General features: G+C 70.5%; 55 protein-coding genes, 1 pseudogene and 1 riboswitch (2 of these 57 cut by a window edge). Of the genes and pseudogenes, 14 read left to right on the top strand and 42 right to left on the bottom strand.

Going from position 1 to position 55,901, the window contains the following annotated elements:
- Together ACFYZQ_RS33245 and ACFYZQ_RS33240 are read left to right on the top strand one after the other, a co-directional pair.
- Positions 1-745 carry the end of a WD40 repeat domain-containing protein gene (locus tag ACFYZQ_RS33245; protein WP_389155921.1) on the top strand. It extends 1,478 nt beyond the left edge of the window, so only the last 745 of its 2,223 coding nucleotides appear in the window; its start codon lies off the left edge, out of view; the stop codon is at positions 743-745.
- Complete coding sequence (locus ACFYZQ_RS33240; RefSeq protein WP_389155918.1) at positions 742-2,148, top strand: esterase/lipase family protein; 1,407 nt, start codon at positions 742-744, stop codon at positions 2,146-2,148. Before ACFYZQ_RS33245 ends, ACFYZQ_RS33240 begins: the two co-directional genes overlap by 4 nt.
- A 62-nt stretch (positions 2,149-2,210) precedes the next feature.
- On the opposite strand, the gene ACFYZQ_RS33235 is transcribed toward ACFYZQ_RS33240, so the two are convergent.
- The 6 genes from ACFYZQ_RS33235 to ACFYZQ_RS33210 all read right to left on the bottom strand — a co-directional run bounded on the left by ACFYZQ_RS33235 (position 2,211) and on the right by ACFYZQ_RS33210 (position 7,563).
- Entirely contained in the window at positions 2,211-3,056 is an 846-nt protein-coding gene (locus tag ACFYZQ_RS33235) for an L-histidine N(alpha)-methyltransferase (RefSeq protein ID WP_389155915.1), read from the bottom strand.
- Between the two features lie 71 nt (positions 3,057-3,127).
- A complete protein-coding gene (locus ACFYZQ_RS33230; protein WP_389155912.1) occupies positions 3,128-3,577 on the bottom strand; it encodes a pyridoxamine 5'-phosphate oxidase family protein in 450 nt (149 codons plus the stop codon).
- A gap of 111 nt (positions 3,578-3,688) precedes the next feature.
- A complete protein-coding gene (locus tag ACFYZQ_RS33225) occupies positions 3,689-4,999 on the bottom strand; it encodes a formylglycine-generating enzyme family protein (protein ID WP_389155909.1) in 1,311 nt (436 codons plus the stop codon).
- Between the two features lie 4 nt (positions 5,000-5,003).
- Positions 5,004-5,204, bottom strand: coding sequence for a hypothetical protein (locus tag ACFYZQ_RS33220; protein WP_389155907.1), 201 nt, complete (start codon positions 5,202-5,204; stop codon positions 5,004-5,006).
- Positions 5,205-5,449: 245 nt separating this feature from the next.
- The gene (locus tag ACFYZQ_RS33215; protein WP_389155904.1) at positions 5,450-6,631 is read right to left on the bottom strand and encodes a spermidine/putrescine ABC transporter substrate-binding protein; all 1,182 of its coding nucleotides are present in this window, start codon (positions 6,629-6,631) and stop codon (positions 5,450-5,452) included.
- Positions 6,632-6,714: 83 nt separating this feature from the next.
- A complete protein-coding gene (locus tag ACFYZQ_RS33210; protein ID WP_389155902.1) occupies positions 6,715-7,563 on the bottom strand; it encodes a helix-turn-helix domain-containing protein in 849 nt (282 codons plus the stop codon).
- A gap of 143 nt (positions 7,564-7,706) precedes the next feature.
- On the opposite strand from ACFYZQ_RS33210, the gene ACFYZQ_RS33205 reads away from it, so the two are divergent.
- Positions 7,707-8,711, top strand: coding sequence for an aldo/keto reductase (locus ACFYZQ_RS33205; RefSeq protein WP_389155899.1), 1,005 nt, complete (start codon positions 7,707-7,709; stop codon positions 8,709-8,711).
- A 54-nt stretch (positions 8,712-8,765) separates the two neighbouring features.
- On the opposite strand, the gene ACFYZQ_RS33200 is transcribed toward ACFYZQ_RS33205, so the two are convergent.
- Positions 8,766-10,205: a gamma-aminobutyraldehyde dehydrogenase gene (locus ACFYZQ_RS33200; RefSeq protein WP_389155896.1), complete on the bottom strand. Its 1,440-nt coding sequence runs from the start codon at positions 10,203-10,205 to the stop codon at positions 8,766-8,768.
- A 164-nt stretch (positions 10,206-10,369) separates the two neighbouring features.
- On the opposite strand from ACFYZQ_RS33200, the gene ACFYZQ_RS33195 reads away from it, so the two are divergent.
- The 7 genes from ACFYZQ_RS33195 to ACFYZQ_RS33165 all read left to right on the top strand — a co-directional run bounded on the left by ACFYZQ_RS33195 (position 10,370) and on the right by ACFYZQ_RS33165 (position 17,116).
- On the top strand, positions 10,370-10,885 hold the full coding sequence (locus ACFYZQ_RS33195) for an Lrp/AsnC family transcriptional regulator (RefSeq protein ID WP_389155893.1): 516 nt from the start codon (positions 10,370-10,372) through the stop codon (positions 10,883-10,885).
- On the top strand, positions 10,870-12,252 hold the full coding sequence (locus ACFYZQ_RS33190; protein ID WP_389155890.1) for an aspartate aminotransferase family protein: 1,383 nt from the start codon (positions 10,870-10,872) through the stop codon (positions 12,250-12,252). The genes ACFYZQ_RS33195 and ACFYZQ_RS33190 overlap by 16 nt, the downstream gene beginning before the upstream one ends.
- 192 nt (positions 12,253-12,444) lie before the next feature.
- A complete protein-coding gene (locus ACFYZQ_RS33185) occupies positions 12,445-13,185 on the top strand; it encodes an ABC transporter ATP-binding protein (RefSeq protein WP_389155888.1) in 741 nt (246 codons plus the stop codon).
- Positions 13,167-14,525 (top strand): hypothetical protein, encoded by a 1,359-nt coding sequence (locus ACFYZQ_RS33180; RefSeq protein ID WP_389155885.1) that lies wholly within the window; start codon positions 13,167-13,169, stop codon positions 14,523-14,525. The genes ACFYZQ_RS33185 and ACFYZQ_RS33180 overlap by 19 nt, the downstream gene beginning before the upstream one ends.
- 99 nt (positions 14,526-14,624) lie before the next feature.
- Positions 14,625-15,032 carry a VOC family protein gene (locus tag ACFYZQ_RS33175; RefSeq protein ID WP_389155881.1) on the top strand — a complete coding sequence of 136 codons (408 nt, stop codon included), beginning with the start codon at positions 14,625-14,627 and terminating at the stop codon, positions 15,030-15,032.
- 49 nt (positions 15,033-15,081) lie between these two features.
- Positions 15,082-16,206 carry an LOG family protein gene (locus ACFYZQ_RS33170; RefSeq protein ID WP_389155878.1) on the top strand — a complete coding sequence of 375 codons (1,125 nt, stop codon included), beginning with the start codon at positions 15,082-15,084 and terminating at the stop codon, positions 16,204-16,206.
- A gap of 172 nt (positions 16,207-16,378) precedes the next feature.
- On the top strand, positions 16,379-17,116 hold the full coding sequence (locus ACFYZQ_RS33165) for an LAETG motif-containing sortase-dependent surface protein (RefSeq protein ID WP_389155875.1): 738 nt from the start codon (positions 16,379-16,381) through the stop codon (positions 17,114-17,116).
- A gap of 79 nt (positions 17,117-17,195) precedes the next feature.
- Here the strand turns inward: ACFYZQ_RS33165 and ACFYZQ_RS33160 are convergent.
- The 4 genes and pseudogenes from ACFYZQ_RS33160 to rlmN form a co-directional block, all read right to left on the bottom strand.
- A pseudogene (locus ACFYZQ_RS33160) lies at positions 17,196-18,215 on the bottom strand (ABC transporter ATP-binding protein); the annotation flags it as partial.
- Positions 18,215-19,816, bottom strand: coding sequence for an ABC transporter permease (locus ACFYZQ_RS33155; RefSeq protein WP_389155872.1), 1,602 nt, complete (start codon positions 19,814-19,816; stop codon positions 18,215-18,217). The gene ACFYZQ_RS33155 and the pseudogene ACFYZQ_RS33160, both read right to left, overlap by 1 nt.
- Before the next feature lie 44 nt (positions 19,817-19,860).
- Positions 19,861-20,943 carry a thiamine ABC transporter substrate binding subunit gene (locus ACFYZQ_RS33150; protein WP_389155869.1) on the bottom strand — a complete coding sequence of 361 codons (1,083 nt, stop codon included), beginning with the start codon at positions 20,941-20,943 and terminating at the stop codon, positions 19,861-19,863.
- A gap of 70 nt (positions 20,944-21,013) precedes the next feature.
- Positions 21,014-21,121, bottom strand: a riboswitch (TPP riboswitch).
- A gap of 22 nt (positions 21,122-21,143) precedes the next feature.
- Positions 21,144-22,250: a 23S rRNA (adenine(2503)-C(2))-methyltransferase RlmN gene (gene rlmN, locus ACFYZQ_RS33145; RefSeq protein WP_389155866.1), complete on the bottom strand. Its 1,107-nt coding sequence runs from the start codon at positions 22,248-22,250 to the stop codon at positions 21,144-21,146.
- 316 nt (positions 22,251-22,566) lie between these two features.
- On the opposite strand from rlmN, the gene ACFYZQ_RS33140 reads away from it, so the two are divergent.
- Positions 22,567-23,688, top strand: coding sequence for an FAD-dependent oxidoreductase (locus tag ACFYZQ_RS33140; RefSeq protein ID WP_389155863.1), 1,122 nt, complete (start codon positions 22,567-22,569; stop codon positions 23,686-23,688).
- Between the two features lie 40 nt (positions 23,689-23,728).
- Here the strand turns inward: ACFYZQ_RS33140 and ACFYZQ_RS33135 are convergent, their stop codons facing one another.
- Positions 23,729-24,046, bottom strand: coding sequence for a LysE family translocator (locus ACFYZQ_RS33135; protein ID WP_389155860.1), 318 nt, complete (start codon positions 24,044-24,046; stop codon positions 23,729-23,731).
- Positions 24,047-24,055: 9 nt separating this feature from the next.
- Here ACFYZQ_RS33135 and ACFYZQ_RS33130 point away from each other — a divergent pair, with 9 nt between their 5' ends.
- Complete coding sequence (locus ACFYZQ_RS33130; RefSeq protein ID WP_389155857.1) at positions 24,056-24,814, top strand: LysR substrate-binding domain-containing protein; 759 nt, start codon at positions 24,056-24,058, stop codon at positions 24,812-24,814.
- Between the two features lie 48 nt (positions 24,815-24,862).
- Here ACFYZQ_RS33130 and ACFYZQ_RS33125 read toward each other — a convergent pair whose 3' ends face one another.
- The 6 genes from ACFYZQ_RS33125 to rpsB all read right to left on the bottom strand — a co-directional run bounded on the left by ACFYZQ_RS33125 (position 24,863) and on the right by rpsB (position 29,850).
- Positions 24,863-25,042, bottom strand: a complete 180-nt coding sequence (locus tag ACFYZQ_RS33125; RefSeq protein WP_389155855.1) for a hypothetical protein — start codon at positions 25,040-25,042, stop codon at positions 24,863-24,865.
- A gap of 120 nt (positions 25,043-25,162) precedes the next feature.
- Positions 25,163-26,284, bottom strand: coding sequence for a phosphatidate cytidylyltransferase (locus ACFYZQ_RS33120; RefSeq protein WP_389155853.1), 1,122 nt, complete (start codon positions 26,282-26,284; stop codon positions 25,163-25,165).
- A complete protein-coding gene (frr, locus tag ACFYZQ_RS33115) occupies positions 26,284-26,841 on the bottom strand; it encodes a ribosome recycling factor (RefSeq protein WP_014675285.1) in 558 nt (185 codons plus the stop codon). Before frr ends, ACFYZQ_RS33120 begins: the two co-directional genes overlap by 1 nt.
- 137 nt (positions 26,842-26,978) lie before the next feature.
- A complete protein-coding gene (gene pyrH / locus ACFYZQ_RS33110) occupies positions 26,979-27,737 on the bottom strand; it encodes a UMP kinase (protein ID WP_388796523.1) in 759 nt (252 codons plus the stop codon).
- A gap of 203 nt (positions 27,738-27,940) precedes the next feature.
- The gene (tsf, locus tag ACFYZQ_RS33105; protein ID WP_389155850.1) at positions 27,941-28,777 is read right to left on the bottom strand and encodes a translation elongation factor Ts; all 837 of its coding nucleotides are present in this window, start codon (positions 28,775-28,777) and stop codon (positions 27,941-27,943) included.
- A gap of 149 nt (positions 28,778-28,926) precedes the next feature.
- Positions 28,927-29,850 (bottom strand): 30S ribosomal protein S2, encoded by a 924-nt coding sequence (gene rpsB, locus ACFYZQ_RS33100; RefSeq protein WP_389155847.1) that lies wholly within the window; start codon positions 29,848-29,850, stop codon positions 28,927-28,929.
- Positions 29,851-30,132: 282 nt separating this feature from the next.
- Here rpsB and ACFYZQ_RS33095 point away from each other — a divergent pair, with 282 nt between their 5' ends.
- Positions 30,133-30,717, top strand: coding sequence for a peptidoglycan DD-metalloendopeptidase family protein (locus tag ACFYZQ_RS33095; RefSeq protein ID WP_389155844.1), 585 nt, complete (start codon positions 30,133-30,135; stop codon positions 30,715-30,717).
- A 24-nt stretch (positions 30,718-30,741) separates the two neighbouring features.
- Here the strand turns inward: ACFYZQ_RS33095 and ACFYZQ_RS33090 are convergent, their stop codons facing one another.
- The 18 genes from ACFYZQ_RS33090 to proS form a co-directional block, all read right to left on the bottom strand.
- Entirely contained in the window at positions 30,742-31,299 is a 558-nt protein-coding gene (locus tag ACFYZQ_RS33090; protein WP_389156042.1) for a TetR/AcrR family transcriptional regulator, read from the bottom strand.
- 34 nt (positions 31,300-31,333) lie between these two features.
- On the bottom strand, positions 31,334-32,191 hold the full coding sequence (whiG, locus tag ACFYZQ_RS33085; protein ID WP_388796535.1) for an RNA polymerase sigma factor WhiG: 858 nt from the start codon (positions 32,189-32,191) through the stop codon (positions 31,334-31,336).
- A 312-nt stretch (positions 32,192-32,503) separates the two neighbouring features.
- Positions 32,504-33,664: a DNA-processing protein DprA gene (gene dprA, locus ACFYZQ_RS33080; RefSeq protein ID WP_389155841.1), complete on the bottom strand. Its 1,161-nt coding sequence runs from the start codon at positions 33,662-33,664 to the stop codon at positions 32,504-32,506.
- Complete coding sequence (locus tag ACFYZQ_RS33075; RefSeq protein ID WP_389155838.1) at positions 33,661-35,286, bottom strand: YifB family Mg chelatase-like AAA ATPase; 1,626 nt, start codon at positions 35,284-35,286, stop codon at positions 33,661-33,663. The genes dprA and ACFYZQ_RS33075 overlap by 4 nt, the downstream gene beginning before the upstream one ends.
- Positions 35,286-35,660, bottom strand: coding sequence for a YraN family protein (locus ACFYZQ_RS33070; RefSeq protein WP_389155835.1), 375 nt, complete (start codon positions 35,658-35,660; stop codon positions 35,286-35,288). Before ACFYZQ_RS33070 ends, ACFYZQ_RS33075 begins: the two co-directional genes overlap by 1 nt.
- A gap of 88 nt (positions 35,661-35,748) precedes the next feature.
- The gene (locus ACFYZQ_RS33065) at positions 35,749-36,057 is read right to left on the bottom strand and encodes a DUF2469 domain-containing protein (protein ID WP_003965949.1); all 309 of its coding nucleotides are present in this window, start codon (positions 36,055-36,057) and stop codon (positions 35,749-35,751) included.
- 55 nt (positions 36,058-36,112) lie between these two features.
- Entirely contained in the window at positions 36,113-36,637 is a 525-nt protein-coding gene (locus ACFYZQ_RS33060; protein ID WP_389155832.1) for an NUDIX hydrolase, read from the bottom strand.
- Entirely contained in the window at positions 36,627-37,412 is a 786-nt protein-coding gene (gene lepB / locus ACFYZQ_RS33055; protein ID WP_389155830.1) for a signal peptidase I, read from the bottom strand. The genes ACFYZQ_RS33060 and lepB (ACFYZQ_RS33055) overlap by 11 nt, the downstream gene beginning before the upstream one ends.
- A 58-nt stretch (positions 37,413-37,470) precedes the next feature.
- Complete coding sequence (gene lepB / locus ACFYZQ_RS33050; protein ID WP_389155827.1) at positions 37,471-38,439, bottom strand: signal peptidase I; 969 nt, start codon at positions 38,437-38,439, stop codon at positions 37,471-37,473.
- The gene (lepB, locus tag ACFYZQ_RS33045) at positions 38,330-39,424 is read right to left on the bottom strand and encodes a signal peptidase I (RefSeq protein WP_389155824.1); all 1,095 of its coding nucleotides are present in this window, start codon (positions 39,422-39,424) and stop codon (positions 38,330-38,332) included. The genes lepB (ACFYZQ_RS33050) and lepB (ACFYZQ_RS33045) overlap by 110 nt, the downstream gene beginning before the upstream one ends.
- The gene (gene lepB / locus ACFYZQ_RS33040) at positions 39,417-40,118 is read right to left on the bottom strand and encodes a signal peptidase I (protein ID WP_389155820.1); all 702 of its coding nucleotides are present in this window, start codon (positions 40,116-40,118) and stop codon (positions 39,417-39,419) included. Before lepB (ACFYZQ_RS33040) ends, lepB (ACFYZQ_RS33045) begins: the two co-directional genes overlap by 8 nt.
- Before the next feature lie 45 nt (positions 40,119-40,163).
- Entirely contained in the window at positions 40,164-40,514 is a 351-nt protein-coding gene (rplS, locus tag ACFYZQ_RS33035; protein WP_061925786.1) for a 50S ribosomal protein L19, read from the bottom strand.
- Between the two features lie 135 nt (positions 40,515-40,649).
- Complete coding sequence (gene trmD, locus ACFYZQ_RS33030; protein ID WP_389155817.1) at positions 40,650-41,483, bottom strand: tRNA (guanosine(37)-N1)-methyltransferase TrmD; 834 nt, start codon at positions 41,481-41,483, stop codon at positions 40,650-40,652.
- The gene (gene rimM / locus ACFYZQ_RS33025) at positions 41,483-42,061 is read right to left on the bottom strand and encodes a ribosome maturation factor RimM (protein ID WP_389155814.1); all 579 of its coding nucleotides are present in this window, start codon (positions 42,059-42,061) and stop codon (positions 41,483-41,485) included. The genes trmD and rimM overlap by 1 nt, the downstream gene beginning before the upstream one ends.
- 106 nt (positions 42,062-42,167) lie before the next feature.
- Positions 42,168-42,407, bottom strand: coding sequence for an RNA-binding protein (locus tag ACFYZQ_RS33020; protein ID WP_003973401.1), 240 nt, complete (start codon positions 42,405-42,407; stop codon positions 42,168-42,170).
- 5 nt (positions 42,408-42,412) lie between these two features.
- Entirely contained in the window at positions 42,413-42,832 is a 420-nt protein-coding gene (gene rpsP, locus ACFYZQ_RS33015) for a 30S ribosomal protein S16 (protein WP_389155811.1), read from the bottom strand.
- 275 nt (positions 42,833-43,107) lie between these two features.
- Positions 43,108-43,710 carry a hypothetical protein gene (locus ACFYZQ_RS33010; protein ID WP_388796572.1) on the bottom strand — a complete coding sequence of 201 codons (603 nt, stop codon included), beginning with the start codon at positions 43,708-43,710 and terminating at the stop codon, positions 43,108-43,110.
- 260 nt (positions 43,711-43,970) lie between these two features.
- Positions 43,971-45,386, bottom strand: coding sequence for a proline--tRNA ligase (gene proS, locus ACFYZQ_RS33005; protein WP_389155808.1), 1,416 nt, complete (start codon positions 45,384-45,386; stop codon positions 43,971-43,973).
- Positions 45,387-45,585: 199 nt separating this feature from the next.
- Between proS and ACFYZQ_RS33000 the strand changes: the two genes are divergently transcribed.
- Positions 45,586-46,419: a methyltransferase domain-containing protein gene (locus tag ACFYZQ_RS33000; RefSeq protein ID WP_389155806.1), complete on the top strand. Its 834-nt coding sequence runs from the start codon at positions 45,586-45,588 to the stop codon at positions 46,417-46,419.
- 28 nt (positions 46,420-46,447) lie between these two features.
- Here the strand turns inward: ACFYZQ_RS33000 and ftsH are convergent, their stop codons facing one another.
- From ftsH to ACFYZQ_RS32970, 6 genes are all read right to left on the bottom strand, one after another.
- A complete protein-coding gene (gene ftsH / locus ACFYZQ_RS32995) occupies positions 46,448-48,406 on the bottom strand; it encodes an ATP-dependent zinc metalloprotease FtsH (protein WP_389155803.1) in 1,959 nt (652 codons plus the stop codon).
- Between the two features lie 108 nt (positions 48,407-48,514).
- A complete protein-coding gene (gene ffh, locus ACFYZQ_RS32990) occupies positions 48,515-50,065 on the bottom strand; it encodes a signal recognition particle protein (protein WP_389155800.1) in 1,551 nt (516 codons plus the stop codon).
- 130 nt (positions 50,066-50,195) lie between these two features.
- The gene (locus ACFYZQ_RS32985) at positions 50,196-52,658 is read right to left on the bottom strand and encodes a [protein-PII] uridylyltransferase (RefSeq protein WP_389155797.1); all 2,463 of its coding nucleotides are present in this window, start codon (positions 52,656-52,658) and stop codon (positions 50,196-50,198) included.
- Between the two features lie 81 nt (positions 52,659-52,739).
- A complete protein-coding gene (locus tag ACFYZQ_RS32980; RefSeq protein WP_030990174.1) occupies positions 52,740-53,078 on the bottom strand; it encodes a P-II family nitrogen regulator in 339 nt (112 codons plus the stop codon).
- Positions 53,075-54,415, bottom strand: a complete 1,341-nt coding sequence (locus ACFYZQ_RS32975) for an ammonium transporter (RefSeq protein WP_389155795.1) — start codon at positions 54,413-54,415, stop codon at positions 53,075-53,077. The genes ACFYZQ_RS32980 and ACFYZQ_RS32975 overlap by 4 nt, the downstream gene beginning before the upstream one ends.
- A 319-nt stretch (positions 54,416-54,734) precedes the next feature.
- A protein-coding gene (locus tag ACFYZQ_RS32970; RefSeq protein ID WP_389155792.1) for a hypothetical protein crosses the window boundary here: on the bottom strand, positions 54,735-55,901 show its 3' portion. 312 nt of this gene lie beyond the right edge of the window; the window shows 1,167 of its 1,479 coding nt (coding positions 313-1,479); the start codon falls outside the window, past its right edge — the gene reads right to left on this strand; it ends in the stop codon at positions 54,735-54,737.

Raw genomic sequence — 55,901 nt, 5'->3', positions numbered from 1 at the left:
CACCGGCTGGGTGGGCAGGGTGGAGACCACCGTCGCCGAAGACCGGCCGATCGCGGTGAGCGGGGGCGCCCACGGGGAGGTACGGGTCTGGGACCTGACCACTCGGCGGGAACTACTGCGGCTGCGTGGCCACGAGAGCTCGGTACTGGACGTCGACGCGGTGCTGCTGGGCGACCGGCCGACCGGGCTGACCGCCGGCAACGACGCCACCGTCCGGGTGTGGGACCTCGTCGACGGCGAGGAACTGCACGTCCTCCACGGCCACACGGGGGGACTGCGGACCGTCTGCGCGACCATGCTGGAGCGAAAGCCCATCGCCGTGTCGGGCGGCACCGACTGCACGGTGCGGATCTGGGACCTGGAAGAGGGCGTGCAGGTCCGCTTGCTGGACGGACACACCGGATGGGTGCGTGAGGTGGCCGCCGTGCCCGGCAGGCCCAGCGCGGTGAGCGCCTCCGACGACGGAACCCTGCGTGTGTGGGAGCTCGCCGACGGATCGCAGAGCGCCGTGCTGACCGGCCACGACGGACCGGTTCTCACCTGCACGGCGGCGATGGTCGGTGACCGCACCATCGCGGTCAGCGCCGGAGAGGACGACACGGTGCGGGTCTGGGACCTGGACAGCGGCCGCCATCTGCGCATTCCGCTGTCGGGCTGCTACGACATGGCGGTGCACGGCTCGGCCCTGGCCGCGGCGACGCACCTCGGAGTCTGTGCCGTGGAGCTGAGGGAGTTCCTGCCGTGAACGACGTATCCGTGAACCGGCCGGCCGGTGGGGACATCGCGGTCATCGTGCCCGGGATCCTGGGCAGCACCCTGGTCAGAGGCGATCGGCGGGTATGGGGCTACCGGCAGGTCTTCAGAAGCGTCCATCGTCTCGGCAGCCGGCTGACACAGGACCTGTCACTGCCCGCCGCCGCGTTCGCCGACCCCTCCGCGGGACACGACGACGGCGTGAGAGCCGACGGGAGTCTGAAATCCCTGGCGATCATCCCCGGCTTCGTGGCGATGGACGGCTACGACCGCCTGGTGGGCGCGCTGCGCAAGCGGTTCACCGGAGACCTCGAGAGCGTCCACGAGTTCTGCTACGACTGGCGGCAGTCCAACGAGTATTCGGCGGAACGCCTGCGTGATTTCGTCCAGAAGCTGCTGCGCCGAAGACGAGCCACGGTTCCGGACGCCAGAGTGGTACTGATCGGGCATTCCATGGGCGGTCTGGTGGCGCGGTTCTACGCGGAATGCCTGGACGAACAGCGGGATGTGCGCCGGGTCGTCACCATCGGCACGCCCTTCCGGGGGTCGGTGAAAGCCCTCACGGTGCTCGCCAACGGGTTCGTGCGGCTGGGGCCCGTGAAGTTCTCACTCGGTGAACTGGCGCGGTCGCTTCCCTCCGTGGCGGAACTCCTGCCGATGTACGACTGCCTGGGCTCCTCCCCCGACCGGTTGGGCCCGCTGACGGACGGCACAGGGGCAAGCGCCGTTCCCGGCCTGCCCGCGGTGGCACTCGCTCGAAGCCGGGACTTCCATCAGCGCATGGAAAGAGCGGTGGCGGCGAACGGGGACGACCGGCCCACGTACCACACGCTGCTCAGTCATTGGCAGACCACCGATCTGTGGGCTCTGGTCGATGACAACGGCGAGACACGGGCCCAGCCGTCCAAGGGGTACGAGAACGGCGGTGACGGTACGGTGCCGCGCTGCTCCGCCTCGCCGCCGGAGTGGGCGGACGACGCGGGCGCGGTCTTCATAGCGGGGAAGCACGCTGCGCTCCAGCAGCAGAGGGAGACCCTCGTACAGCTCAGAGGGGTGCTGACGGCCCGGCCGCGACAGGCCCAGGCCATGCTCGACGGGGTGAGCGTGGAAGCCTCTCCCTACGCGGAGGTCGGGGAGGAATGGCGGGTGACGGCGTCGTCGGTGGAGGGATCCGACGGGCTTCCGCTGGTGCTGACAGTGGTGGACCCGGAGGACGCCGTCGAACGGCCGCCCTTGGTCGAACATCTGATGCGGCCGACAGGGCGCGGTAGTTACACGGCCGTTGTGCGACTGCCACGAGGTGGACTGTTCCGTTGGACCGTCGCCACCCCCTTGACGGCAGCCAATCCGGTCGACCCTGTGTCGGACGTCGTGTTCTGCGCGGAGGAGGCGTAGGCGCACGGCCCGGCCCGGTGAGCCGGCAACGAACGGGCGGTCGAGCCGATGCGTGAGTCCGCTCAGGCGGGGCGGGCGAAGAAGACGGCATAGGTACCGCCCACGCCGATGCGCTCGGCCGAGGTCAGCCATCCGGAGGAGCCCAGGATGCGTCCGATGCCGTCGAGGGTGAAGCGGCGGGAGAGGAAGCAGCGGACCTCGTCTCCCTCGGCGAGCCATATGTCACCCACCTGGGTGCCGTGGCGCAACCGGGCCGTACCCGTGACCGCGTCGTCGACGAATTCGACCCGAAGTTCCAACTGGTCATCGGTCAGCCCGACCGCACGCAGTGGGATCAGCATGATGTCACGCATCTCGGGCGTGGCATACGGACCCACGACGTTCTCACCGGGCGACGGAGGAAGAAAGACACCCAGCATCAGGACGTCCCGCTCCGTACAACTGGCCCGTATATGCCGGAGCGTTTGAACAGGGTCCTCCATATTCCCCAGCGTTCCTCCGAGCAGGCACAGCAGCAGCGCGTCTCCGCCCGGTTCACGCCATGAGGCGATTCTCCCGGTCGGTGCGTTCTCGATGTCCCAGCACGTGAAGTCGCTGTCCCCGGGTAAGTGCGGCGACATCCGTGCGCGGGCCGCATCGAGGAGCCGCGGACTGAGGTCCAGTCCCAAGTACCGCTCCAGTGCGAACCCGCGACGGCGCAGCCCGGCGACCAACTGGGCGGAGTGCACACCGTTGCTGGTACCGATGTCGCACATCTGGCGGGGCGCTTGGGCAGCGCCCCCGAACACGGCGCACACCGCGTCGACCTCACACTCGGATCGGCCGTCGAGGTATTCGTCCGGATGCTCCTCGGCGAGCCGCACATGCCGTTCCGCCGCTGATCCCATGTACAGGAAGCGCACCGGCATCCGACGCTCCCTCAACTGACACAGCAGCGAAGCGACGGTGGGCTCGCCGTCGCATGACCGGAAAGTCCGCGTCACACCAGCCATGCTCCGTCCCGCATCAACTCACGGTCCGCATGCTCGTTGAGCTCACGCCAGGACTCGATGCGCTGCGGGTCGAATCGATAGAAACTGTAGGACGGAGACTCCCGCGGATCCCAGCCACATTTCTCGTTGTAGGCGTCACCGTATTCGGCAGGGAGTTCGCCGTCCTTGACGTGGACGGCGGATGCCTCTATGAGGACGACATCGCGCGTATGACCCAGGACTGCTTTGACCCGACCCGTCGCTACGATGTTGCGGCCCGTGGGATTGGAGCGGACCGTGGCCACGAAGATACTGTCGCCATTCCACCAGAAAGAGAGGGGCACCAGGGTCGGGGTTCCTTCTCCGTCGGCCGAGGCGACCCAGAGATCCTTGTCGGACGTCAAGCGCGTGAGGGCGTCTTCCTTGCGCTTTTGCAACGGACGTGGAGCCTCCGCCATTTCACCGTTCCTTTTCCTCGGGGTGGGTGCGCTCGACCGCATCGTAGCGCACCGCCCCGACCCGGGAGCGACTTTCACCGATCACGCCTAAACCTGGCCACCGGCTCACTGCTAGGCAGGATAAACGCAGCGGAAACCGATCTCGTTGTGTCGGTCCGTGATCAGGTCTCGCCCACGGTAGTACGTGGTCAGACAGGGTGAAGGAGAGGTCCAGGCCCCTCCGCGCAGCACATGGAAGGCGTCTTTCCGGTTCATGAACTCCGCCGGCCGTCGCCCCTTGAAGAAGGGGTCCATGTCCTCGCGGGTGAAGTAATTCGTACGGGTCATCTCCCAGACGTTCCCGGACATCTGCAGCACACCGTACGGACTGGCGCCCGCGGGCAGGGCGTCCGCGGGGAGCAGTGGCGCGGCGGGGAAGTCCGACGCCTCGACGGAGACCAGTAGATCCTCCCACTCGGCGAGGTCCTTCACCTGACAGCCGAACACCCGATCGACGTAATGCACGTGCTCCGGCGCGAAGGCTTCGCCCCACGGGTACGCCCGCCCGTCCGGCCCGCGGGCGGCCTTCTCCCATTGGTCTTCGCTCGGCAGCGCGCCGCCGGCCCAACGGGCGAACGCCCAGGCGTCGTACCAGTCGACACCGACGACGGGCAGATCCGCGGCGTTGAACCGGGGATCGAGGCGATGACTGGGCAGGTGACCCCGCCCGGCCGGCTGGTCGGGATGGTCGAACCGGGTACTCCCCGCCACATCCTCCAGGAATGCGTCGTAACGCCGGTTGGTGACGGCGACGCGGTCGATCAGGAACGCTGGGAGTAACACTTCCCGGGGTGGATTGTCGGTGTCATCCAACTGGAACGGGTTGTCACCGCGACCGCCCTGTCCGCACCTGAACGGCCCGGCCGGAACGAGGATCACGTCCTCGTTCCGCCGGGCCGCGGGCCGTGCGGCCACCGAACGGGCACCCTGACCGAAGAATTCGTCCTCCAGTTCTCGCAGTCGCTGCGGGTTTTCGGACCCGAAGATTGCCAGCAAGGCTCTCTTGACGAAAGCAGCCCCACAACCGACAGGTTTGCGAAGGTATTCGGGCCGGGTGAAGTTGCTCGGCCATCCGGATATCCGGATCAGATCCGGGACACCAGCGGTGATGCGATACCTGCCTATCAGTTGTATGCTCGTGAAGGCCACCCAGTCGACCGGGTCGTGAACACCGTTCACTATGGCCCGGATTGCGGCCGGATGGTCACGGAAATTATCCGCGAGCAGACGCAAGCAGGCAGCCCGCACCTGCCAGACGTCATGCGTGTCCGATTCGCGGAGGAGCATTCCGAGGGCTTCCGTACCGCGCACCGCGACGGCGTCCCGCAGCGATTGGATAATTTCGTCCGCAAGACGCCAGGAGAGCGCCTCGTCAGCGATCACCGCATTACCATTTGTGGATCTCTGCGCTCTGGTCCCGTGTGCTCAGGAATTCCTCGAGGTTCAGTTCCTCTTCCGGAGCCTCCGGTTCGTAATCGAGGTTTTCGGTGCCCTCCGCCGCAAACACGCCCATGACCTCCTCCGTCGCCTGGAGCCTGTAGAGATTGTACGGGCGCACGATCCACGCCGTGCGTAATGATTCGGTCATCCCTGGCTTCGGAAAACGGCGAGGATCGTTCCGCCGCAAAATCGACCGGCCTACCCTCCGGATCGCTGCGGGGCAAGAGAACCGGGGGCGGTCGTTCCGGTGTGCGCGCAATTGGAAACCACTGCCCGCCGCTGATGCGGGTGGATTCATGATGCCGTGATCGTCTCCACCACCCGGCGGCGTCGGGCCCGAGGACCGTCCGCGGCAGCGCGGCCAACCGGAGTCACGCCGGCTTCGGTCGAGGGCTACAACCCCACGATCCCGTTCCACCGCTTCGCGAACTCCAGCCGTTCCGTGGAGGTGATGTCCCGCGCGATGGCCAGCCGTTCACGCATCGTCGCGTCGGGGAAGATCAGGGGGTTGTCGGCGAGGGCGGCCGTGTCCTTGTCCTTGGACGTGGCCAGGACCTCCTTGGCGGCCAGGACCGGGCAGACGTAGTTGACCCAGGCGGCGAGTTCGGCGGCGACCTCGGGGGCGTAGTAGTAGTCGACGAGCCGCTCGGCGTTGGCCTTGTGGTGGGCGCGGTCGGGGATCATCAGGGAGTCCGACCAGAGTTCGGCGCCCTCCTCGGGGACGACGAAGCGGATGTCGGGGTTGTCCGCCTGCAGTTGGATGACGTCGCCGGAGTACGCCTGACAGGCGAGGACGTCGCCGCTGACGAGGTCCTTGGTGTAGTCGTTGCCGGTGAAGCGGCGGATCTGGCCCCGGCGGACCTCCCGTTCGACCTGGTCGCAGACGGTGTGGAAGTCGTCGGCGGTCCACTTGGTGACGTCCACTCCGTTGCCCTGCATCAGCAGCGCGAACGCCTCGTCCAGACCGGAGAGCAGGGTCACGCGGCCCTTGAGGTCGCTCGCCCAGAGGTCCTTCACGTGCCGTAGCTCGCGGCCCAGCTTGCGGCGGTTGTACGCGATCCCGGTGATGCCGGACTGCCACGGCACGGTGAACTTCCGTCCCGGGTCGAAGGCGGGCGAGCGCAGGAGGGGGTCGAGGTGCCTGGCCACGTTCGGCTGGTGGGCGCGGTCCATCTCCTGGACCCAGCCCAGGCGTACGAAGCGTGCGCACATCCAGTCGCTGATGACGATGAGGTCGCGGCCCGTGGACTGGTGGTTCATCAGCGCGGGGCTGATCTTGCCGAAGAACTCGTCGTTGTCGTTGATCTCCTCGACGTAGTCGACGGAGATGCCGGTGCGCTTCTCGAACGCCTCCAGCGTCGGCCGCTTGCCCGGGTCGTCGTCGTCGGTGTCGATGTACAGCGGCCAGTTCGCCCAGGTCAGCCGTTTGTCGGTGACGGAGGAGTCGGGGGCCGCGCGGTCCCCGGGCGCGACGTACGCGGCGGGCACCCCGCACCCGGCGAGGGCGCCGAGGGCGGCGGTGCCGCCGAGCGCGTGCAGGACGGAGCGGCGGGAGGGCAGACCGGAAGCAGGCATCCCGGCAGCATGCCGCCCGGCCCTGTGCGCAGACAACCGACGCTGCGGCCGGAGGGACCCGGACGGGCCCGACACCCTGTCGATCAGCGCGCGGTGAGGCCCCAGCTCGCCACCAGGCCCAGCGCCTCGTCGGCTCCCGAATCCGGCGCGGGCAGATAGCTGACCAGGACCTGACCGTGCTCGGGGATGTGCAGAACCTCGAAGTCGAGGGCGAGAGGGCCGACGAGCGGGTGGCTGAGGGTGTAGCGGCCGGGGCCCTTGTCCCGGACGTCCTGCCGCGCCCACAGCGCTCCGAACTGCTCGCTCCTCATCGCGAGGGTGCCGATCAGCGAGGCCAGCGCCGGGTCGTCCTGGTAGCGGCCGACACTCACCCGCAGGAACGCCACCGTCGCCTCCGCCTTCGCCTGCCAGCTCTCGGCGAACAGGGCGCGGTAGTCCGGGTCCAGGAAGACGAGATGGGCGAACGTCCGCTGCTCGGACGGGAGTTCACCGAAATCGCCGAAGGCGGCGGCCGCGAGCGGGTTCCAGGCGAGCACCTGTGTGAGGTGACCGCAGACGTAGGCGGGCCCGGGTTGCGCGTCGACCAGGCGGCGCAGGGAGGGTCGTACCGCGTCGGAGGCGGGAGCGGCGCCGGGGCGGGCCCGGTCGGGGCGGGCGAGGTTGCGCAGATGGCCCAGTTCCGCCACGTCCAGCCGCAGCGCCCGCCCCACCGCCTCGAGCACGCCGTCCGAGACATGCGGATTGCGGCCCTGTTCCAGGCGGACGTAGTACTCGACGCTCACGCCGGCCAGCTGCGCCAGCTCCTCGCGCCGCAGCCCCGGCACCCGCCGGGGCCCGTACGCGGTCAGGCCCACGTCGGCCGGTGTGAGCCGGGCCCGCCGGGACCGCAGGAACTGGCTGAGTTCGGTGCGCCTTTCGCCCACTGATGTCATGCCCCGAGTATCCCGGAGCGGACGGGCGAGGAGGGTGGCCAAGTCTTTCCCCCCTATAAAGCCTGCCTGTCGAGCCCGGACGCCCCGGGCGCAGAGTCGTTGCCGTCCACCGGACGACCCCATCATGAAAAGGACGTACGACGATGACTCTCCCCCTCCGCCCCCTCGGCTCCTCCGGACTGTCCATCTCCGCGATCGGACTCGGCGCCTGGGCGTTCGGCGGCGACGGCTGGCGCTTCACGTGGGGTGCGCAGGACGACGAACGGTCGATCGCGACCGTGCACCGCGCCGTCGAGCTGGGCGTCAACTGGATCGACACGGCTGCCGTCTACGGGCTCGGGCACTCCGAGGAGGTGGTCGGCAAGGCGCTGGCCGCACTGCCCGAGGCCGACCGGCCGTACGTGTTCACCAAGGTGGGCCTGGTCTGGGACCCGGAGAATCCGGCGGCCGCGCCGAGCCGGATCATGCGGCCGGACAGTGTGCGACGGGAGGTCGAGGACTCGCTGCGCCGGCTCGGCGTCGAGGCCATCGACCTCTACCAGGTGCACTGGCCGGACACCGGCGCGCCCCTCGACTGGAACGGCGACGGCGGCACGGCGGCCGGGCAGGCCACCCCGCTGGAGGAGTACTGGCAGGTGATGGCCGATCTGAAGACCGAGGGCAAGGTGCGCGCGATCGGCCTGTCCAACCACGGTCCCGAGCTGCTGGAGACCGCCCGGGCCATCGCGCCGGTCGACGCCGTCCAGCCCCCGCTGTCCCTCCTCAACCGCTCCGCGGAGCCGGAGATCGACTGGGCCGCCGACCACGGCACCGGCGTGATCGTCTACCAGCCCCTCCACTCCGGCCTGCTCACCGGCACCTTCACCCGGGAACGGATCGCCTCGCTCGACCCGGCCGACTGGCGCCGCACGCACCCGGACTTCACGACCCACCTGGACGCCAACCTCCGTACGGTGGACCGCGTCCGCACGGTCGCCGAAGCGCACGGCACCACCACGGGCGCGGTGGCCATCGCCTGGGTGCTGGCGCGGCGGGGAGTCACCGGCGCCATCGCAGGGGCCAGGCGGCCGGAGCAGACGGCGGACTGGGTACGGGCGGCCGGACTTCACCTCACCGACGAGGAAGTCCGGTTCGTGGCGGGACGCTGACGGGCCGCGGCCCCGGACGGGCTGTCCACCGTCCGGGGCCGCGGGCTCGGTGCTTCAGCCGTCCAGCGACGTCATGACGTGCTTGATCCGCGTGTAGTCGTCGAAGCCGTACGCCGACAGGTCCTTGCCGTAGCCGGACTTCTTGAAGCCGCCGTGGGGCATCTCGGCGACCAGCGGGATGTGGGTGTTGATCCACACGCAGCCGAAGTCGAGCTTCTTGGACATCCGCATGGCGCGGCCGTGGTCCTTGGTCCACACCGAGGAGGCGAGGGCGTACTCGACGCCGTTGGCCCACTCGACCGCCTGCTCCTCGTCCGAGAAGGACTGGACGGTGATGACGGGGCCGAAGACCTCCTTCTGGATGATCTCGTCGTCCTGCTTCAGGCCGGAGACGACGGTCGGGGCGTAGAAGTAGCCCTTGTCGCCGACCTGGTGGCCGCCGGTCTCGACCTTGGCGTGGGCGGGGAGGCGCTCGATGAAGCCGGAGACCTGCTTGAGCTGGTTGGGGTTGTTCAGGGGGCCGTAGAGGACGTCCTCGTCGTCCGGCTGCCCCGTCTTCGTCTCCGCCGCCGCCTTCGCGAGCGCGGCCACGAACTCGTCGTGGATGGACTCCTGGACCAGGACGCGCGTGGCGGCCGTACAGTCCTGGCCGGCGTTGAAGAAGCCCGCGACCGAGATGTCCTCGACGGCCTTCGGGATGTCGGTGTCCTCGAAGACGACGACCGGGGCCTTGCCGCCCAGTTCCAGGTGGACGCGCTTGAGGTCCTTGGAGGCGGACTCGGCGACCGACATGCCCGCGCGGACGGAACCGGTGATCGAGGCCATCGCGGGGACCGGGTGCTCGACCATCAGGCGGCCGGTGTCGCGGTCGCCGGTGATGACGTTGAAGACGCCCTTGGGGAGGATGGAGCCGATGATGTCGGCGATCAGGACGGTGGAAGCCGGCGTGGTGTCCGAGGGCTTCAGCACGACCGTGTTGCCCGCGGCGATCGCCGGGGCGAACTTCCACACCGCCATCATCATCGGGTAGTTCCACGGCGCGACCTGGGCGCAGACGCCGACCGGCTCGCGGCGGACGATCGAGGTCAGCCCCTCCATGTACTCACCGGCCGAGCGGCCCTCGAGCATCCGCGCCGCGCCCGCGAAGAAGCGGATCTGGTCGACCATCGGCGGGATCTCCTCGGAGCGGGTCAGCCCGACCGGCTTGCCCGTGTTCTCCACCTCGGCCGCGATCAGTTCCTCGGCGCGCTCCTCGAACGCGTCCGCGATCTTCAGCAGGGCCTTCTGCCGCTCCGCCGGGGTCGTGTCCCGCCAGCCCGGGAAGGCGGCGGCGGCCGCGGACATCGCGGCGTCGACGTCGGCCTGCCCGGACAGCGGCGCGGTCGCGTACGCCTCGCCCGTCGCCGGGTTGACCACCTCGGTGGTCCGTCCGTCGGCGGCGTCCCGGAACTCACCGTCGATGTAGTTGCGCAGACGACGCAGCTCGGTGCTCACTGCCGGCCCTCCAAGTGGGGTGTCCATTGACTGAGACACCCACACTAATCCGAGTGCCGACGTTTTCAACACCCCCGGTCGCGCCTTGAGTGCGGAATCCGCAGGCTTCAGGCACGTAAACAACGAATTTCATCGATCTAGCCTTGCGGAACTGTCGAGACGTCGTGCAGAGTGAGCTCGTGGCCAGTCGAAGCGCAGACCAGAGGGACTCCCGCGAGTCCAGGAACGGCAGCCCCCAGCTGGATGCCGTCTCCCTCGCCATCATCGAGCAGCTCCAGGAGGACGGCCGCCGGCCGTACGCCGCGATCGGCAAGGCCGTGGGCCTGTCCGAGGCGGCTGTGCGCCAGCGCGTCCAGAAGCTGCTCGACCAGGGCGTGATGCAGATCGTCGCCGTCACGGACCCGCTCACCGTGGGCTTCCGCCGGCAGGCGATGGTCGGGATCAACGTCGAGGGCGATGTCGAGGCCGTGGCCGACGCGCTGTCCGACATGTCGGAGGTCGAGTACGTGGTGATGACGGCGGGTTCGTTCGACGTCCTCGCCGAGATCGTCTGCGAGGACGACGACCACCTGCTGGACGTCATCAGCAAACGCATCCGGGCCCTGCCCGGCGTGCGCTCCACCGAGAGCTTCGTCTATCTCAAGCTCAAGAAGCAGACCTACATGTGGGGAACCCGATAACCGTGAGCCAGAAGGACCTCAGCCGAACCGCGTACGACCACCTGTGGATGCACTTCACCCGCATGTCCTCGTACGAGAACTCCCCCGTCCCCACGATCGTGCGCGGCGAGGGCACCTACATCTACGACGACAAGGGCAAGCGCTACCTCGACGGTCTCGCGGGTCTGTTCGTGGTCCAGGCCGGTCACGGCCGCACGGAGCTCGCCGAGACCGCCTTCAAGCAGGCGCAGGAACTGGCGTTCTTCCCGGTGTGGTCCTACGCCCACCCCAAGGCCGTGGAGCTGGCGGAGCGGCTCGCGGACTACGCGCCCGGCGACCTGAACAAGGTCTTCTTCACCACCGGCGGCGGTGAGGCGGTCGAGACCGCCTGGAAGCTCGCCAAGCAGTACTTCAAGCTGGTCGGCAAGCCCACCAAGCACAAGGTCATCTCCCGCGCGGTCGCCTACCACGGCACCCCGCAGGGCGCCCTGTCGATCACCGGCCTGCCCGCCCTGAAGGCTCCGTTCGAGCCGCTGGTGCCGGGCGCGCACAAGGTCCCGAACACCAACATCTACCGCGCCCCGATCTTCGGCGACGACCCGGAGGCCTTCGGCCGCTGGGCCGCCGACCAGATCGAGCAGCAGATCCTGTTCGAGGGCCCGGACACGGTCGCCGCGGTCTTCCTGGAGCCGGTGCAGAACGCGGGCGGCTGCTTCCCGCCGCCACCCGGCTACTTCCAGCGGGTCCGCGAGATCTGCGACCGGTACGACGTGCTGCTCGTCTCCGACGAGGTCATCTGCGCCTTCGGCCGGCTGGGCACCATGTTCGCCTGCGACAAGTTCGGCTACGTGCCGGACATGATCACCTGCGCCAAGGGCATGACCTCGGGCTACTCCCCGATAGGCGCCTGCATCGTCTCCGACCGCCTCGCCGAGCCGTTCTACAAGGGCGACAACACCTTCCTGCACGGCTACACCTTCGGCGGCCACCCGGTGTCGGCCGCGGTGGGCCTCGCCAACCTCGACCTGTTCGAGCGGGAGAACCTCAACCGGCACGTGCTGGACAACGAGGCCGCGTTCCTCGGGACGCTGCAGAAGCTGCACGACCTGCCGATCGTCGGCGACGTCCGCGGCAACGGCTTCTTCTACGGCATCGAGCTGGTGAAGGACAAGAACACCAAGGAGTCCTTCGACGAGGAGGAGACCGAGCGCGTCCTGTACGGCTTCCTCTCCAAGGCGCTGTACGACAACGGCCTGTACTGCCGTGCCGACGACCGCGGCGACCCCGTCGTCCAGCTCGCCCCGCCGCTGATCTCCGACCAGGGGACGTTCGACGAGATCGAGCAGATACTGCGCGCGACCCTCACGGAGGCGTGGACCAAGCTGTGATCGGCTGACAGTGTGATCAACTACGGCCCCGGGCCGCCCGTTCGAGTGAGAAAGGGCGGCCCGGGGCCGTGTGCTGTCCGGCCTCCCCCGGTGCACTGCCTAGCGTGCCGAGTGACCGATCGTCCCCGCCTTCGTTCCCCCGTACGAGGGACTTGGCACGGGAATCGAGGATCAGAACCGAGGTGTACGCCCATGGAGGCCCCGCCGGACAACGACGTGCTCTGGGCACGCTCCCTGCAGTACGCGCACCCCGACGGCTCTCCGGCGCTGGCCGGTGTCTCGGTCGGCGTGCGGGAGGGCGAGATCCTCGCCGTCAGCGGTCCGCGCGGCAGCGGCAAGACGACCCTGCTGCGCTGCCTCTCCGGCGAGCTGCGGGCGCAGGCCGGGGAGGTCTGGTTCAACAGCGTGCCGGTGCACACCATGGGCCCCCTGCGCCGCGAGCGGCTGCGCCGGGACCGCTTCTGCTGGATCGACCCGGCACCCGCGCTGATCCCCGAGCTGACCGTCTGGGAGAACACCGCCCTCCCCCTCATGCTGCGCGGCACCGGCCGCCGCCGGGCCAAGGCGGCCGCGCAGGAGTGGCTGGAGCGCCTGGACGTCGGCGACAAGTCCCGCAAGCGTCCGCACGAGCTGGTGCAGGCCGAACGCCAGCGCGTCTCGATCGCCCGCGCGCTGGCCCCCGCGCCGACCGTCCTCTTCGCCGACGAGCCGACGGCTCCCCTGCACCGCGCCGATCGCGGGCACGTGCTCAGGACGCTGACCACCGCGGCCCGCTCGCACGGCATCACGGTGGTACTGGCCACCCACGAAGCCGAGACCGCGGCCCTCGCCGACCGCACGGTGACGCTGCTGGACGGACGGCGCGTCAACACCGTGCATCTGCCGGAGGCCCCCGAGGCGGAAGGCCGGGCCTCGTGCTCGCTCTCCGTCTGACCCGGCTCACCCATCCCGCCGTCCAGCTACGGCGTCTCCTGGTGGCGGCGGCCGCCGCGGGCACGGGGTTCCTCCTGCTGTGCACCCTCGGCTACGCCCTGGGCCACCCGGACGCGCCGCCCGCCTCCCTCCTCCTCCGCCTGGGCTGGTGCGCGCTGCCGCTGGCGGCCACCGTCCAGCTCGCGGTGGCCGTCGCCCGCGCGGACCCCGGCACCAGACCCCGGACCGGCCTGTCGGCGCTGGGCCTCGGGCCGGCCCGGCTGATGGCCGAATCCGCCCTGACCACAGCCCTGTCCTGCACACTCGGCTCGACGACGGCGCTCGTGCTCTTCCTGCACCTGCGCGGTGACCTGCCCGGCACGCCCTTCGACGGCGCCGCCGCCTTCCTCGCCACCGGACGGCCCCTGCCCGTTCCGGCCGCCCTCACCCTGCTGGCCCTGGCCCCGGTCACCGCGTCGGCGACGGTGGCGCTGGTGTTGCGGCCCCGGGACGCCCGTGTCCGGGTGTCCTCGCCCACGGCTACCGCCGTAGCTGCCGTAGCTGCCGTAGCTGCGGGCAGTCGTGCCGCCCGGGGCGGTGGGGAGGGTGGGCGATGGGGGTCCCCCCGCTCGAGCGAAGCCGGGAGTGGGGGAGGCGCCCCGCCGGCGCCGGGTCGCGCGACCGGTGGCCCTGCCGTGGCCGACGGCGCACGTCAGTCCCCGGACGAGGTGACCGAGGCGCCGGACCCCGACGCCCCCGGCCGCGCTGCACCGCCCCGCGAAGCCCCCGGCGGCCTCCCCTGGGGCATCGCCGTGCTGGCCGCAGGCCTCGCGGTGGAGTCCTACGCCGCCCCTTCCACCGCCACCCTCCCGGAGGGCCCCGCGGCGGTACTCGCCGGCTGGACCCTCACCGCCCTGGGCCTCCTGCTCGCCGCCCCCGGCCTCACCCACCTGTGCGGCCGTCTGCTGCAGGCGGTCCGCCCCGGCGCGCTCAGGCTGCTCGCCGGCCGCGGTCTGATGGCGGAGGCCGCCCGTATCGGCCGCCCTCTCGGCGTCGTCTGCGCCGTCGTGTCCGGCGTGTACGCGATGACGGCACGGTACGACCGCGGCGCGGCGTCCTTCGGTCCGCTGACGCGCCTCGGGACCCTCCTGGTGGCCGGCTGCACGGTGGCCACGCTTCTCATGGCGGCCGTGGAGGCCAGGGAGTCCCGCGCCGACACCACCGCCGCGCTGCTCCGGCTCGGTGCCCGCGCCACGGTGCTGCGCGCCGCCGCGGCCCTGCGCGCGAGCGCACTGCTCGCCCTGTTCGGCCCGCTCACCCTGGCGGTGGCCGGTCTCGCCGCGCTTCCCCTGGCGCGCTGATCAAGCTGAGAAAAAAATTCCGCGACCGCCGATGAGTTCCGCGCCGGCCGCCGGTCCACATCCCCGTAACGAGCACCGCACCCCGACGGGAGACCCGGCATGTACCAGCAGATGATCTTCGTGAACCTGCCCGTGAACGACCTCGACGCCTCGAAGAAGTTCTTCACGGAGCTGGGTTACTCGCTCAACCCGCAGTTCAGCGACGAGAACGCGGCCTCCGTCGTGATCAGCGACACCATCGTGGCGATGCTGCTCACCAAGCCGTTCTACGCGACCTTCACCGACAAGGAGATCGCCGACGCGACGAAGACCAGCGAGGTGCTGGTGTGTCTGAGCGCCGAGAGCCGCGAGAAGGTCGACGAACTGGTGGACAGGGCGGTGGCGGCGGGCGGCACCGACACCGGCCGGACCCAGGACCACGGCTTCATGTACGGCCGTGCCTTCGACGACCTCGACGGACACACCTGGGAAATCATGTGGATGGACCCGGCGGCGGTCCAGGGCTGAGACCGGCGGACCCGGAGTCGGGCGCGGGCGGTTGTGCCAGCATGGGCGGGTGCATCCGACACCCGCCCAGCCCCACCGTGCCGCCCACGACCACGAGATAGAGTCCCTCGCCGAGTTCGACGAGGTGGTCGCCGAGCACGGCACGCTCGCCCGGTTCCGTGTGCAGGCCGTCGACCTGACCGACCGTACAAGTGAGTTGCTCCGCTTGGACGCCTCGGGCGCCGTCTTCCTCGGCTGCCCGATGCGCCCCGAAGCGGCCGCCCGCGTGCGTGCTGCCGGGGCGTTGGTGTTCCCGCCCGTCCCCGGCCTGCCCTTCGACCCGTACCGGGGTTTCGTCTACACCTCCGACGAGCTGTTCGAGGCACTCGACGAGGGGTACGAGGCGACACCGGACGCCCAGGCGTACGCCTGGTTCCAGCGGACGAAGGCCGACGGGGACGTCTACTCGTCCATGCTGCGCGCGATCCACGATGACGCCGTCTCCGACGCGCTGGACGAACTCCTCGCCGGAGAGCGGGTGGTGGGCGTGATGGGCGGCCACGCGATGGCGCGCGGCACTGAAGCCTACGCCGGTGCGGCCCGCCTGGGCCGGGAGCTGGCGCGGGCCGGGTTCACGGTGGCCACCGGTGGTGGGCCGGGGGCGATGGAGGCGGCCAACCTCGGTGCGTACGCCGCCCCGTTCGACGACGGGATGCTCAAGGAGGCGCTCCAACTCCTCGCCAAGGCGCCCTCGTTCCGGCCGTCCGTGACCGACTGGGCGCACGCCGCCTTCGAGGTCCGCGACCGCTGGCCGGAGGGTGGCGCGTCGGTGGGCGTCCCGACCTGGTTCTACGGTCACGAGCCGCCGAACGCCTTCGCCGCGCACATCGCCAAGTACTTCGCCAACGCCACCCGCGAGGACGGCCTGCTGGCCCGCTCCAACGCGGGTGTGGTGTTCCTGCCGGGCGCCGCCGGGACCGTACAGGAGGTCTTCGACAACGCGACCCCGAACTACTACGAGTCGCGGGGCGAGCCCACGCCGATGGTGCTCGTGGACCGGACGCACTGGACGGAGCGGCTACCGGTGTGGCCCCTGTTGCGGGCGCTCGGACAGGGCCGGCCGATGGAGTCCCGAATCGCCCTTGTTGACCGGATCGAGGAGGCTCCGGAGGCGTTGAAACGTCTCGCCGGTTAATAAGCGGGCAAAGCCAACGCGTGTAGAATGCTGATGCGTTGACACTACTTATGGAGCGCTTATAAACCTGTGAGCCTCTAGGGGTTGATGATGCTGACGATCGCTCACAATGCCGTCGTCGCGCCATCTCCCGCCCAGCCCCCCGCAGCTATGCAATCTGTAAAGGACAAACGTGTCCAAAACTCGCCGCAGCTCTCGCCGTTCCGTGCGCGTCCTGGGTGTCGCCTCCGCAACCGCCGCTCTGGCGCTGGGTGTCGCGGGCACCGCGCTCGCCTGCGACATCAGTGACTTCTCCGCCGAGGCCACCTGCGACGGCAGCAACGGCGTCATCGTCGTCACGGACAAGGACGCCGGCGGCACCCCGGCCGTCATCACCGTGTTCCTGGAGAACAACGGCGCCGACGTGAAGAAGGTCGGCAAGCCGACGGAGGTCAAGGGCTCCGCCGTGGGCACCAAGCTCACGTTCACGGAGGACTGGAAGCCGAACGCGACGTACCGCGTCCACGTCAAGGCCGGCAACAAGGTGGACAAGGACATCACGCCCAACCTGACCACCCCCTCCACGGCCTGCAAGACCGAGGAGTCCGAGAAGCCGACCGCGACCGAGACGGAGACCGCGTCGGCATCGGCGTCGGCTTCCGCCGACGCCCCCGCCCCGGCCAAGTCCGCGAGCCCCTCGGCCACGGCGTCGGTCTCGGCGTCGGCGTCGGCGTCCGAGAGCGCCGACGCCGCCCCGGCGGGCACCTCGGACAACGCGCCGTCCCCGGCGGTCGGCGAGTCGAACCTCGCCGAGACCGGTGCGAGCTCCAACACCGGCCTGATCGCCGGCGTCGCGGCCGCCCTGGTCGTCGTCGGCGGTGGCGCGGTCTTCTACGGCATGCGCCGTCGCGGCTCGCACAGCGGCCGCTGACCTCTCAGTTCCGGTCCGCCTTCGTGGCCCGTCCCGCTGTTCCGGGGGCGGGCCACCGGCGTTCGTCCGCAGGCGGTTCCCCGTCCAGTACGACGATCTCGGCCGCGTCGAACTCCACACCGACCGCGCCGCCGACCTCCGGCGCGTCCCTCAGCGCACACGCCGCCTCCAGGCGCGGGGCGCCGTCCGGCTGGAGATGGACGGCGACATGGGTGCCCTTGAACGTACGGGCGGTCACCGTACAGCGCAGGCCCTCGCCGGCCGGGACGAGCCGGACACCGGCGGGCCGGACCAGCACCGTACGGGCCCCCTGCGGCGCTCCTTGCGGCACCGGCAGCTTGCCCCACGGGGTGTCCGCGGCCTCCCCGGCGACCGTCGCGCCCGTCACGTTGTCGAAGCCGAGGAAGCGGGCCACAAACTCGTCGGCCGGCCGCTGCCACACCTGAAGGGGCGTACCCGACTGGGCGATCCGCCCGTCCCGCATCACCACCACCCGGTCGGCCAGTGCGAACGCCTCCCCCTGGTCGTGCGTCACGGCGAGCACGGTGGTCCCCAACCGGCCGAACAGTTCCCTCAGTTCCACCACCAGCCGCTCCCTCAACGAGCGGTCGAGCTGCCCGAGCGGCTCGTCCAGCATCAGCAGCCGGGGCCGTGGCGCGAGCGCACGGGCGAGTGCGACACGCTGCTGTTCACCGCCGGACAGCCCGGCGACGGCCCGGCGGGCCGCGCCCGGCAGACCTACCAGGTCCAGCAACTCCCGCACCCGCGTGTCCTGTTGCGCCTTCGCGGTCCCGTGCATCCGGAGCCCGAAGGCCACGTTGCCGCCCACGTCCCGCTGCGGGAAGAGCTGGTGGTCCTGGAACATCAGCCCCACCCCGCGCCGGTGCGCGGGCACCCCGCTCTGGTCACGTCCGTCGAGCAACACCCGCCCCGAGTCGAGGGGTTGCAGCCCGGCGACCGCCCTCAGCAGCGTCGACTTCCCGCTGCCGCTGGGCCCGAGCACGCACACGATCTCGTGCTCCGCGACGTCCAGGCCGACCGTGTCGAGCACGGCCCGCCCGCCGAAGCGCACGGTCGCGGCATCGAGGCTCAGCAGCATCAGAACTCCCCCGTCCGGTCCGTGCGCAGCCGCTCCAGGACCAGCAGGGCCGTCGCGCACACCAGCATCAGAATCGTGGAAAGGGCCATCGCCTGCCCGTAGTTGAGATCTCCGGGCCGGGACAGCAGCCGCGCCACCGCGACGGGCAGCGTCGGATTGTCGGGCCGCGCGATGAACACGGTCGCCCCGAACTCCCCGAGCGACACCGCGAAGGCGAACCCGGCCGCGATCAGCAGCGCCCGCCGCACCATCGGCAGGTCGACCTCCCGCCACACCCGCCAGGGAGAAGCCCCGAGCACGGCCGCCGCCTCCCGCAGCCGCCCGTCCACGGCCCGCAGCACGGGCAGCATGGTCCGTACGACGAAGGGCGCGCCGACCAGCGCCTGCGCGAGCGGAACCAGGATCCAGGACTGGCGCAGATCCAGCGGCGGCTTGTCCAGCGCGATGAGGAAACCGAAGCCGACGGTCACGGCGGACACGCCCAGCGGCAGCATCAGCAGCGCGTCGAAGCCCCGCACGATCCGCCCCGCGTCCCGGCGGGCCAGCGCGGCGGCGGCGAGGGAGCCGACGGCCAGGGCGATGGCGGTGGCGGCGGCGGCGTACTCCAGCGAGGTCCACACGGCGTTCAGCGGCGCCACCAGGAAGGTCCCGCCGTCGGAGTCGGTCAGCGCCCGGTAGTAACCGAGGCCGGGAGCGTCGAGGGAGCGCCGTACGAGCACGGCGAGCGGCAGGACGAGGAGCAGGGCGACGGTGACCAGGACACCGGCCAGCAGCGCCCACTGGCCGACCCCGCGCGGCGTGCGTGCCGTCACCGAGGCGTCCACCAGGCGCAGGGCGGTCTCCCGGCGCCGTACCGTCCAGGCGTGCACGGCGAGGATCGCGCCCACCGCCACGAACTGCACCATCGTCAGAACCGCGGCCGTGGACAGGTCGAAGATCTCGGAGGTCTGCCGGTAGATCTCGACCTCGACGGTGGAGTAGGTGGGCCCGCCGAGGATCTGCACCACGCCGAAGGAGGTGAAGGTGAACAGGAACACCATCAGCGCGGCCGCGGCCACGGCGGGCCCGAGCGCGGGAAGCGTGACCTTCCGCCAGGCCCGCAGCGGCGACGCGCCGAGCATCCGGGCGGCCTCCTCCTGCCGTGGGTCGAGTTGCGCCCACAGCCCGCCGACCGTGCGCACGACGACGGCGTAGTTGAAGAAGACGTGCGCCAGCAGGATCGCCCACACGGTGGTGTCCAGCCGTACGCCCCACAGGTCGTCGAGCAGCCCGCCGTGTCCGACGAGCGCCAGGAAGGCGGCTCCGGCCACGACGGTCGGCAGCACGAACGGCACCGTGACCACGGCCCGCAGCACCTGCCTGCCGGGGAAGTCGAGACGGGCGAAGACGTAGGCGGCGGGCAGCGCGAGCAGCAGGGTGAGCGCGGTGGAGGCGAGCGCCTGCCAGACGGTGAACCACAGCACATGGCGGATGTCGGGCTGGGTGACCACGTCCGCGATCCGCCCGAACCGCCAGGCGCCGTCCACTTTCAGCCCGCGCGCGACGATCGCGGCCACGGGCCAGGCGAAGAACACGGCGAAGAACGCGACGGGCACGGCCATGAGGCCGAGCCGCACCGCGTTCCCGCGCGCGCCCCTGCGCGGTGTTACCGCAGTACGAGTGACGTCCACGACTTGACCCACTGGTCACGGTTGGCGGAGATCTTGCCGGGGGCCATGGTCTCCGGATCGGCGGCGGCCGGTCCGTACTTGGTGAACTCGGCGGGCACGGCGGCGCCCCTGACGACCGGGTAGACGAACATGTTCAGCGGCATGTCCTGCTGGAATTCCTTGGAGAGCAGGAAGTCGATGAACGCCTTGCCGCCCTTGGTGTTCTTCGCGTTGCTCAGCAGCCCCGCGAACTCGATCTGCCGGAAGCAGGTGCCCGTCGACACACCGGTCGGGGCGGTGCTGGGCCGCTTCTTGGCGTAGATCACCTCGGCGGGCGGGGAGGAGGCGTACGACACGACGAGCGGCCTGTCGCCGCCGGCCTTCTTCCCTTCGGAGGAGCCGGAGAACTCCTGGTAGTAGGCCTGCTCCCAGCCGTCGACGACCTTGACGCCGTTGGCCTTGAGCTTCTTCCAGTAGTCCGGCCAGCCCTGGTCGCCGAACTGCGCGGCGCTGCCGAGCAGGAACCCGAGGCCGGGTGAGGAGGTGGCGGCGTTCTCGGTGACGAGGAGGTTCTTGTACTCGGGCTTGGCCAGGTCGGCGAAGGACCGGGGCGGGGCCAGCTTGTGCCGGGCGAAGTACGCCTTGTCGTAGTTGACGCAGATGTCGCCGTAGTCGACCGGCGTGACCCGGTCCTTGCCCTTGTCGAGCTGATATCCGGCGCCCACCGTGTCCAGGCCCTTGGCCCGGTAGGACTGGAACAGCCCGTTGTCGAGGGCCCGTGAGAGCAGGGTGTTGTCAACGCCGAAGAGGACGTCTCCCTGCGGGTTGTCCTTGGTGAGGATGGCCTTGTTGACGGCCTGGCCGGCGTCGCCGCTCTTGAGGACCTTGACCTTGTACCCGGACTTCTTCTCGAAGTCCGCGAGCACGCTCTTGGACACGGCCCACGAGTCGTGGCTGACGAGGGTGACGGTCTTGGAGTCCGTCGACCCCTTGGTGCCGGACGCCCCGCACCCCGTCAGAGCGGACAGCCCGACGAGGCCGAGCCCGACGGCCGCGGCCACGAACGTCTTGTGGTGCACTGGATGTCCTCCTGGGGTTGGCCAGGAAGAACGCTGCCCCGCCCGGAACGTCCGGGCAGGGCACAACAGCTTGAGTGGGTGACCGAACTTCCTACCCAGAATGACCTGGGCGAGGTTCAGAGGGTCTGCGGCCCGTCTGCCGCACTCTCAGCGCTGTGGCGCTCCCCTGTCGGAATATGAAGATGTGATGTGGCCAGATCCTATCGCTCCGTGGCCGCCAGCTGACCACAGGCCCCGTCGATCTCCTGCCCACGGGTGTCCCGGATGGTGACGGGCACACCATGCGCGGCAATGGCCTCCACGAACGCCTTCTCGTCCTCCGGCCGGGAGGCGGTCCACTTCGAGCCGGGCGTGGGGTTCAGCGGGATGAGGTTGACGTGCACGGGCCTGCCCTTGAGCAGCCGCCCGAGGCGGTCGCCGCGCCAGGCCTGGTCGTTGATGTCCCGGATCAGCGCGTACTCGATGGACAGCCGGCGCCCGGACTTCTCGACGTACTCGAACCCGGCGTCGAGCACCTCGCGCACCTTCCAGCGCGTGTTCACGGGAACGAGGGTGTCGCGCAGTTCGTCGTCGGGCGCGTGCAGCGAGATCGCGAGGCGGCACTTGAAGCCCTCGTCGGCGAACCGGTGGATCGCCGGGACGAGCCCGACGGTGGACACGGTGATGCCGCGCTGGGACAGCCCCAGCCCGTCCGGCGCGGGGTCGGTGAGGGCCCGGATGGCGCCGACGACCCGCTTGTAGTTGGCCAGCGGCTCCCCCATCCCCATGAAGACGATGTTGGACAGCCGCGCCGGACCACCGGGGACCTCGCCGTCCCTGAGCGCGCGCATCCCGTCGACGATCTGGTGGACGATCTCGGCGGTGGACAGGTTCCGGTCGAGCCCCGCCTGCCCGGTCGCGCAGAACGGGCAGTTCATCCCGCACCCCGCCTGCGAGCTGATGCACATCGTCACCCGGTCCGGGTACCGCATCAGCACCGACTCGACGAGCGTCCCGTCGAACAGCCGCCACAGCGTCTTGCGGGTGGTCCCCTGGTCGGTCGACAGATGCCTCACCACCGTCATCAACTCCGGCAGCAGCGCCTCCCGCAGCTTGCCGCGCGCCCCGGCGGGGATGTCGGTCCACTGCTCCGGGTCGTGCGCGTACCGCGCGAAGTAGTGCTGTGAGAGCTGCTTGGCACGAAACGGCTTCTCCCCGATCTCGGCCACCACGTCCTTGCGCTCGGCGGGCGTGAGGTCGGCGAGATGCCGCGGCGGCTTCTTGGCTCCGCGCGGGGCGACGAAAGTGAGTTCTCCGGGTGCAGGCATAACCCTTCCAGTGTGGCAGATCAACTCCGGGCCCCCAGGCCGGAGCGGGGTGGGGGCGGTCACCCGTGGGTGCTGTCTGTCAGCGTTGGTCGGCTTCGGACGGCCCGGACCCGGCCCCGACCGCTGCGAGGTGGATGCCGGGCTATAGTCGCAGGGTCGCGAAAAACGACGTCTCGCGGGTCCACCCGCCGGGCATCGCACATACATCGATGCAGATGGTTCTGATCGGTGAGCGTCTCCTGCCGAGACCGGACATCCCGTCCGCTCACGGCGCTGTCCATCGCCGACGCGTGTCGGCGCTACAGAGGAGCGCACCATGCAGAAGACCATCGCCATCGTCGGAGCGGGACTGGGCGGGCTGACGCTCGCCCGGGTGCTTCAGGCTCACGGTGTCGCCGCGACGATCTACGAGGGTGAGGCTTCGGCGACGAGCCGTGCACAGGGCGGCCTGCTCGACATCCACGAAGAGACCGGACAGATCGCGCTTCGCGCAGCCGGTCTGTACGACGAGTTCCTCACTCTGGTCCGCCCGGGCGAGGACGCCAAGCGTGTGGTCGACCGCCACGGCACGATCCTGTTCGACATGCCTGCGGACCCCGGTTCGGCCCGTCCTGAAGTGGATCGTGGTGAACTCAGGCGCCTGCTCATCGACTCGCTGGCGCCCGGGACGATCAGGTGGGGTCACAAGGTCGCCTCGGTCCGGCACCGTCCGGAGGGCGGCTACGTCCTCACTTTCGCGGAAGGTTCCGCCACGCGCGCCGACATCGTCATCGGCGCGGACGGCGCCTGGTCGAAGGTGCGTCCGCTGCTCACCCCCGCCGAGCCTCTCTTCAGCGGAACCTGCTTCATCGAGATCGCCCTCACCTCGGGCGGCCAGAACTGTCGGGCGAGCGTGGCTGCGATCGGCAGCGGCACGCTGATGGCGGTCGCGCCGGCCAAAGGCATCATCGCCCATCGCTACGCCGACGGGCACGTGCGCGGATACGTGGCGCTGAACAAGCCGGAAGAGTGGATGAGGTCGATCGACTTCGGCGACCCGTCCGCGGGACTCCGCCGACTCGCCGACGAGTTCGACGGCTGGTCGCCGCTGCTCACCGCCTTCGTGACGGAGAGCGACGCGGAACCGTGGCTCCGACCCATCTACGCCCTTCCCGTCGGGCTTGAATGGGACAGGGTGCCCGGAGTGACGCTCGTCGGCGACGCCGCGCATCTGATGTCGCCCTTTGCCGGCGAGGGCGCGAACCTCGCCATGTACGACGGCGCGGACCTGGCCGGCAAGCTGGTTGAGCAACCCGACATCGAGGTCGCGCTCAGCGCCTACGAAGAGCGGCTGTTCCAGCGCAGTAGCGACGCCGCCGGCCGCTCGGCGCAGAACCTGGAGATCTTTTTCGGCCGGGAAGCACCGCAGAGCGTAGTCACTCTGTTCGATCACTCCTGATACCTCAGTGCTCAGTGCGAGTTCGGTGATGCTGGTGCGCTCAGACGCCTGCTGCCACCGCGGCGCCAAGCCCCAGTAGGACGACGCCGGTCGTCACGTTGAGTCCCCGCAGGACAGTCGGCCGGGACACCAGGTCGCGTCCTCGGTCGACGGCCCAGGTGAGCAGGGCGTACCAGGAGGCGCTGACGAGTGCCCACAAGGCACCCAGGGCGACGGTCGACAGGAACACCGGGCCTTTCGACGTCACGAACTGGGGCAGCACCGAGACGGCGAACACGCCGGCCTTCGGGTTGCCCAGGTCATCCGTGGTCCTCGCGGAGCAACGCTCACCGCGGCCGGTGCGCTGCTCGCCTCGCACGGTCGGACCGTGGACGAGGCATCGGACAAGGCCGAGGCGCAACTGGCCGCACTGCTCGGCCACCTCTCGCTACGGCTGCGGATCGGAACGTTCCAGGCGGCCGCCCTGCACCTGCTGCCGCCCGCCCTGACGGCTCTGCGGCACCGCCATCCGGACGCCGACGTCTCCGTCGTCGACGTGGTGTCCGGACGCGGAGCGGACGAGATCAGCGCGGGCCGTCTGGATCTGGCCATCGTCGCGTCCTGGGGCACGCCGCTCGCGCCGCCCCCGCAGCTACGCGCCCACCCGCTCCTGCTGGACCCGATGGTCGTGGTTCTCCCCGACGACCATCCGCTCGCCACCGGACAGCCCCCGGAGACCGAACTGCAACTGGAACAACTGCGCGACGCGTCATGGGTTTCCATCCTGGCCGGCCACGCCGCCCGCGAGCAGTTCCACGACGCTGCCCGCGAGGCCGGCTTCACTCCCACCGTGCGGTTCGAGACCGAGTCGTACGACGTCGCCCAGGCCCTCGTCGGCACGGGCAGCGCAGTGGCCCTGGTCTCGCGCCTGGCCCTGACCCACACCCCCGGCACCACCCACCGCGAACTGGCCCGTCCCCGGCCCCACCGCCAGCTCTACGCCCTGACCAGGACCGACGCCAGCCTCACACCACTCGCGGACAAGCTCATCGACCTCCTGCGCGACGTCGCCGGCGACATCACCGCCACCTGGGAGGCTCCCCGCGAACCGGTGCCGGCCGATTCCCCGCCGGAGGTCACGTTCTGACCGTGGCCCTGCCTGTTCAGACCCTGTGGTCGATCTTCTTTTCCCGCATCAGCCCGCCCAGCTCCGCGTCCGACAGCGGGTGCAGCGTGACACCGGCAGCGTGGCACCGGCCCCACCACCCCAGGCCGACAGGAACACCGCGAAGCCGAGCGTCGGCACCACGGCCGTCGCCAGCACCCAGACCAGTAAGAGATGCAGAGCGGTGAGCGTCCCTCTGTCGCCAGTCATGTCACGGAGCCTGCCAGCCGGCGTCCCGGCGTACATGAGTACGCGTACTCACTCTCCGTTCGCAGAAATCCGGGCCCCGTTCCGGTGCGGAACGGGGGCCCGTGAGGTCCTGCGCGCGGCTCAGGCCGAGCCGACGAACGTCACCATCAGCAGCCAGACCACCGGAGCGGTCGGCAGCAGTGAGTCCAGGCGGTCCATGATGCCCCCGTGGCCCGGGAGCAGCGTGCCCATGTCCTTGATGCCCAGGTCGCGCTTGATCATCGACTCGCCGAGGTCGCCGAGCGTGGCGCTGGCCGCGACCGCGAGGCCGAGAACGAGGCCCTGCCACCAGGCGCCGTCCTCGATGAGGAACTGCATGCACAGCGCGCCCGCGACCATGGCGAACAGGATCGCGCCGAGCAGCCCCTCGCGGGTCTTGCCAGGGCTGATTCGCGGGGCGAGCTTGTGCCTGCCGAAGCGCCAGCCGACGGCGTACGCCCCGGTGTCGCTGACCACCGTCAGCAGGAGGAAGGTCAGCACGCGCCACGGGCCGTCGTCGGCGGTGAGCATCATCGCGACGAACGTGGCCAGGAACGGGACGTAGAACGCCGCGAAGACGCCCGCCGTGACGTCCTTGAGGTAGCCCTCCGGCGGTTCGGTCATCCGCCACACCAGTGCGGCGAGCGCGGTCAGTGCCATGGCCACCCAGGCGCCCTCCGGGCCCCGGAGGTAGCCGGCGACGACCATCGCCGCACCGCCGAGCGCCAACGGGACCAGGGGCGCCTTGATGCCCTTGCGCTCCTGCAGCCGGCTGGTCAGCTCCCACAGACCCACGACGACGGCGACCGCTATGACGCCGACGAACACGGCCTTGACGACGAACAGGGAAGCGACGATCACCACGCCGAGCCCGACGCCGACCCCTATGGCCGCACCCAGGTCCCGGCCCGCGCTCTTCTTCGGCGGCGCGGGCGCCGGCTGCGGGGCGTCGGGCATGGGCTCCGGATTCTGCGGCGTCGCCCCCGGGGGCGACGTCCGCGGCATGTCATACGGTCCGTAGGGGTGGGCCTGCGGGGTCTCCTGGTCTCCGCCGAACGCGGGTACGTCGGGCACGCTGGGCATGGGGCGAGTCTGCTGCGCGTCCTGCGCATCGTACGCGGGCCCTGCCGGGGCAGGTCCCTGGACCGGTCCCCGGTCGGTGGGCCCCCAGTACCCGGCCGGTGGCCCGGTTTGCGGCGGAGCGCCCCAGGAAGAGTCGTTCATCAGACCTCGAGAAGCTCCGCTTCCTTGTGCTTGAGGAGCTCGTCCACCTGGGCGACGTACTTCGCGGTGGTGTCGTCGAGTTCCTTCTCCGCACGGCGGCCCTCGTCCTCGCCGACCTCGCCGTCCTTGATCAGCTTGTCGATGGCGTCCTTGGCCTTTCGGCGGACGGAACGGATGGACACCTTGGCGTCCTCGCCCTTGCCCTTGGCGACCTTGATGTACTCGCGGCGGCGCTCCTCGGTGAGCTCGGGGAACACCACGCGGATGATGTTGCCGTCGTTGCTCGGGTTGACGCCCAGGTCGGAGTCGCGGATCGCCTGCTCGATGTTGCGCAGCGCGCTCTTGTCGAACGGGGTCACGACCGCCATGCGCGGCTCCGGCACGGAGAACGAAGCCAGCTGGTTGATCGGCGTCGGCGCGCCGTAGTAGTCGGCCACGATCTTGTTGAACATCGCCGGGTGTGCTCGACCGGTGCGGATCGCGGCGAAGTCCTCCTTGGCGACCACGACGGCCTTCTCCATCTTCTCCTCGGCCTCGAGGAGGGTCTCTTCGATCACCACTTGCTCCTGCGTGTCTTGAGTAGGCCCGGCTGCGGTTCCTGTCGGCGGCGGCCGGCTGCGTCGCGTCTTCTTCCTGCACGGTTCCCGACCGGCAGGTCATTGTCCATCCCCCGGCGAGGTCCCGGGTGGTCCGGTCAGGCCCGGCTGCCCTGATCACCCACAAGGGTGCCGATCTTCTCACCCTTGACGGCCCGCGCGATATTGCCCTCGGCCAGCAGCTCGAACACGAGGATCGGGAGCTTGTTGTCACGGCACAGGGTGATCGCGGTGGCGTCGGCGACCTTCAGGTCGCGCGTGATGACCTCCCCGTAGCCGAGGGCGTCGAACTTGACCGCGTCCGGGTTGGTCTTGGGGTCGGAGTCGTAGACCCCGTCCACACCGTTCTTGCCCATGAGCAGCGCCTCGGCGTCGATCTCGAGGGCGCGCTGGGCGGCGGTGGTGTCGGTGGAGAAGTACGGCATGCCCATACCGGCGCCGAAGATGACCACGCGGCCCTTCTCGAGGTGGCGCACGGCGCGCAGCGGGATGTACGGCTCGGCGACCTGGCCCATGGTGATGGCGGTCTGCACCCGGCTGTCGATGCCCTCCTTCTCCAGGAAGTCCTGGAGGGCGAGGCAGTTCATCACGGTGCCCAGCATGCCCATGTAGTCGGAGCGGGCCCGGTCCATGCCGCGCTGCTGGAGTTCGGCGCCGCGGAAGAAGTTGCCGCCGCCGATGACGACCGCGATCTCGGCACCGTCGCGCACGACGGCCGCGATCTCACGGGCGATCTTGTGCACCACGTCCGGGTCGACGCCCAGGCCCCCGCCACCGGCGAACGCCTCTCCGGACAGCTTCAGCAGAAACCGGCCGTGTACTTTGCCGTCGTCGCTCTTCTGGTCCTTGGTGGTCATGGGGATCCCGCCTCTGTTACGTGGTGCACATGCGAAGAAGGCCACTGCCGGTTGGGGTCGCTTCTCGCTCCCATGCGCGGCAATGGCCTCCTCGTCAGTTCTGCTGTCGTCCGCCACATGCCCGGGTGTGGCGGTGTACGCGGACGACTGCTGTCGACCCTATCGGGATTTCCCCAGGGTCACGCGTCGATCGCGGTACGGACTCAGATGCCGACCTTGATGCGCGTGAAGCGCTTCAGGGTGACACCGGCCTCGTCCAGAACCTTCTGGACCGACTTCTTGTTGTCCAGCGCATACGGCTGGCCGAGCAGCGTGGCGTCCTTGAAGAACCCGTTCAGCCGACCCTCGACGATCTTGGCGATCGCGGCCTCGGGCTTGCCCTCGGCGCGGGTGGTCTCCTCGGCGATGCGGCGCTCGGACTCGACGACGTCGGCCGGCACGTCCTCCTTGGCGAGGTACTTCGGCGCGAAGGCGGCGATGTGCTGGGCGACGCCCTTGGCGACCTCGGCGTTCGGCTTGTCCAGCTCCACGAGGACACCGATCTGCGGGGGCAGGTCGGGCATGGTGCGGTGCATGTAGGCGGTGACGTAGCCGTCGGAGAACTGCGCGAAGCGGTCCAGGACGATCTTCTCGCCGAGGTTGGCGTTGGCCTCGTCCACGAACGCCTGGACGGTCTTGCCGGCCTCGATCTCGGAGGCGAGCAGGGCGTCGAGGTCGGCCGGGGAGGTCTTGGCGACGTGCTCGGCGATGGTGTTGGCCACGGCCTGGAACTTGTCGCCCTTGGCGACGAAGTCCGTCTCGCACTTCAGCTCGACCAGGACGCCGGAGGAGTTGTCGTCGGCGATGATGGAGACGACGGCGCCGTTCTCGGCGGAGCGGCCCTCGCGCTTGGCGACGCCCTTCTGGCCCTTGATGCGGAGCGCCTCGACGGCCTTCTCGACGTTGCCCTCGGCCTCGTCCAGCGCCTTCTTGCAGTCCATCATGCCGGCGCCGGTGAGCTCACGGAGCTTCTTGACGTCGGCGGCGGTGTAGTTCGCCATGAGTCTGTGAGTCTTTCTCGAAGTCTTGGGAGATCGGAGATCTGCGCGGTCTGCGGTCTACTGAAGTAGCGCGGACCGCGGACCCGGTGCTGACCTACGGGTGAACAGCGGGGGCGGACTTCATGCCGCCCCCGCCGTCAACGCTGAGGTCAGGCCTGCTCGCCCTCGGCGGCCGGAGCCTCGGCAGCCGGAGCCTCGGCCGCGGGGGCCTCGGCGGCGGGGGCCTCGGCGGCGGGGGCCTCGGCAGCCGGAGCCTCGGCAGCCGGAGCCTCGGCGGCGGCCGGGGCCTCGTCGGCCTTCTTCTCGCCCTCGAGCAGGTCGCGCTCCCACTCGGCGAGCGGCTCACCGGCGGCCTTCTCGCCCTTGTCACCGGTGGCGACGCGAGAGCGGGAGATGAGGCCCTCGGCGACGGCGTCGGCGATCACACGGGTGAGCAGGGTGACGGAGCGGATCGCGTCGTCGTTGCCCGGGATCTTGTAGTCGACCTCGTCGGGGTCGCAGTTGGTGTCGAGGATGGCGACGACCGGGATGTTGAGCTTGCGGGCCTCGCCGACCGCGATGTGCTCCTTCTTGGTGTCCACGATCCAGACGGCGCTGGGCACCTTCTGCATCTCGCGGATACCGCCGAGGGTCTTCTCCAGCTTGGCCTTCTCGCGGGAGAGGACCAGCAGCTCCTTCTTGGTCAGACCGGAGGCCGCGACGTCCTCGAAGTCGATCTGCTCAAGCTCCTTCAGGCGCTGCAGACGCTTGTAGACGGTGGAGAAGTTGGTGAGCATGCCGCCCAGCCAGCGCTGGTTGACGTAGGGCATGCCGACGCGGGTGGCCTGCTCGGCGATGGCTTCCTGCGCCTGCTTCTTCGTGCCGACGAACATGACCGTGCCGCCGTGGGCGACGGTCTCCTTGACGAACTCGTAGGCGCGGTCGATGTACGACAGCGACTGGAGCAGGTCGATGATGTAGATGCCGTTGCGCTCGGTGAAGATGAAGCGCTTCATCTTCGGGTTCCAACGGCGGGTCTGGTGACCGAAGTGGACGCCGCTCTCCAGCAGCTCCCGCATCGTGACGACGGCCATGGCCGTATCTCCTTGAATTTCTCGGTTGTGCCGCGGATGCCGGACGGCTCCCGCGCCTGACGCCCGCGATGCGCCGTTGCCACATGAGGACCGAGGGGCGCTGACACGAACGGACCGTCGCCGGTCACGCCTCGCGTCGGGGCGTGCGAAGTCGACCCGGTGACCCGGATCGCCACAAGAAGTGTACGGGACCGGCGAGCCGCCGGGTGACGCCCATGTCCACAACCCGTGTGCCGTCCACAGATCGGGGTGGGGCCGGCGGCGGTGCGGGACGGTTCTCGCATGCGAGCGAAACGATGTGCGGGCTTGTGGCTGCTCCTACCGCTGGCCCTGTCGGTGAGTGCCCTGTCTCCCCTGGCCCTGTCCTCCCTGGCGCGGGCGGACACCCCTGGCCCCCCGGCCGCCGAGCCACCGGTCCCGGCGATCGGCCGGGCCTGGCCGGTGGGAACCCGGCCGGCGGTGGTACGCGGCTGGGAGCCCCCGGCGTCGGTGTACGGCCCGGGCCACCGGGGCGTGGACCTGGCGGCCGCCGCTCCGGCTCCGGTACGGGCGGTGGCGGCGGGCCGGGTCTCCTTCGCGGGGCGGGTGGCCGGGCGGGGGGTGGTGGCCGTGGAGCTGGCGGGCACCGGCCTGCGCACGACCTACGAGCCGGTGACGCCCTCCGTGCGGAAGGGGGACACGGTGGAAGCGGGTGAGACGGTGGGCAGGGTGGAGTCCACGGGCGGGCACTGCGGGGGCGGGTGCCTGCACTGGGGCCTGGTCAGAGGGCACACCTATCTGGACCCGCTGTCCCTGCTCCCACCGTGGCTGCTGCGCGGAGGGCCGTCGAGACTGCTTCCGGTGCTGGGCGTTCCGCTGCCCGGGTAACGCCGGCGGCCGACGCGGCCGGCGTCAGCCCCGTACGCCGTGCAGAGCCATACCCACCGCGGCTTCCGTGATCTCGGCCGGATCCTCGGCGGCGCCCAGCTCGATCCGCCGCACGGCCGCGTCCACGACGCCCTGCAGCAGCATGGCGGCGAGCCGGGGCTCCGCATGCCCCATCTCCCCCAGGGCCTCGACGATCATCGCGACCAGCCCACCGTGGGCCGCGCGGATCTTCTCCCGCGCCCCGGCGTCCAGCTCGCTCGCCGAGATCGCCACGACGGCACGGTGCCGCCGGTCCCCGACGAGGGCCAGTTGCCGGCGCACATAGGCCTCGACCTTGCCCTCGGGGGTGTCCGCCCGCTCCATCGCCGCAGCCACCTCGGCCGTCCACACCGGGAAGTCGACCTCGCACAACTCTTCGACCACGGCGGCCCGCGACCGGAAGTACTCGTACACGGACGACCGCGCCAGCCCCGTCCGCTCGGCGAGGGCGGGGAAGGTCAGCGCCTCCGTCCCGCCCTCGGACAGCAGGGACCGCGCCGCGTCCAGGAGGGCGGCTCGCTGCATCGACCGGTGCTCGGCCACGGAGGCCGCTCGAATCCTTGGCACGTCGACAACTTTACAAATCAGTCGCCCTGGGGGCGAAGCTCGCCAGCTTGGCCCGCAGTTGCAGCACCGACTTGGTGTGGATCTGGCTGACCCGGCTCTCCGTGACCCCGAGCACGTTGCCGATCTCGGCGAGCGTGAGCCCCTCGTAGTAGTAGAGCGTCACGACGGTCTTCTCCCGCTCCGGCAGCGTGTTGATCGCCCGCGCCAGGAACCGTCTGAGCTCGCGGTCCTCGGCCACCTCGACCGGGTTGTCGGCGTCGGTGTCCTCCAGCGTGTCCATCAGGGTCAGCCGCTCGCCACCCTCACCGCCGGCGTGCAGCATCTCCTCCAGCGCCACCACGTTGGCCAGCGACAGCTGACTGAAGACCGCATGCAGTTCGTCCACCTCGATGCCCAGTTCGGCGGCCACCTCGGGCTCCGTGGGGGTACGTCTGAGCCGTGCCTCCAGCGTCGCGTACGCCCGCTCGACGTTCCGCGCCTTCTGCCGCACCGACCGGGGGATCCAGTCCAGGGCCCGCAGTTCGTCGATCATGGCCCCGCGGATCCGGGTGATCGCGTACGTCTCGAACTTGATCTCCCGGTCGATGTCGAACTTCTCGATCGCGTCGATGAGCCCGAAGACCCCCGAGGACACGAAGTCGGCCTGCTCCACGTTGGGCGGCAGACCGACGCTCACCCGCCCCGCCACGTATTTCACCAGCGGCGAGTAGTGCAGGATCAGCTGCTCCCGCAGCCGCTCGTCCCCCGTCGCCTTGTAGGACCGCCACAGCTCGTCGAGCGTCGAGGGAGCGGGCGGCCGCACGCTGCCACCGTCGCGGGCGGCTGGGGGGATCGCCGCCCGGTCGGACCCGGAGGTGTGCTGGGGCATTCGTCGCCTTGTGCCGTTCTGCCGTGAAGTGCCGTGAAGTGCTGTAACTGAGAGGAGTGGACCGAAGAGGGATCGCGTGGGTGAGGTGTCTGTCTGGTGTCGAGTTGCCGCGGTCTGTGTCGAAGCCTTCGTGAGCGTAGCGTGACTGAGGAGTCGCGGTGCGCGAACGGCGAGCGTCACCCCCTGCGGGGACACCCGTGACGGCGCGTCCACGCCCGTCGGACGCATTGCTCTGTGTGATCGTCCGGGGGTGCCAACTCCGAGAAAACCCAAGGGTGTCGGGGGTTCCCCCGGACGGCCGAACACGCTCGGTCAACATCGGGTCCGATCGTCCTCGACCGGGTTCATCGCCTGGCGTGTCAACTTCCAGCCGTCGCCGTGTCGTTCCACGTAACCAAGTGCTCGGAGTTCGTACAGTCTGGCGACCGCCTCGTCCCGCGTGGTCTGCGCGCCGCACGCGATCTCCCCGGACGGGGCCGGCCGGTGTGCGGGCAGGGCGGCCAGGACGCGCCGGGCGTCCGGCTCCAGCAGGTCGCGCGGCAGGACCGGGCCGCGCCGGGCCGGGGCGAGGTCGCCGATCTCGCCGACCAGCTCGACGACCTCGGCGGCGTCGGTCACGAGCACCGCCTCGCCGCGCAGCAGCTCGTGCACCCCCGCAGAGAGGGCGCTGGTGACGGGTCCGGGCACGCCCATGGTGAACCGTCCGAGCCGCTGCGCCGCCCGCGCCGTGACCAGGGCGCCGCTGCGGCAGGCGGCCTCCACGACCACGGTGCCCCTGGTGAGTGCCGCGATCACCCGGTTGCGCAGGATGAACCTGCTCGGTGTCGGGTGATCACCGGGCGGCAGCTCCCCGATCACGAGCCCCTGGTGCGCGATCCTGGCGATCAGCTGGGCATGCCCGCGCGGGTAGGGCCGGTCGACACCGCAGGCGAGGACGGCGACGGTGGCACCGCCCGCGCCGAGGGCGCCCCGGTGTGCGGCGCCGTCGACACCGTACGCGCCGCCGGAGACGACCACCCAGCCCCGCTCGGCGAGCCCCGCGGAGAGCACGCCCGCCGTGTGGGCACCGTACTCGGTGCAGGCCCGGGCGCCCACGACGGCGACCGATCTGAGCGCCCACATCCGCAGGCCGGCCCGGCCGCGCACCCACAGCCCCAGGGGCCGGGCGTCCCCCAGGTCGTCGAGCTGGCCCGGCCACTCGGCGTCCCCGGGGCACACGAACCGCACCCCGGCCGCCCGCGCGACCTCCAGGTCCCGTTCGGGCTCGGCCCGCCCGGCCCGGGCCCGCAGCCCCGCCCACCGGGTGCCGCTCACCCCGGGCAGCGGCTCACGCCCCTCCCGCAGCCGCCGGGCCACCTCCCGGACCCCGTGCTCCCGCACCCAGCGGCCGCCGGCCTCGTCACCGGGTTCGAGTACCCGGGTGAGGAAGACCCGGCACAGCCGCTCCTCGGGCGCAGCGTCCGCCGCGCTCACGTCAGCGCTCCGATGGCCATCGGTACGCCACGGGGGACGCCGGTGCGCAGTTGGAGGGCCAGGGCGACGTCCGTGGCGTCCGGCCGGTCGTGGCCGACGAGGTCCGCCACCGTCCAGGCGACCCGCAGCACGCGGTCGATCCCCCGGGCGGTCAGCACGCCCCGCTCCAGGTTCCGCTCCGCCTCGTCCATCGCACCGCTCGCCGCGTGCCAGCGGCCGCGCAGCTCCCTGCCCGGCACCTCGCTGTTGGTCCGCCACGGGGTTCCGGCGAGGCGGGCGGCGGCCCGTTCCCGGGCCGCCCGGACCCGGTCGGCGACCGTCGCCGTGGACTCGCCACGCGCACCGGGTCCGGTGAGCTCGGTCCGGGTGACGGGGTCCACCTCGACGCGCAGGTCGACGCGGTCGAGCAGGGGGCCGGAGAGCCGGGACTGGTAGCGGCGGATCGCCGAGGGCGGGCATTCGCACAGGGAGTCGCGCTGCGAGAACCGTCCGCAGGGACACGGGTTGGCCGCGAGCACCATCAGGAACCTCGCCGGGAACCGCACGACGCCCGCGCTGCGCGCGATCACCACATGGCCCGACTCGAGGGGCTGCCGGAGCGCGTCGAGCGTGTGGCTGTGGAACTCGGGGGCCTCGTCCAGGAAGAGCACGCCCCGGTGCGCCAGCGAGACGGCGCCGGGCCTGGCGATGCCCGGGCCGCCGCCGACGAGGGACTGCATGGTGGCCGAGTGGTGCGGGGCGCAGTACGGAGCGGTGTCGACCAGGGGCTTGCCCGGCGGCAGGAGCCCGGCGACCGAGTGCACGGCCGTCACCTCCAGGGAGTCCTGGCGGCCGAGGCGGGGCAGGACGGCTGGCAGCCGCTCGGCGAGCATGGTCTTGCCCGCGCCCGGGGGTCCTTCCAGGAAGATGTGGTGTCCTCCCGCGGCGGCCACCTCCACCGCCGTGCGGGCCGAGCGCTGGCCGACGACGTCGGCGAGGTCGTGGGCCTGCTCGTGCTGCGCGTCGCCGACGCCGTGCATGCCGGTGGCCGCTCCCGCGCCGGGCGCGCGCAGCCCGGCGAGGAGCGGGTCCGGGCGCCCCGGTTCGTCCGGTTCCTCGTCGGGTACGGGTTCGTCGGTCAGGACGGCGATCAGCTGCCGCAGGCTGCGGACGCCGAGCACCGAGACACCGGGCACCAGAGCGGCCTCGGCGGCGGCGCACTCGGGGACGACCACCTGCTCGTACCCCGCGTCCGCCGCGGCCAGCACGGCGGGCAGGATGCCCCGGACCGGGCGGACCCGGCCGTCCAGTCCCAGCTCACCGATCATCACGATGTCGGCGAGGGCCCGCGGGTCGATCCGCTCGGCGGCACCGAGCACCGCGCAGGCGACGGCCAGGTCGAAGCCGCTGCCGGCCTTGGGTACCGAGGCCGGGCTCAGGCCCACCGTGAGCTTCTTCTGCGGCCACTCGCCGCCCGAGTTGACGACCGCCGCCCGCACCCGGTCCCGGCTCTCCGTGAGGCTCTTGTCGGGCAGGCCCACCAGGGTGAAGGCCGCTACGCCCGGTTCGAGGTCGGCCTGGACCTCGACCACCACGCCCTCGACGCCCACCAGCGCCACCGCACACGTTCGGGCGAATCCCATCAGGCCACCCCCCGTGCGTGCTCGACCACGGGCGAGCCGCGATCGGGGAGCAGGACACCGATCAGGTCGATGCGGACGCCGCCCGGCGGGGCGCCCCCGTGTTCCTGGGTCCAGCGTTCCGCCAGGCCGCGCAGGCGCTGCGCCTTGGCCGGTGTTACCGCGGCCATGGGGTGTTCGAAGGAGCCCGCCCGGCGGGTCTTGACCTCGCAGATCACAAGGACGTCGCCGTCCCTGGCCACGATGTCGATCTCACCCGTCCTGCCGCAGCGCCAGTTGCGCTGCAGGACGGTCATCCCGGCCGCCCCCAGCCGCCGCGCGGCCAGGTCCTCGCCGTACTTGCCCGTCGCACTGCGTTGTGCGTTGCGTGCCCTCATGTCGGCACCACCTCCGGCGCCAACGATGAGGGCAGCTCAGCGGACTATTGGATCTTGGTGGACAAGTCCGCGGTTGTGGACAACCCCGTCACCCGCCCGGGAGCTCCAGGTCGCTCTTGTTCAGCTCCTCGATGTTCACGTCCTTGAACGTGAGGACACGCACCTGCTTCACGAAGCGGGCCGGCCGGTACATGTCCCACACCCAGGCGTCCGCCATGGACACCTCGAAGAACACCTCACCCTGGACCGAGTGCACCTGCATCTCGTAGTCGTTGGTGAGATAGAAGCGCCGTTCGGTCTCGATCACGTATTTGAACAGACCGACGACATCGCGGTACTCCCGGTAGAGCTTCAGCTCCATCTCGGTCTCGTACTTCTCGAGGTCCTCGGCGCTCATGGCATGTTCCCCTTCACCGTGCGATCCCCCCATTGTGCGTCAGTCCCGCAGGCCCCTAGACGATTTCCGGGTCAAGGGTCACGGGCCTGGCCGGGGGACCTTCGTCGAGCAGCCTGCCCAGGAGCTCGGCGAGTCTGGTCGGATACACCGTCTCATGTGCCCGGGTGAGTTCCCGGTACGTCCACCAGCGTGCTCCGGCGACGCTGCGCCGCTCCAGTTCGGTGAGGGCCGCCGCGCGGGTCTCGGTCTGGGCCGTACGGGCCAGGTAGTACCACTCGTCCTGGTCCCAGCGGCGGCCGGCGAACGGGAACGAGCACGTGCGCCGCCACAGCACCGGGCCGAGTTCGACCTCGGTGATGCCGGTCTCCTCGGCGAGTTCCCGCAGTGCGGCCTCTTCGTGCGTTTCGTCGCCCTCCAGTCCGCCGCCGGGGGTGAACCACCAGTCGTCGGCCGGGTCGTCCGGCTCGTGGCCGTGCAGGAGCAGGATGCGGTCGTCGGGGTCCAGCAGGATCACCCGGGCCACCTTGCGCAGCCCGCCGCCGCGGGAGTCCCGGCCCGGCTCCGTGGCCTCAGCGGGCACCGGCGGGCTCCGCCGTTCGCGCCGGGGAGCGGTTGCCGCCCAGTCGCTTGGCGACCGGGCCGTAGGCCGAGCCGCCCAGGATGAGCACGGCGCCGCCGACGATCAGCCAGACGATCGTGCGCAGCGGACCCGGCTGGGAGAGTGCGCCGAGGGTCTCGAAGCCGGTGGGGCGCTTCAGCATGCCGTTCATGGGCCAGACGACGGCGTCGACGCGGGCGGAGACGGCGCTGCGGGAGACGGTGCCGCTGGCGGCGTCGGTGAGGTGTGCGGTGGAGTCCAGGGATCCCTGGCGTTCGTCGCCGAGGAGGAAGAGCCGGCCCTTGGGCACGGTCACCGTCGGGATCTGCTTGTCCTCGGCCGGACTGCCCTTGGGCAGGTACGGCTCGTCGATCTGCTTGCCGTTCACGGTCAGCTTGCCGTCGGTGCAGCAGGCGACGGTGTCACCGCCGACCGCGACCACGCGCTTGACCACGTTGGCGCCCGTCACCCAGGTCTTGTCCCGGAAGACCACGACGTCGCCGCGTCGTACCTCGTCGCCGTCGACGCGCTGGGCGAGCACCCGGTCGCCGGCGGCGATCGTCGGCGACATCGAACTGGTGGGCACGGTGTACGGCCGGTAGGCCACCGCCCCCCAACCGAACCCGCCGAGGAACATCACCAGGCCCAGTGCCACGACCACCCCGGACAGCCGCTGTCCCAGCCGGCTGCCTGTCTGTGCCGCTGCTGTGCTCCCGCCGCTGTGCGGGGCCGTACGCGTCGTGCTCTCGCCACCCATGGCCCCGCACCCTACCCGGCGGTACCGAACGGGGGCAGCCCCTCTTTCCCGATCTTGGTCAGCTCTTGCGCTTCCGCCGCCACACCGCCACCGGAAGCACACCCGTCAGAGCGATGGCCTGCGGGGCCACGGAGAGGGGCGCCGCGGCGGCCGACTGCTGGTCGAGGCCCGGCTGGTCGAAGGTGTCCGGAACCGGCAGCGTGCCCCAGCGGTTGATCGGCCAGGCCTTCACGATGGCGCGTCCGACGACGTCCTTGACCGGAACCATGCCGTGGAACTTGTCGTCCTGGTTGTAGCGCGAGTCGCGGGAGTTCTGGCGGTGGTCGCCCATGACCCAGACGTAGCCCTTGGGCACCTTGACCTTGAACTGGCCGCCCGAGTCGTCGTCCGTGCAGGGCGTGTTGCCGGGGTAGACGTACGGCTCGTTGAGTGCCTTGCCGTTGACCTTCAGCGGGCCGGTCTTGTTGCACTCGACGGTGTCACCACCGACTCCGATCACCCGCTTGATCAGATCCTTCTCCTCCGCCGACGGCATCAGGCCGATCCAGCTGAGGACCTTCTGCACGGCGTTGGGTTCGGGTGTGGGCTCACCGGCCAGCCACTCGCTGGGGTCGTGGAAGACGATGACCTCGCCGCGCTCCGGCTCGGAGCCGAACCACGGGGTGAGCTTGTCGACGAGGACCCGGTCGCCCTCCTGCAGGGTGTTCTGCATCGAGTCGGAGGGAATCGAGAAGGCCTGCACCAGGAACGTCTTGATCAGCAGGGCCAGCACTAGCGCGATGCCGATCAGGATCGGCAGCTCCTTCCAGAAGGAGCGCGGCTTCCTCGGAGCCGGCGTCGAGCCACCGGCACCCTGGTCCCCGGTCGGGGGCTGCTGCTCGCCCGGCGCCGCACCGTCACCGGCGCCCGCCGCGGGATCACTCCCTGAGGTCACGGCGTCGTCCGCGCCGGGGGTCGCGTCCACGGGGCGTCCGCGGTCCTCCTCGCCGTCGTGTCCTGACCGTGCGCCAAGGGCCACATCCCCCACGCCAACTCCTCACTCTGTGCCGCCGCCTGCCCCATCCACGGTGCAGGCCCACCACTCCCATAACGAGCGGAAGTTCCGCAGGGCTCGGGAGTTGGATCGTTCCGTTCGGATCGTCGGTGACAACCCTATGCGACGGCTGCGGTGACGAGGCCGTCGTGGACCCCGCGTCGGTGACGGAAGAAAAGGTTTGCGGTTCCTTGAGACGGGTCCAGTGACCCAGTGGCCAGCCGATGACCATGGCGCGTCCGACGACCGACTCCTCGGAGACCGTGCCGCCGTACTTGGTGTTCTGGTGATAGCGGGAGTCCGCCGAGTTGCCCCGGTGGTCGCCCATCACCCACAGCCGCCCTTTGGGGACGGTTATGTCGAACGGCATGAGGGACGGGGCGTTGCCCGGGTACAGGTAGTCGGTCTCGCTCAGGGGAACGCCGTTGACCGTCACCCGGCCCTGCGCGTCACAGCACTTGACGTGATCACCACCGACCCCGATGACCCGCTTGATGAGGTCCTTCTCGTTGTCGGAGGGCAGCAGGCCGATGAACTGAAGCCCTTCTTTGACCTGCTTGACCACCACGGGGTCGTTCTTGGTCGTGGTGGTCTGCTCGTCCTTGAGCCAGCCGCCCGGATCGTGGAACACCACGACGTCGCCGCGCTGCGGCTTGGAGCCGAACCACGGGGTGAACTTGTCGACCAGGACGCGGTCGCCGATCCGGATCGTCTCCTCCATGGAGCCCGAGGGGATCACGAACGCCTGGACGAGGAAGGTCTTCAGCACGAGCGCTATGAGCACGGCCACGCCCACCAGGAGAGGGATCTCCCGCATGGCGCCGCGCCTGCGCTTGCGCTTGACCTTGCGCTGCAGCTTGCGCCGCTCGGCGCGGCTGCGCCCGCCGGACGACGGACTGGAGGTGCGGCGCAGCCCGGTGGGCAGCAGGCTGTCGGCGGGGGTTCCGGGCACGCCGCGTGGTTTGCCGCGGTTACCCATGGGCGCCCTCCGCGGTGGCGGGCACGCGCGCGTAGGCGGCGGGTCGCCTCAGTCGTGTGAGACGGTCGTACGGCCACACGATCCAGTCGGCCCTCCCGATCACGTCACCGACGGGGATCATGCCGCCGCCCGGCGAGCCCAGGTGGTCGCGGGAGTCGCTGGAGTCGCTGCGATGGTCGCCGAGGACGAAGAGGGTGCCGTCGGGCACCTCGACGTCGAAGGGCACGTCGGACGCGCTGTCCCCGGGGTAGAGGAACGCCGTTTCGTCGACCGGCCGGCCGTTCACTTCGATCCTCCCCTCCTTGTCGCAGCAGACCACGTGGTCCCCCCCTACACCCACAACGCGTTTGACGTAGTCGGCGTCCCCGAAATACCCGGTGCCGTCGAACACAATCACGTCGCCACGGCGCGGCTGGGCACCGAAACGGTACGCCAACTTATTTACGAGAACGCGGTCCCCGATCCTCAATCCCTGTTCCATGGATCCGCTGGGAATCTGGAAGGGCTGAACCACGAACGTGCTGAGGAGGAGCAGGAACACCAGGCAGACGAGGAGGGTGAGGGTGATCCGCCCGCCCGGCAGCCAGTCGGTGATCCGCGACACCAACGCGAAACGCGACCGTTCCTCCGTGCCTCCGGTGTCGTCGGGGCAGGAGGAGCGGTCGCGCTCCGTGGGCTGTGCTTCGGCGTCCATCGGGGCCAGATGCTATCCGCCCCCGCTGTGACCTCCGCGGAGAGCTCAGCTCTCGCGCTTCTCCTTGATCTTCGCGGCCTTGCCGCGCAGCTCGCGCAGGTAGTACAGCTTGGCGCGGCGCACGTCACCACGGGTGACGAGCTCGATCTTCTCCACGATCGGGGTGTGCACCGGGAAGGTGCGCTCGACGCCGACCGAGAAGGAGACCTTGCGGACCGTGAAGGTCTCGCGGACACCGGAGCCCTGGCGGCGGATCACAACGCCCTTGAACTGCTGCACACGGGAGCGGTTGCCCTCGATGACGCGGACGTGGACGTTGACGGTGTCACCCGGGCGGAAGGCCGGGATGTCGCTGCGCAGCGACGCGGAGTCGACGGTGTCGAGCAGGTGAGACATTTCGTCTGCTTTCTTCGCTGATGCCACAGGTCATCAACGGGAACTAGGTTTCCAGGAGGACTGCCGTGCACGTCGGGGCGGACGTCGTTTCCCCCTGTGGCAGGGGCGCACACCGGACGGACGCACAACAGCGGTCTATTCTTCCACGCCCTCGGTCCTGCGCCAAAATCGGCCGTAGGGCTCGCCGTCCGGGTCGGGCTCCCAGCCCAGGATGGACAGCATCTCTCGGTCCTTCTTGTCGAACGCCTTGGGATCGCAGCGCTCGATGAGATCGGGCCGGTTGACCGTCGTACGCCTGAGTGCCTCGTCCCGGCGCCAGCGGGCGATCTTTCCGTGGTGGCCGCTGAGCAGCACGTCCGGGATGTCGCGGCCGCGCCAGACGGGCGGTTTGGTGTAGACGGGGCCCTCCAGGAGGCTCGCCATCGCGCCGGGCGCGAAGGAGTCGTCGCGGTGGGACTCGGCGTTGCCGAGGACGCCGGGCAGCAGCCGCGCCACGGCCTCGGTGATGACGAGTACGGCCGCCTCGCCGCCGGCGAGCACGTAGTCGCCGATGGACACCTCGTACACCGGTATCCGGGTGGCGTACTCGTCGATGACGCGCCGGTCGATGCCCTCGTAGCGGGCCGGGGTGAAGACCAGCCAGGGGCGCTCGGACAACTCGACGGCAAGCTCCTGGGTGAAGGGGCGGCCGCTGGGGGTGGGGACGATCAGCGCGGGCGCGTGGGAGCCCGTCTCGTAGCCGTCGGCGAGGACGGAGTCGAGGGCGTCGCCCCAGGGCTCGGTCTTCATGACCATGCCGGGGCCGCCGCCGTACGGGGTGTCGTCGACGGTGTTGTGGCGGTCGTAGGTCCACGCGCGCAGGTCGTGCACCCGTACGTCCAGCTGTCCACGCGCGCGTGCCTTGCCGACGAGGGAGACGTTCAGCGGTTCCAGGTACTCGGGGAAGATAGTGACGACGTCGAGGCGCATCAGGCATCGCCCCCGGAGTCCCCGGCGTTCCCGGCTTCCCCGGCGTCGCGCGAGGACGCGATCTCGGCGCGGTCGTCGATCAGGCCCGGCGGCGGGGCGATGACCGCCCGCTGCTCCTCCAGGTCGATCTCGGTGACGATCTCCGCGACGAACGGGATCATGACCTCGGTCCCGTCCGGGCGTTCCACGATGAACAGGTCCTGCGTGGGCAGGTGCGAGATCTCGGTGATCCGGCCGACCTCCGCGCCGTCCTCGGTCACCACGTCGAGGTCGACGAGCTGGTGGTCGTAGTACTCGTCCTCCTCCTCGGGGAGTTCGTCCGGATCGACCTCGGCGATCAGGAGGGTGTTGCGCAGCGCCTCGGCGGCGTTGCGGTCGGCGACGCCCTCGAAGCGCAAGAGGAGCCGGCCGCTGTGCACCCGGCCGGTGGCGATGGTGAGCGGCCCCGCGGAGGCGGGTTCCGTGGTCAGTACGGCACCGGGTGCGAGCCGGAGTTCCGGCTCGTCGGTACGGACCTCGACGGTGACCTCGCCCTTGATGCCGTGGGCGCGGCCGATCCGTGCGACTACCAGCTGCACTGTGCTTGCTCTCCTGTCGGAACGACGAGCCGGGGACGGCTCATACGACTACGGGCCGGGGACGGCCCGAAGGCCTTCCCCGGCCCGAGCCGGTGCTGCTACACGATCAGCGGACGTGGTCCACGTCGACGAGGTCGACGCGGACGCCACGGCCGCCGATGGCGCCCACGACGGTGCGCAGGGCGCGCGCGGTGCGGCCGTTGCGGCCGATCACCTTCCCGAGGTCGTCGGGGTGCACCCGGACCTCGAGGACGCGCCCGCGGCGCAGGTTGCGCGAGGCGACCTGCACATCGTCAGGGTTGTCGACGATGCCCTTCACGAGGTGCTCAAGCGCCTCTTCGAGCATGCTGCTCAGGCCTCGGTCGACTCGGACTCAGCCGCGGCCTCGTCCTTCTTCTCAGCCTTCTTCTTCTGGGTGATCGCCTCACCCTTGCCCTCGTCGTCACCGCCGAGAGCGTCGAACGACGGGCGGGTGGACTTCGGCTCGGCGACGAGCAGCGGCGCCGGGGCGGGCTCGCCCTTGAACTTCTGCCAGTCGCCGGTCTTCTTCAGGATGGCGAGCACGGGCTCGGTCGGCTGCGCGCCGACACCCAGCCAGTACGCCACACGCTCGGCGTCCACCTCGATGACCGACGGGTTGTAGGTCGGGTGGTACTTGCCGATCTCCTCGATGGCCCGGCCGTCACGGCGGGTACGGGAGTCGGCGACGACGATGCGGTAGTGAGGCGAACGGATCTTGCCCAGACGCTTCAGCTTGATCTTGACTGCCACGGGAGTGGGTTCTCCTGGATTTGACGTGGTTGGGCACGGCGAGACGGCCGCGTGGGGTTGCGGTACCCGAGTGCCCGATGGACGCGTCAGCCGGAGGAGAGAGGGGTCCTGTGCGGCTGTCGAGTACAGCTAGCCATTGTGCCATACCCGGCGGGTCGCTTAGGTACGGGGGCCGTGCGGGCATGCCTGAGAGGCACCCGGCGCGGAGGTGAGGTACGTCGGGTGCCCGCCCGCCGGGCGGGACCGGGTTACGGCTGCCACGAACAGCCGTAACCTCAGCTCGCCGCCGCCCCCACGACCTCCGGGATCCGGAACGGCTTGCCGCACCCGCCGCACACGATCGGGGCCTGCGCCAGGACCGACGGGACCACCCGGACGTTGCGGCCGCAGTCGCAGACCGCCTTGACGCGGACGCCGCCGCCGGACGAGCCGTGGCGGGCGGCCGGGCCGCGGAACGTACGGGAGGTGTCGGCGGACGTGGCCGCCGTGTGGGCCTTGAGGGCGCGCTGCAGGCGCTCGATGGTGGACCGGTAGCGACGCTTCGCCTCGGGGTTGAGCGTGACCAGCGAGAAGCCGCTGCTGGGGTGCGGCTCGTCGGGGTGGTCCAGGCCCAGCTCCTCGGCGATCGCGAGGAATCGGCGGTTGTGGTAGCGGCCGGCGCGGGAGGTGTCGCGCACTCCGCGCGCGGCGGCGATGCCGTGGACTGCTTCGTGCAGCAGTCGCTCGAAGGAGAGCTCGTGTCCGCAGGCGGACGAGGACTCTCCGATCAGGGACTCTGGCGCGGCAAGGTCAGGCAGCTCGGGGTGGTACCGCTGGATGTCGGACCACGCCTGCGCCAGCTCTGCGGCGAGGACAGGTGGTGTCTGTGTCGTGCTCACGTAATGACAACGAGCCGGGGTGCCGCTGTGTTCCGATTCCGGGGCATCCCAAATAATTTGCACGTACCCGTCAGTTGCCCCTGATGCGTCCTGACGAGGGCGGGTGCGCTGATCTGCGGATATGCCGCACAGGTCGTAACAAGCCGGTACGTAGTGCAACGTACGGCCCGGCGCGTACCTGGTGTCCGCGCGCCGGGCCGCCGTGTTCCGCAGGAGCCGCAAGAGGCGTTTCGGCCGCTCGCCGACCGGAAGGGCCGCCCTCAGTAAGCGCGTGCGACGAGCGCGACGTTACCCGGGGAGTCCTCGTCGGCCGGTACCGACCCGTCCTCGGCGACCAGACACCGTACGGTCATCGCCTGCTCGGCCAGCTTGGCCTCGCCGTCCGCGCCGAGCGTCGCCCACGGGATGCGCGCCCAGCCGCCCGCGCCGACCGCCTCCACGGCCTCGTCGATCGAGGACACGTCCGTGGTGCGGGACTCGCGCCGCTCACGGGACTGGCTCAGCAGCAGCGCCTGGTCCTCCTCCAGCAGGCCGGGCAGGACGTCCGCGAGCGTGTCGATCTTCACCGGCTCCTTGCCCCCGGGGATGCGCCGGGCGAGCATCGCGGTGCCGTTCTCCAGGTCGCGGGGGCCGACCTCGACGCGCACGGGCACGCCCTTGAGCTCCCAGTCGACGGCTCGGCGGCCGAAGGGCGTGTCGGTGCGGTCGTCGACCAGGACCCGCAGACCCGTCGCCTTCAGCCGGTCGCCGATCTCCCGGACCTTGGCCAGAACCGCGTCGTCGCCCTTGATCGCGAGGACGACGACCTGGGTCTGCGCGAGGCGCGGCGGGACACGCAGGCCGTTGTCGTCGCCGTGCATCATCACAAGGGCGCCGATCATGCGGGTGGTCGAACCCCACGAGGTCTGCCAGACCAGCTCCTGCTTGCCCTCCTGGGACAGGTACTGGGTGTTGAAGGCCTTGGCGAAGTTCTGGCCCAGCTCGTGGCTGGTGGCCATCTGCAGGGCCTTGCCGTCGCCCATCATGCCTTCGAGTGTGAGGGTGTTGATGGCGCCGGCGAACCGCTCCTTGGCGGTCTTGCGTCCCGCGACCACGTCCATCGCGAGGACGTTCGTCATGAAGTCCTCGTACACCTCGCGGTGGATGTGCGAGGCGAAGTCACGGGCGTCCTCGTAGGTGGCGTGCGCCGTGTGGCCCTCCTGCCACAGGAACTCGGTCGTGCGCAGGAACAGTCGGGGCCGCAGCTCCCAACGGACCACGTTGGCCCACTGGTTGATCAGCAGGGGCAGGTCACGGTAGCTCTGCACCCACTTTGAGAAGTAGTCGTTGATGATCATCTCGGAGGTCGGCCGGACCACCGCCGGCTCCTCCAGCTCCTTGCCGCCGCCGTGGGTGACCACCGCCAGTTCGGGCGCGAACCCCTCGACGTGGTCGGCCTCCCTGGTGAGGTACGACTGCGGGATCAGCAGCGGGAAGTACGCGTTCTGGGTGCCGGTCTCCTTGATGCGGGCGTCCATCTCCGCCTGCATCCGCTCCCACAGTCCGTATCCGTACGGTCGGATGACCATGGTGCCGCGCACCGGGCCGTTGTCGGCCAGTTCCGCCTTGCTGATCAGATCCTGGTACCAGCGGGGGAAGTCGTCCGCCCGGGGTGTGAGAACGGGTGCCTTGGCCATGGCGAGATGGTACGGGCTCACGTTGCGAGGATGTGAATTCTCGCCACAGGCACCGGGAAGGCACAAAGAGGGCCCCTCGGCCACTGGACGCCGCCGCGAGCCCGGAGTTACCTGACATACGTGGAATGTGCGAGCGCACGGCACGGGGGCCACGTGACGGGGCACAGCGGCAACTCTCTGCGGATTGGGGCGCTTACCTATGACACCTACGCTCGTGCGACAACACCTGTCTCATGCGGGGGCGGCTCCCCGTGTGAACCTGTGCGCACGCGCGCGTGACTGGTCCGAGATTCAGGAGCGGATGCTGGTCCCGCTCTACGAGGCCGTCTACGAGCGACTTGAAACAGGCCCCGGCACACGGCTGTTGGGTCTCGGCTGCGGCTCCGGACTCGCCCTGCTGATGGCGGCCTCCAGAGGGGCCGCGGTCGCCGGTGTCGACTCCTCGCCCGAACGACTCGCCCTCGCGCGGCAACGTCTGCAACCGGACGGCTGGACAACACGCGCGCGTGCCCGTACGCGGATCCTCGCCGGATCGGTCCGGGACGCGGCCGGCCCGGACACCCCCGCCTACACCCTCGTCACCGCCTTCGACCCCGTCGGGTCCCTGGCGGCCGGCTCCGAGGACCTCGCCGAGCTGCTCGCCGCGGCGATCCCGCTCGCCCGGCGCGGGGCGCCCGTGGTGCTCGCCGGCTGGGGCCCGCCGGAACGCTGCGCCACGTCGGCGGTGCTGCGGACGGCAGCCGGACGCGCGCGGTGGCGCCCCGCCCTGCGCGACGACCTGGAGGACGTCGCCCAGCGGGCCGGGCTGAAACCGGACGGTTCGGGCCGGGTCTCCTGCCCCTTCGGGTACGCCGACCTCGACAGCGCCGCACGCGGCCTCATGTCGACGGGTCTGCTCGACGGGGCGATCGCCGCGACCGACCAGGAGCGGGTCGGCAAGGAGCTGGCGGAGGCGCTGCACCCGTACCGGCGGGGGGACGGCACCGTCTGGATGCCGAACGTCTTCCGTTACCTGATCGCCCGCGTTCCCTAGAGGCCGCGTTCCCCAGAGCCCGCGTCACCTAGAGGGCGACTCCCCGCTGGGGCTCGTCGTCCTTGGTCAGGCGGGTGATCCCAGCGATCCGGTACGCGTCCACCTCCTCGAGCGTCTCGTGCTCCAGCAGGGCGTGGGCGAGGGCGTCCAGCTTCCCGCGGTGGTCGCGCAGTTTGCGGCACGCCTCCTCGTAGCACTCGTCGACGATCCGCCGCATCTCGTCGTCGATGACGTCGAGGGTGTGCGGCGCGGCGGCGAGCCCGTACGCCTGCTGGGCGTCGCTCGGGAGGGCGGAGAGGCGGCCGACGCGTTCGCTCATGCCCCAGCGGGCCACCATGCCGCGCGCGATGTTGGTGACCTGTTCGAGGTCGTTCTCCGCGCCCGTGGTGACGACCCCGTAGATCACTTCCTCCGCCGCCATGCCGCCCAGGGCGCCGATGATCCGGCCGCGCAGGTACTCCTCCGAGTGCGCGTACCGCTCGACCTCGGGGGTGGACATCGTCACCCCGAGGGCTCGGCCGCGCGGCACGATGGTGATCTTGCGGACGGGGTCGGCGCCGGGCTGCAGCATGCCCAGCAGGGCGTGGCCGCTCTCGTGGTAGGCGGTGCGGCGGCGGTCCTCCTCGGGCATGATCAGGGTGCGTTCGGCGCCCAGTTGCACCTTCTCCAGGGCTTCCGACAGATCGGACGGGGTCACCTGCTCCTGCTTGCGCTTGACCGCGAGCAGTGCGGCCTCGTTGGCGAGATTGGCCAGATCCGCACCTGTCATGCCCGGGGTCGTGCGGGCCACCCGGGCCAGGTCGACGTCCGCGGCGAGCGGGATCCCGCGCGTGTGGATCCGCAGGATCGCCTCACGTCCGCCGCGGTCCGGCGGTGAGACGTTGACCACCCGGTCGAACCGGCCGGGCCGGGTGAGCGCCGGGTCCAGGATGTCGGCGCGGTTCGTCGCCGCGATGACGACCACGCCCTCCGAGCCCGAGAAGCCGTCCATTTCCGTGAGGATCTGGTTCAGCGTCTGCTCGCGCTCGTCGTGCCCGCTCACCGAGGCCCCGCCGCCGCGGGCGCGCCCGATCGTGTCGATCTCGTCGATGAAGATGATCGACGGGGCCACCTTGCGGGCCTCGGCGAACAACTCGCGGACGCGGGAGGCGCCGACGCCCACGATCATCTCGATGAACTCGGATGCGGAGGCGGAGAAGAAGGGCACGCCCGCCTCGCCCGCCACCGCGCGCGCCAGCAGGGTCTTGCCGGTGCCGGGGGGACCCGCGAGCAGCACGCCGCGCGGCATCTTCGCGCCCATCCTGCGGTAGAGGTCCGGGTGTTCCAGGAAGTCGACGACGTCGTCCAGTTCGCCCTTGACCTCGTCGATGCCGGCCACGTCGGCGAACGTGGTGCGCTGGGTGCCCGGCCGCAGCTCGACCGGCCTGGGCGGCGCCTTGCGGCCGAGCATGCCCCCCGGCCCACCGAGGCCGCCCGCCCGCAACCGTCGCGCGAAGAAGATCCACACCGCCACCAGGATCACCAGCGGCACCAGGGAGAGCAGCAGATTGGACAGCAGGCTGCGCTGCTGCACCACCGGCTGCGCGGTCACCGTGACATGGTGGCTGTTCAGGTTCTGCCACAGCCTGTCGTCCGCGAAGGCCGGGCGCTGCGTCCGGAACCTGACGTACCGGCCGCCGCCCTCGGGGTTGGTACGGGCGGTTCTGAGCTGGCCCTCGATCGCGTCGCCCTTGGAGTAGATCTTGGCGACGTTGCCGGCGCCGACCTGCCTGCTGAACTCCGTGTACGAGATCGTCGGCTCGTTCCCCTTGCCGAGGTAGTTCAGCCCGGCGTACGCCAGCAGGAAGACGACCACCGCGGTGACGAGCAGCCCCCACCACCGGCCGCGGATCCTTCTGCCGCCGGTCCGGGGTGGTGTCTCGTCCGGGGTGCCCTCGGTGCGCCACGGGCGGTCAGGGGCCCTGGGGGGTGGCGCGGCATTGCTCATATCTGGACGTTACGGCACACGGCGGACCGTGGCACGCGCTGAGGGCGCCTCTCCTTCACGGGAGGGGCGCCCTCGAGGTGGTACCGGCGTACCGGGTCCGGTAGCCGGTCAGCCCATGAACTTCTTGAACTCGTCCGGCAGCTCGAAGTCCTGGCCGCCCTGCTGGGGCAGGTTGAAGGCGCCCCCGCCCTGGGCGGCCGCCTCGCGGCGCTGCGCCGCCTCCAGCTCCTGCTGCTTGCGCTTCATCGGGTTGCCGGAACGCTGCTTGCCCTTGGCCTTCTTCGGCTGCTTCTTGGTCCGGCCGGGGCCGCCGCCCATGCCCGGGATCCCCGGCATACCGGGCATGCCGCCGCCCTGGGCCATGCGGGACATCATCTTGCGGGCGTCGAAGAACCGCTCGACGAGGTTCTTGACCGCGCTGACGTCCACGCCGGAGCCCTTGGCGATGCGGGCGCGGCGCGAGCCGTTGATGATCGTCGGGTCCTGGCGCTCGCCCGGGGTCATCGACTTGATGATCGCGGCCGTGCGGTCGACGTCCCGCTCGTCCAGGTTGTTGATCTGGTCCTTGATCTGGCCCATGCCGGGCAGCATGCCGAGCAGCTTGCTGATGCTGCCCATCTTCCTGACCTGCTCCATCTGGGCCAGGAAGTCGTCCAGGGTGAAGTCCTGGCCCTTCTTGGACGCCAGCTTGGAGGCCATCTTCTCGGCCTCTTCCTGGCTGAACGTCTTCTCCGCCTGCTCGATCAGGGTGAGCAGGTCACCCATGTCGAGGATGCGGGAGGCCATCCGGTCCGGGTGGAACGCGTCGAAGTCCTCGAGCTTCTCGCCGTTCGACGCGAACATGATCGGCTTGCCGGTGATCTGGCGGATCGACAGGGCCGCACCACCGCGGGCGTCGCCGTCGAGCTTGGAGAGGACCACGCCGTCGAAGCCGACGCCGTCGCGGAAGGCCTCCGCGGTGTTGACGGCGTCCTGGCCGATCATGGCGTCGACGACGAACAGGATCTCGTCGGGGCTGACCGCGTCGCGGATGTCCGCGGCCTGCTGCATCATCTCCTGGTCGATGCCGAGGCGGCCGGCGGTGTCCACGATCACGATGTCGTGGACCTTCTGCCGGGCGTGGTCGATGGAGTCCTTGGCGACCTTCACCGGGTCACCGACGCCGTTGCCCGGCTCCGGCGCGTACACCGCGACACCGGCCCGCTCGGCGACCACGCTGAGCTGGTTGACGGCGTTGGGCCGCTGGAGGTCGGCGGCGACCAGCAGGGGGGAGTGTCCCTGCTCCTTCAGCCACCGGCCGAGCTTGCCCGCGAGGGTGGTCTTACCGGCACCCTGCAAACCGGCGAGCATGATCACGGTCGGGGGCTGCTTGGCGAAGCGCAGCCGGCGGGTCTCGCCGCCGAGGACCGTGACGAGCTCGTCGTTGACGATCTTCAGGACCTGCTGGGCCGGGTTCAGCGCCCTGGAGACGTCGGCGCCGAGGGCGCGCTCCTTGACGTTCTTGATGAACGTGCGGACGACAGGGAGGGCGACGTCCGCCTCGAGGAGCGCGATACGGATCTCGCGCGCCGTGGCGTCGATGTCCGCCTCGCTCAGCCTGCCTTTGCCGCGGAGGTTTTTGAAAGTCGCGCTGAGGCGGTCGGAGAGGGTATCGAACACGGCGGCGTCGGTCCTTGGTGTCGGCGACAATCTGGGCTGCCCTCCAGGGTATCCGGCCCCGCAGGCAAATCGTCCCCGCCCGCTGGATCCGGCGGGCGGGGACGACTGGAGGACGTGCGGTCCGCGGGGGTCAGCTCCGCAGCGTCTCCTCGAGTTTCCGTGCCACGGTCGCGGCTTCCGCGCCCGGCAGCGGCGTGCCCCCGGCGCCGGTGACGTAGAAGGCGTCCACCGCGCTGGACCCGAGCGTGCTGACGTGCGCACTGCGCACCCGCACCGCCGCGTCCTCCAGTGCCCGTCCGATCCGGAACAGCAGCCCGGGCGCGTCCTGGGCGCGGACCTCGATCACCGTGGCGTGGTGGGAGGCGGCCGGGGCGACCGTGACGCGTGGCGGCGGGGCGACCCGGCCGCGGCGGCGGGGGTAGGCGGCGTCGCGTTCGGCGAGGCGGGAGGCGATGTCGAGGCTGCCGTCGAGGGCGCGTACCAGGTCGGCGCGCAGCCGGGCCGCCTGGGGCAGGGAGCCGTACTCCGCGGCGACCCGCCAGTTGAGGAGCAGCACCGAGCCCTCCTCGATGCTCTCGGTCAGGTCCAGGGCGCGCAGTTCCGCCGTGCGGACGGTCAGCCGGTGCATGGCCAGGACACCGGCGACGGCGGGCAGGACGCCGGGCTGGTCGGGGACGGCGATGAGGAGTTCCACGCCGAGGGGCTCGGGTTCGGCCGGGGAATCCTCGGCCGGGGACTCCTCGGCCGGCGGCTCGGTCTGGGCGCGCAGGGCGAGGACCGGCCCGCTGGTGCGGAGCGCCTCGATGGCGAGCCGCTCCTGCTCGGCGGTGGGCGCCGCGGTCTCGGGTTCGTCGGGGGCGTCTCCGGCGATGACGGCGGAGACCCGCTTGACCAGGTCGGCGACGAGGGAGCCGCGCCAGGAGGACCAGGCGGCCGGGCCGGTGGCCAGCGCGTCCGCCTCGGTGAGGGCGTGCAGCAGTTCCAGCGTGCTCTGGGTGCCGACGGCCTCGGCGACCGAGTGGACGGTGGCCGGGTCCTCCAGGTCGCGCCGGGTGGCGGTCTCGACGAGCAGCAGGTGGTGGCGGACGAGCGTGGAGAGCACGGCCACATCCGCGCGGTCGAAGCCGATCCGTGCCGCGACGTCCTTGGCGATGATCTCGCCGGCCACGGAGTGGTCGCCGGGCCAGCCCTTGCCGATGTCGTGCAGCAGTGCGGCGACGAGCAGCAGGTCGGGGCGGCTGACACGGCGGGTCAGCTCGGAGGCGCGGACCGCGGTCTCGATCAGGTGCCGGTCGACGGTCCAGATGTGGACGGCGTTGCGCTGCGGGCGGCAGCGGACCCGCTCCCAGTCCGGCAGCAGGCGGCTGATCAGGCCTTCCGCCTCCAGTGCCTCCCAGACGTCGACGGTCGGGCGGCCGGAGTCCAGCAAAGTCACGAGTTGCTCGCGCGCTTCGGCGGGCCAGGGCGTGGGCAGGGGGCGTGTGTGGGCGGCCATGCGCCGTACGGCGTGCAGGGAGAGCGGGAGGCCGGCCTGCGCGGCGGCGGCCGCGGCGCGCAGCGGGAGTACGGGGTCGCGTTCAGGGCGCGCGGCGCGGGCGAGTACCACCTCGCCGTCCTGCTGCACCACGCCCTCGGCCAGCGGAGACCGTTCGGGGGCCGGCTTGCCGCCGCCCAGCATGGCGCGCAGGCGCGGGCGTACGGCACGCGACCGCAGCACCCGGCCCACTTCGCGCCAGGTGACGTCGCTGGCGTACGAGATGACCCGGGCGGCCTCGTACACCTGCCGCAGCAGGGTGTCGGCGTCGAGCAGTCCCAGCTCGGCGGCCACCTGGTCCTGCTCCTGCAGTGCTAGCCGGTCGGTGGCCCGTCCGGTGGCCAGGTGCAGGGCGTCGCGTACGTCGAGGAGGCGCCGGCGGGCGTCGGCGAGGCCCTCGCGCGGGGCGTCGGCCAGCCAGGAGGCGGCCACGGCACGCAGGGCGGTGGCGTCCCTCAGGCCGCCCCGGGCCTCCTTCAGATCGGGTTCGAGGAGGTACTGCAGCTCGCCCTGGCGTTCGGCGCGCTCGGCGCACAGCTCCTGGAGTTCGGGCAGACGTTTCGGCGCCTGGTTGCGCCAGTCGGCGAGTACCGCCGTGCGCAGCCCGGCGGTGAGGCCGAGGTCACCGGCGAGGTGCCGGGCGTCGAGGAGGCCGAGCTGGACCTTGAGGTCCTCACCGGCGGTCTTGCGGGCCTCGGCCGGTGTGCGCACGGAGTGGTCGAGGGCGAGGCCGAGGTCCCAGACGGGGTACCAGAGGCGGTCGGCCAGGGCGGCGACCGCCTTGGTGTCGCCGCCGTCGTGCAGCAGGAGCAGGTCGAGGTCGCTGCGCGGGGACAGCTCGCCGCGCCCGTAGCCGCCGACGGCGACGAGGGAGACGCCCTTCAGTCCCTCGACCGCCGCGGTGAACAGCCCTGAGAGCCAGTCGTCGGTCAGTTCGGCGAGGGCCGTACGGCGCGGCGGCCCGGACCGCGCCCCCTCGCCGAGGAGTCGCAGCCGGGCCGCCGCGTAGCCGCTGGGTCCCGAGTCGCCTGCTTCTTTCCGTACACCCGTACTCGTCACCCAGCAGCTCCCGCTCGTATTCAGGTGGTTCTGTTCTTCAGCGCGTCCGGTTCCCAGCGCGTCCGGTCACAGCGCGTCCGGTCACAGCGCGTCCGGGCCGCGCTCGCCGGTCCGTACCCGTACGGCCGTCTCGACCGGCAGGGACCAGACCTTGCCGTCGCCGATCTTGCCGGTGCGGGCCGCCTTGACGATGACCTCGATCAGCTGTTCGGCGTCGTCGTCCTCGGCCAGTACCTCGATGCGGATCTTGGGAACCAGGTCGACGGTGTACTCGGCACCCCGGTAGACCTCGGTGTGGCCCCGCTGACGACCGTATCCGCTCGCCTCGGTCACCGTCAGTCCGTGGACGCCGAAGGCCTGGAGGGCCTCCTTGATCTCGTCGAGCCGGTGGGGCTTGACGACGGCGGTGATGAGCTTCATGCGTCCACCTTCTTGGTCTGCGGGGCGGCCAGGGCCGCGGCGGAGACGGACCCGGCGACACCGCCGCCGGCGCCGCTGAAGTCGTATGCGGTCTCGGCGTGCTCGGCCTGGTCGATGCCGGAGATCTCCTCGTCCTCGGTGACCCGCATGCCGATGGTCTTGTCGAGGAGGAAGGCGAGGACGGCGGAGGCGATCAGGGAGTAGGCGAGGACCGCGCCGACACCGGCGCACTGCTTCCACAGCTGGGTGAAGGAGTGGTCGCCGTAGAAGACACCGGTCGCGGTGGACTGGCCCTTGCCGGTGGCGAAGAAGCCGATGAGCAGGGAGCCGATGATTCCGCCGACCATGTGGACGCCGACGACGTCGAGGGAGTCGTCGTAGCCGAACCTGAACTTCAGGCCGACGGCCGCGGCGCAGGCGACACCGGCGATGGCACCGACGGCGATCGCGCCGAGCGGGGAGACCGCACCGCCGGACGGGGTGATCGCGACCAGACCGGCGACCGCGCCGGAGGCGGCGCCCAGCGTGGTGAACGCGCCGTGGCGGATCTTCTCGTAGGCGAGCCAGGCCAGCATGGCGGCGGCGGTGGCGACCTGCGTGTTGACGAACATCAGCGCGCCGACGCCGTCGTCGTTGCCGAGCCACGAGCCGGCGTTGAAGCCGAACCAGCCGAACCACAGCAGACCGGCACCGAGCATGACCAGCGGGAGGCTGTGCGGGCGCATCGGGTCCTTCTTGAAGCCGACGCGCTTGCCGATGACCAGGATGACGCCGAGGGCACCGGCACCGGCGTTGATGTGGACCGCCGTACCACCGGCGAAGTCGATCACGCCGAGCTTGTAGGCCCAGCCGTCGGCGCCCCAGACCCAGTGGGCGACCGGGACGTAGACGACCGTGAGCCACAGGGCGACGAACAGCGACCACGCCGAGAACTTGACGCGGTCCGCGAGGGCACCGCTTATCAGGGCCGGCGTGATGACCGCGAACATCAGCTGGAAGACCATGAAGACGAAGATCGGGATGGTGTAGCCGTCCCAGAGCTGCGTCAGGCCGACGTTGCTCATCCCGAACCAGTCGGGGTTCCAGCCGATGAGGCTGTTCTTCGTGCCGAAGGCGAGGGAGAAGCCGTAGAGGACCCAGAGGATCGTGACGATCCCGATGCTGACGAAACTCATCATCAGCATGTTCAGCGTGCTCTTGACGCGGACCATGCCTCCGTAGAAGAAGGCGAGGCCGGGTGTCATGAGCAGCACCAGGGCGGAACAGATGAGCATGAAGCCTGTGTTCGCGGAGGACAGCTTCGGTGCCTCCGCGGCAAGCGTGATGGCTGGTGCCATCGGCGTCTCCTCGTCGATTGGTACGGCCCCGTGCGGGCGAAGCCTGAGCGGTCCGGTCAGTGAGGGGTGGGCCGGTTATGCGCCATGAGATTGGCGCAGCGCGGTTTCGGTGGAAGCCCCTCGTTGTTTCGCCGGGGTGACGAAGACGCCCTGTGTGTTACGCCTCGGTGAAGTGCCGGATGTCCGGCCACCGGATCGTTATCGTGGCGCAACCTTCTCTGAAGGCCGAAAACCGGCCGCGGACGGCCTTCCGATGACCTGGCATGGGGGAGCCGAGTCGGACAGTTCGGGAGGGCCGGCCGCGGCCGGGGCTTGCGGGTCAGACCGCTTCTGCGGTCTCCGGGAGGTCGACGGCGAGCTGCTCGCCGAGCTCGACGACTTCGGCGAGGTCGCCGAAGTCACGGACGGCGGTGTCTACGGTCTTTCGGATACGAGTGTTCACACGCTCGGAGCGGACCTTCTTGGCGACCTGCATGGCCTGGGTGGCCATGACCGCGCTCTGCTCGGGTTCCCGGCGCAGCAGGTGCACGGTGGCCATGCCGATGAGGTTGAGCGCATACGACCGCTGGTGCTCGTGGTCCTTGGCGAAGAGCTCCACGGCCCGCTGCATCAGGGGTTCGGCGAGGGAGGCGTAGGTGGGGCTGCGGCCCGCGACATAGGCGAGGTCGCGGTAGGAGTGGGAGTTCTCCGCGTGCAGCTCGGCCTCGGAGAAGAAGCGGATCCAGTCGGGGTCGGGATCGTCCCACTCGTCGGCCTCGGCGAAGGTGTCCTCGGCCATCCGCACCGCCCGCTTGCACTTGCCGGGCTGACCCATGTTGGCGTAGGCGCGGGCCTCCATCGCATACAGCATCGCCTGGGTGCGCGGGCTCGCGCAGTCGCGGCTGCCGTACTGCGCGAGGTGGATCAGTTCCAGGGCGTCGTCGGGCCGGCCGAGGTGGATCATCTGGCGACTCATGCTGGACAGCACATAGGAGCCGAGCGGCTTGTCGCCGGCCTCCTTGGCGGCGTGCAGGGCGAGGACGAAGTACTTCTGCGCGGTGGGCTGCAGCCCGACGTCGTAGCTCATCCAGCCGGCCAGTTCGGCGAGCTCGGCGGCGACCTGGAAGAGCTTGCGGGTGGCGGCTTCGGGCTGCGGTTCCTGGAGGAGGTCGGTGACCTCGTGCAGCTGGCCGACGACCGCCTTGCGGCGCAGTCCGCCGCCGCACTGCGCGTCCCACTGCCGGAACATCACCGTGGTGGTCTCCAGCAGGTCCAGCTCCGGCTTGGACAGCCGGCCGGGGCGGCGGGGCTCGGCGACGGGCCCGGCCTGGTGCGGTACGGGCGCGGACGGCGAGGGGACGAGCCAGCGCTGCATCGGCTCGATGAGGGACGGGCCCGCGGACAAGCCCAGCGAGGTCCCGAGGAAGCCGCGCCGCGCCAGCATCAGGTCGCTGCGCGAGAACTCGCTGAGCAGGGCCACCGTCTGCGGGCCCGTCCAGGGCAGGTC

The organism is Streptomyces sp. NPDC001843, from assembly GCF_042891955.1.
In the GTDB taxonomy this organism is placed as follows: domain Bacteria; phylum Actinomycetota; class Actinomycetes; order Streptomycetales; family Streptomycetaceae; genus Streptomyces.
Note: the sequence above shows the minus strand (reverse complement) of the source record. Positions and strands in the feature narration are given on the sequence as shown.

What these genes read in the sequence shown, in the direction of transcription:
- ACFYZQ_RS33020 (WP_003973401.1), bottom strand. Translation starts at nt 42,407, where the DNA reads ATGCTCGAAGAGGCGCTTGAGCACCTCGTGAAGGGCATCGTCGACAAC.
- ACFYZQ_RS33065 (WP_003965949.1), bottom strand. Translation starts at nt 36,057, where the DNA reads ATGAGCGCCGAGGACCTCGAGAAGTACGAGACCGAGATGGAGCTGAAG.
- ACFYZQ_RS33235 (WP_389155915.1), bottom strand. Translation starts at nt 3,056, where the DNA reads ATGCCGGTGCGCTTCCTGTACATGGGATCAGCGGCGGAACGGCATGTG.
- ACFYZQ_RS33070 (WP_389155835.1), bottom strand. Translation starts at nt 35,660, where the DNA reads ATGAGGGCACGCAACGCACAACGCAGTGCGACGGGCAAGTACGGCGAG.
- rlmN (WP_389155866.1), bottom strand. Translation starts at nt 22,250, where the DNA reads ATGCCTGCACCCGGAGAACTCACTTTCGTCGCCCCGCGCGGAGCCAAG.
- lepB (WP_389155830.1), bottom strand. Translation starts at nt 37,412, where the DNA reads ATGGGTGGCGAGAGCACGACGCGTACGGCCCCGCACAGCGGCGGGAGC.
- whiG (WP_388796535.1), bottom strand. Translation starts at nt 32,191, where the DNA reads ATGCCCCAGCACACCTCCGGGTCCGACCGGGCGGCGATCCCCCCAGCC.
- ACFYZQ_RS33185 (WP_389155888.1), top strand. Translation starts at nt 12,445, where the DNA reads ATGGAGGCCCCGCCGGACAACGACGTGCTCTGGGCACGCTCCCTGCAG.
- rpsB (WP_389155847.1), bottom strand. Translation starts at nt 29,850, where the DNA reads ATGGCCGTCGTCACGATGCGGGAGCTGCTGGAGAGCGGCGTCCACTTC.
- tsf (WP_389155850.1), bottom strand. Translation starts at nt 28,777, where the DNA reads ATGGCGAACTACACCGCCGCCGACGTCAAGAAGCTCCGTGAGCTCACC.
- rplS (WP_061925786.1), bottom strand. Translation starts at nt 40,514, where the DNA reads ATGTCTCACCTGCTCGACACCGTCGACTCCGCGTCGCTGCGCAGCGAC.
- trmD (WP_389155817.1), bottom strand. Translation starts at nt 41,483, where the DNA reads ATGCGCCTCGACGTCGTCACTATCTTCCCCGAGTACCTGGAACCGCTG.
- ACFYZQ_RS32975 (WP_389155795.1), bottom strand. Translation starts at nt 54,415, where the DNA reads ATGGCACCAGCCATCACGCTTGCCGCGGAGGCACCGAAGCTGTCCTCC.
- ACFYZQ_RS33215 (WP_389155904.1), bottom strand. Translation starts at nt 6,631, where the DNA reads ATGCCTGCTTCCGGTCTGCCCTCCCGCCGCTCCGTCCTGCACGCGCTC.
- ACFYZQ_RS33125 (WP_389155855.1), bottom strand. Translation starts at nt 25,042, where the DNA reads ATGACTGGCGACAGAGGGACGCTCACCGCTCTGCATCTCTTACTGGTC.
- pyrH (WP_388796523.1), bottom strand. Translation starts at nt 27,737, where the DNA reads ATGACCACCAAGGACCAGAAGAGCGACGACGGCAAAGTACACGGCCGG.
- ACFYZQ_RS33095 (WP_389155844.1), top strand. Translation starts at nt 30,133, where the DNA reads ATGCGAGCGAAACGATGTGCGGGCTTGTGGCTGCTCCTACCGCTGGCC.
- ACFYZQ_RS33140 (WP_389155863.1), top strand. Translation starts at nt 22,567, where the DNA reads ATGCAGAAGACCATCGCCATCGTCGGAGCGGGACTGGGCGGGCTGACG.
- ACFYZQ_RS33220 (WP_389155907.1), bottom strand. Translation starts at nt 5,204, where the DNA reads ATGACCGAATCATTACGCACGGCGTGGATCGTGCGCCCGTACAATCTC.
- ACFYZQ_RS33230 (WP_389155912.1), bottom strand. Translation starts at nt 3,577, where the DNA reads ATGGCGGAGGCTCCACGTCCGTTGCAAAAGCGCAAGGAAGACGCCCTC.
- lepB (WP_389155824.1), bottom strand. Translation starts at nt 39,424, where the DNA reads ATGGGTAACCGCGGCAAACCACGCGGCGTGCCCGGAACCCCCGCCGAC.
- ACFYZQ_RS32980 (WP_030990174.1), bottom strand. Translation starts at nt 53,078, where the DNA reads ATGAAGCTCATCACCGCCGTCGTCAAGCCCCACCGGCTCGACGAGATC.
- lepB (WP_389155820.1), bottom strand. Translation starts at nt 40,118, where the DNA reads ATGGACGCCGAAGCACAGCCCACGGAGCGCGACCGCTCCTCCTGCCCC.
- ACFYZQ_RS33075 (WP_389155838.1), bottom strand. Translation starts at nt 35,286, where the DNA reads ATGGGATTCGCCCGAACGTGTGCGGTGGCGCTGGTGGGCGTCGAGGGC.
- ACFYZQ_RS33120 (WP_389155853.1), bottom strand. Translation starts at nt 26,284, where the DNA reads ATGAACGACTCTTCCTGGGGCGCTCCGCCGCAAACCGGGCCACCGGCC.
- ACFYZQ_RS33210 (WP_389155902.1), bottom strand. Translation starts at nt 7,563, where the DNA reads ATGACATCAGTGGGCGAAAGGCGCACCGAACTCAGCCAGTTCCTGCGG.
- ACFYZQ_RS33000 (WP_389155806.1), top strand. Translation starts at nt 45,586, where the DNA reads ATGACACCTACGCTCGTGCGACAACACCTGTCTCATGCGGGGGCGGCT.
- ftsH (WP_389155803.1), bottom strand. Translation starts at nt 48,406, where the DNA reads ATGAGCAATGCCGCGCCACCCCCCAGGGCCCCTGACCGCCCGTGGCGC.
- ACFYZQ_RS33155 (WP_389155872.1), bottom strand. Translation starts at nt 19,816, where the DNA reads ATGGCCGTGCCCGTCGCGTTCTTCGCCGTGTTCTTCGCCTGGCCCGTG.
- ACFYZQ_RS33175 (WP_389155881.1), top strand. Translation starts at nt 14,625, where the DNA reads ATGTACCAGCAGATGATCTTCGTGAACCTGCCCGTGAACGACCTCGAC.
- ACFYZQ_RS33205 (WP_389155899.1), top strand. Translation starts at nt 7,707, where the DNA reads ATGACTCTCCCCCTCCGCCCCCTCGGCTCCTCCGGACTGTCCATCTCC.
- proS (WP_389155808.1), bottom strand. Translation starts at nt 45,386, where the DNA reads ATGGCCAAGGCACCCGTTCTCACACCCCGGGCGGACGACTTCCCCCGC.